Origin of the sequence: Shewanella sp. CAL98-MNA-CIBAN-0140, from assembly GCF_040309905.1 — a bacterium.
GTDB lineage: Bacteria > Pseudomonadota > Gammaproteobacteria > Enterobacterales > Shewanellaceae > Shewanella > Shewanella psychromarinicola.
In genome coordinates, this window is record NZ_JBEOPI010000006.1 from 57,672 (window position 1) to 115,342 (window position 57,671).

The following is a 57,671-nucleotide window of genomic DNA, read 5'->3' on the forward strand; positions in this document are numbered from 1 at the left end:
TCCGTTAATGAACTTTACCATAATGCTGAACTCGGCCTATCAAATTGCCGATGATCTCGGTGCCCAATTATTAGACGGACAACGTCAACCTTGGTCAGATGAGACCAAAAAAGATTATCTACGACGACTGAATGCGGCGTAGGTAGATATTTTTATTAAGGCCGCAGCAGCGGCCTTAATTGTTTTATGCCTTTACTCTTTATCAAGAATATCACGGTTACAACTCGTATGACGGATACCACAATGCACGCTATTCAAACTGAAATGGATCAACTGACTCACACTATTAATCAACATAATATTCGCTATTACGTTGATGATGCTCCGTCGATACCCGATGCTGAATACGATAGATTAATTAAACGCTTAACTGAGTTAGAGCGTGACTATCCGCAATGTAAAGCCATAGATTCACCGACCCAACGAGTCGGTGGGATGGCCTTACAAAAATTTTCCCAAATTACCCACCTTAAACCGATGTTAAGCCTCGACAATGCGTTTGAGCAAGTTGATTTTGCGGCATTTAACAAGCGTATTATCGATAAAGTCGATAGCACTGAGTATGTTTGCGAACCTAAACTCGATGGTCTCGCGGTGAGTATTACCTATCGTTTGGGCGTTCTTGAACGCGCAGCAACACGAGGTGATGGTAGTGTGGGTGAAGATATTACTGAAAATGTGCGCACAATTAGATCCATCCCACTTAAATTACGTGGTGAAGGATTTCCGGATTTAGTTGAAGTTCGTGGTGAAGTGTTTATGCCCAAAGCGGCATTTGAGGCGTTAAACCAGCGTCAAATCGGTAAAGGCGACAAAGTATTTGTTAATCCGCGTAACGCCGCGGCAGGCAGTTTACGCCAATTAGACAGTAAAATTACCGCTGCACGCGCACTAGGATTTTATGCTTATGCATTAGGCGTGGTGGAAGGTGAATCACAACCGATGCAAACAAGCCATTTTGGCCAGTTGTCTCAATTAAAACAATGGGGCGTCCCGGTCAGCAGTGAAGTAAAAGTGGCTGATTCAGTCGATAAAGTATACGCGTATTATGCTGATATTATGGCCAGGCGCAGTGCGCTTGCCTATGAAATTGATGGTGTGGTGATTAAGGTCAATGACATTGCTAAGCAGCTGACTCTGGGCTTTGTAGCCAAAGCACCTCGATGGGCCATCGCATACAAATTCCCAGCACAAGAAGAAATGACCCTGTTAGAGTCGGTTGATTTTCAGGTAGGTAGAACGGGCGCTGTCACTCCGGTTGCCCGTCTCAAACCTGTATTTGTCGGTGGCGTAACTGTGTCTAATGCCACCTTGCACAATGCTGATGAAATTGCCCGTTTAGGCGTTAAGATTGGCGACACCGTGATTATTCGTCGCGCCGGTGATGTGATCCCGCAAATTGTCGCGATTGTTCCAGAAAAACGTCTCGATGAGGCTCAAGATATAATCTTTCCCGATCACTGCCCTGTTTGCCAAAGTACTGTTGAGCGTTTAGAGGGCGAAGCCACAGCGCGTTGCAGTGGAGGATTATTTTGTGAAGCTCAGCGTAAAGAGGCCATTAAACATTTTGCCTCCCGTAAAGCATTAAATATTGACGGCATGGGTGACAAAATTGTCGAACAACTGATCGATAAAGAATTGGTTAAAACCCCTGCAGACTTATTTAAGCTAACGCCTTCGACTGTCACTATGTTAGATCGCATGGCAATGAAGTCAGCGACTAATATTGTCGCTGCTATTAAAGAGGCTAAAACGACCACGTTGGCGCGTTTTTTATATAGTTTAGGCATTCGTGAAGTTGGCGAGGCTACTGCTGCCAACTTAGCACAACACTTTGCCGATTTTGAGCTGATCTGCGATGCCAGTGTCGAGCAATTACTTGAAGTGGCAGATGTGGGTGAAATTGTGGCAAAACATATCCGTCAATTTTTTGCTCAGTCCCATAACATTGAAGTGATTGAGCAGCTGCTTAACGCCGGAATTACTTGGCCTGTAATAGAAAAAGCTGATGAGTCGCAATTGAGCCTAAAAGGTCAAACTTGGGTGTTAACCGGTACATTGACGCAACTTAATCGCAATGACGCCAAAGCACGCTTACAGGCATTAGGGGCAAAAGTAGCCGGCAGTGTATCTAAAAATACCGATTGTGTTGTCGCGGGTGAGGCTGCTGGCTCTAAGCTCGCAAAAGCAGAGGCGTTGGGTGTTACTGTGATAGATGAACAAGGTTTGCTGGATTTACTGAATGCATCCAACTAATGCTGATGATATTGATGCTTAATTTATACTTGTGGCCGCCGATAAGAGTTTATTGTGAATTTTAGTAATATTACTTGGCTTGATGATCGCGGCCACATAAAACCACCCTTGTTTTTATATTTGATCTTGGTTTTCTTAGCCCGTGGCTGGTGTATTTTTATTGCATCCTTGACCCAGTTTAATGATCGATCAGGTTTAGTTCGGTTGTTTTATCCTGAAAAAAGCGATTTTATATTGGCCTTAATTACCGGTGTCGGTGCGGTGTTGATTTATGGACTTATTATTGCCGAGCGTAAACGCAGTTGGCCGATATTAATGCCTTTATTTCGATATAGTGGTTGGTTGTTATGGGGATTACTCATTGTTGATGGACTATTTTTATTTCAGCGGATGGTGCACGATGACTATTTGTTTAAAATTAGCTATTCGATTGATGCACTTTTTCTATTTTGGTCAGTCATTTATGTGTTTAAATCAAAGAGGTTATATTACTACTTTGCCGACTGGACAGCAGATGATACCGCAGTAAAAGTTGAAACCTCATCTGATGACGAGATCAAGTAACATACTAAACAATGTACGGCTTGGTATAAATGCTCTATATTAACTGTGATCCAAAAGGTAAAGATGTAAGGCCTTGATACACATAACTCTATTACTGAAAATGTTAGTGTAAGAATGACATTATCATCTTAGCTATAACGTGGCGAATGTGAAAAGGATCAATACTTTGGCTAAAGTCGAATTAACACAAATACCTGTATCGCAAATGGTTATCGGGTTAACCGTTAAGCTGCCTTTGTCATGGACAAGCCATCCTTTTTTTCGCAGTAAAGTTAAGATTGAACAACAAATTCAAATCGAGATGATCAAAGGTCTCGATGTGTCATTTGTGTACCTGGTTGATGGGCATGACTTACTGCCTAAAATTGATGTTCCTGTTGAAATTGAACAGCCCGAAAAAGTCGTTAATCAAGACATTGATTATCGACCATTGGCTAAAAAAAGTATCCGAGTCAGTCAACAGCGATTTTTGAAATCAGTTAATGATATCAGAACGGGATTTGGTAAAATAGTGAGTGATCCCGAAGGCGCTTATCGTGAAACTGCTACGTTAGTCGAAGATTTAGTTGAACATTTGTATGAAAGCGAAACCCCTCACTTAACCTTAGTGAGCAGTGGTGAGACGGATGTGAGTGTGACTCAACATGGTATTTCAGTCGCGGTTATTTCTATGATGATTGGCCACACATTATCACTGCCTAAAAAAGATGTCCGTGACGTTGCATTAGGCAGCTTGTTTCACGATATCGGTAAACTCAAAGTGCCTGATGTTATCAGGCGTAAGCGTGGTGAGTTAAGCGATCATGAAAGTAATTTTTTAAAAATGCACCCTAATTTTGGCCATGAGATGCTTAAGCGGACGGGGTTATTTCCTGACGCTATGTTAGACATTGTGTTGCATCATCACGAGTTTATTGATGGCAGTGGTTATCCTCATCATTTGACTGAAGCCAACATTTTACTCACCACCCAAATAGTGTCATTAGCCAATGACTATGAAACCTTATTACACCAATACCAGACTCCGCAAATTGCACTGGGTATTTTATTTAAAACTCACAGTAGTAAACACAGTGATAATTTGATTTCGGTGTTAGTCAAAATTTTAGGTATCTATCCACCTGGCACTATAGTGCGCTTAACTGACGACAGCATCGCGAAGGTGATGATGACTACCGCCGATGTCAAGCAGCCACATGTGTGGTCTTGTAATGTCAGCGGTGCAGAGCCTAGCTTTCGATTTTTAATTAATGAAGATGTCCAAGTGAAAGAAGTTGTAAAGTTAGATGACTTATCTGATGGGGCAATGAAAACATTGCAAGTTAATAGTCCAATCAGCTTTTACTTCAATAACTTCAATCATTAAGACTTAACGAAGTAATATTGAGGATAGATGAACACAATTACCCTTATCGGATGCGGTTGGTTTGGTTTTCCGCTCGCCACACAATTAATGAAACAAGGTTTTCAGGTTAAAGCGTCAAAACGTCATCCTGATGATTTAGCTCAATTACAGCAAGCTGGTATTGAGGCTTATCAATTAGATTTGGCGAATGTGACTACCCAGGTAAAAAAGGCGACTTTATTCGATGCTGACGCCATTGTGATTAACTTACCGCCAGGACTGCGACGAGGTGAAACTGACTATCTTGGCTATTTAACCCAGTTGAAAAATTTGATGGGTGAACGCCAATATCAAAAAGTTATTTTTATCAGTTCCACTGGGGTCTATCCGTCGCTAAATCAAACGGTAACCGAACAAGATGCTGGCGCATTTAATGATACCCGTCACACCTTATTGCAAGCTGAAGCCATATTTTCAGCAATGGCAAATAGCTGTGTTGTGCGATTTTCAGGCTTAGTTGGACCTAAGCGTCATCCGGGACGTTTTTTTGCGGGTAAAACCGATGTTAGCGGCGCTAATGTAGCGGTTAACCTAGTGCATTTAGATGACTGTATTGCAGCCGTTAGCTTGATCCTTTCTCGTACGGATACGTTACCGATTTATAATCTCACAGCAAATGAACATCCTACTCGTGGAGCGTTTTATGCTGCCGCCGCCGAGCATCTTGGATTAATTGCCCCGCAGTTTAATCAGCAGCAACAGCCAAGCAAAATTATCGACGGTCAATTAATCAGTCATCAATTAGGGTTTCAATATGCGTTTAGTAGCCCATTCAAAATGCTTGATGCTTGCTAAACTGGCATAGGCTATAATAGCCAGCATATTTTGATTAAAAGGCGATTATTGTGACGACTCAAACTCAAGCGTTTGCATTACTTCAAGGTGATGAATTCGTAGAACTGTACAAAGTACTAAAAGTACTCGGTTTAGTGAACGGCGGTGGCGAAGCAAAGCATGTCATTACTGAAGGTCAAGTTACCGTCAATGGTGACGTTGATACTCGTAAACGTAAAAAGTGTGTTGTTGGCGATATAATTTCGTTCAATGACGCGACAATTGAAATTGTTCCTGCAGACTAAGGATTGATAAATGCAATTCCCAGACGATGATAATGGCCAAATGTTGGCTGCAATGGCTGATGCCGGTATTGACCTTACTCAATCAATAGAAGTAGATTTCTTCTTAGTGTTTGATGACCAACGTGATGCCGAATCGGCGTTAGAAGCATTAAGTCAAACCGACATGCAAGGTGAGCTTGAGGTTAACTTTGATGAAGAAAGCACTAAGTGGGAAGTGATTGTTTGCCTGCAAATGGTACCTGATTACGCAGCACTTGTTGCCAAAGAAACTGAGTTAAATAGCTTTGCGCAAGAGTTTGACGGTATTTCTGATGGTTGGGGCGTAATGCAAAACCAAGCTAGCGATAGTGAATTTACTGATGATGACCATGTGCACAGCGAGCATTGCAAGCACTAACATCGCCATCACTAAAGATTGATTTATTGAATGAATCATTCAATGAATCATTCAATGAATCAAAAAGCCGTTAATGCCCAGCATTAACGGCTTTTTGATGATATAAAGCGACAGGGTTTAGTCATCTTCTTTTATGTCATTAATGACTTCTTTGGTTCCGTGACCAATGGCCTTGACGGTATCGCGGGTCCCGTGACCGATTGCAGTGGTCACTTTTTTGGTGGTGTGACCAATTTCTTTGCCAGTGTGTTTTAATTCAGCGCAAGCTGACAAGCCCAGAACAAGGCTTATCGACAGCAGTATTACGACGACTTTTTTACACATTGTAGTAGCCTTATCAATAATCTAATATGAGGTATCATCAGCAACGTCGTTGCTATTTCAGCATAACGGGCTTGATGGTTAAAAGGGTAACATCATGAATTTAAATGCCACATTGATTGGTCAAATTATTTTCGTTTTAACCTTGGTTGTGGTGTTCTTTACCTTAAAGTTTGCCAAAGGTAAAACCCCTAATTTACCGTTAGTTGGTTTTTACGCCATAGTGTTAAACGTTATTTTTGCGCCCGCAGGGTGGATATATTGCTGGTATTGGTCAACCAAACCATTTTTACCCAAATAAACCCAAACTCAAAAACATCACTAGCAGTTAACTTGGGATAATAAACCGTTCGTTCTACTTTAGGTTAACTAATTAACGGAATATTAACCTCGGTTAATGGTGATGTCAGAGACATAACCATGTTCTGTCGCTATTAAGGCTTGTTTGAGCATGGCGGCGGCTTCTGTTGCGGTCATAAAGCTTGAGGTATTAATGTCTTTGCCACTAGTTTGCCAAAAGTCTGTTGCCATTCCTCCTGGATATACCGCAATTAATTTCATCGGGCTATCTTTTAATTCTAATCGCAACGATTCAACTAAGCCTTTAACCGCCCATTTTACTGCACAATAGGTTGACTCATTGGCTTTACCTGCTTGCGCTGCGGTCGACATCACCACGATAACCGTGACCTTGTGATCGCGATAACGACTTACCAACTCTCGTAATACCAGAATGCTTGAAGTTAGGTTGTTGTTGATCAACTGATTAATAGCTTGCGGCGTTTGCTGTTCAATTGGGCCAAAATAACCACTACCAGCACAATGGATCACGCTGCTTGGTGGCGTTGATAAACGCGAAAATAAATCACTGACCTCTTCTGCCACACATAAGTCTGCTGCGTGAGTCTGCACCTTAACTTGCTCAAGAGGAGTCAAGCTGGCCATTACATCCGCTAATTTTTGCTCACTGCGACCAGTGATCAACAGGGTATGATCTTCTGCTGCATATTGTTGAGTCAGTGCAGCGCCTAAGCCGCTGCTCGCGCCCGTAATAACAATCATAATAAAACCTTCAGCCAAATTTACATTAGGTTGGCTACTATACCAATGCATAAGTGAACCGCAAAGTGCTTGTGTTGCATCAACGACTATCAATGGAAGGTGAATAGTCAAACATTGAGCTATTTAATAATCATTTATTTTCCAGAGTCGCTATTAGTTAAGTAAAATTGAATAAATATCTCGGAACGCTTTGTATTTTGACGATAAAGATTGTCTAATAACGCCTCGTCTTATGTCTTACCGACTTCACCCTTGTTGCTAATAACGAGAAACGTAATGTTTGAACTCACGCTCCAGCTCGCGGTTATTTTATTTTTTGTTGCTTTGGTTGCGGGTTTTATTGACGCGATTGCCGGTGGCGGAGGGTTACTGACTATACCGGCATTAATGTGGGCGGGATTGCCGCCTGCGGCCGCATTGGGTACCAATAAACTGCAAGCATGTGGTGGTAGTTTTTTTGCGAGTTTATATTTTGTGCGCAAAGGAATGGTTGATTTGCCTAGCATAAAACTGTCATTGTTATGCGCATTTATCGGTGCCTCTATCGGCACAATATTAGTACAAATGATCGATGCAAAACTACTGGAAGTGGTGCTACCATTTTTGATTTTAGCGATTGGCTGTTATTTTTTATTCTCTAAAAAAATTAGCGAGCAAGATCGCCAGCAAATTCTTACTCCGAGTGTTTTTGCCTTCACTGCGGCATTAGTCGTTGGGTTTTATGATGGTTTTTTCGGTCCCGGTACTGGGAGTTTCTTTGCGTTAGCGTTTGTCTCATTGGCTGGGTTTGGTTTAGCCAAAGCAACTGCTCATGCTAAATTATTAAACTTTGCGACTAACATCGCCTCGCTAATTTTCTTTCTTATCGGGGGGCAAGTGGCGGTCGTGCTGGGATTAATTATGCTCGTTGGCCAAGCGGTTGGCGCAACGTTAGGCTCACGTTTAGTGGTCACTAAAGGGGTTAAAATTATTAAACCTTTGGTGGTGGTGATGTCATTAGGTATGAGCGGGAAATTATTGTGGTCGCAATACATGTGATCTACATGTGGTCATAGTATCGATAATTTGGGCTTATTCACGCCATCATTATTTGACGTTCATGTTTGTTTATATTTAAAGGGATGTTATGCGCATCATTCACACATCAGATTGGCATCTTGGCCAATATTTTTATGGCAAAAGCCGCGCAGCCGAGCACCAAGCCTTTATGACATGGTTACTTGAGCAAATAAGCCTCCATCAAGTTGATGCCATTATTGTTGCTGGCGATATTTTCGATACTGGCACTCCGCCAAGTTATGCCAGAGCACTGTACAATCAATTTATTGTTCAAATTCAACAAACGGGTTGCCAGCTGATTTTACTGGGCGGTAATCACGATTCTGTTTCGACCTTGAATGAATCTAAACATCTACTGGCTTGCCTTAATACTATCGTGATCCCTGGTGCATTAGAACATTTTGAAGAGCATGTATTTGCACTTAAAACCCGCCAAGGTGAAATTGGGGCTATTTTATGTGGGTTACCTTTTTTACGCCCACGTGATGTAGTGTTAAGTGAATCTGGTGAGTCTTCAATGGATAAGCAACGCAAACTGGGTGATGCCATTAGTGCGTTATATCAGCGTTGTTTTGAGCAAGCTAAGCAGCTCAATAGCACATTTACCACGCAGGTACCCATTGTGGCGACAGGTCATTTAACCACGGTAGGAGCCAGCACTTCAGAATCAGTACGTGATATCTATATTGGCAGTTTAGATGCCTTTAATGCGGCACATTTCCCCGCGGCAGACTACATTGCATTAGGCCATATTCATCGCCCACAAGTGGTGGCGAAATCTGCGCATATTCGTTACAGCGGCTCACCGATAGCATTAAGTTTTGATGAACTATCGACCAATAACACCAGTAATAAATCAGTGTTTTTGGTTGAATTTACTGATGCTCAATTATCCCTCGTCACGCCATTAATGGTGCCTATTTTTCAGCCCATGCAGGTGCTAAAAGGTGATTTAGATAGCATTGAGCAGCAGATAAATGCATTTTCTTCTCAAACAGCCGCGACAAAAACCACTTGGTTAAGCATTGAAGTATCGCAGCAAGACTATTTGTCTGATCTACAGTCTCGTATTGCTGACATGACTCAAGACAAGGCGGTTGAGGTATTGCAATTAAAGCGTGCCCGTAGTCAACGACAGCAACACATTAAAAAGCTTGATAATGAAACCTTATCCGAGTTGAGTGTCGAGGAAGTGTTTGCGCGCCGTTTAGCCCAAGAGCAATTTGACAGCGATCCCCAACAGGCACAATTAGGCCGAATTAAGCAGCGCTTTAGCCAAATAGTTGCCGAGGTGGAGTCAGAGCGAAACACCCAAGAAACCGCCGCGAGCCATGTTCTGCAAGAAACGATGACCCATCATGGTAAAACAGAGGTTGCAACAAAAAGTGCTACAGACGGTGAACAGTCATGAAAATTTTAAGCCTTCGTTTTAAAAATATTAACTCGCTTAAAAACGAGTGGAAAATCGACTTTACCCAATCGCCTTTTGCTGAAAACGGACTATTTGCCATCACAGGCCCAACGGGTTCAGGCAAAACCACGATACTCGATGCCATTTGCTTAGCGCTTTACCACCGAACGCCGCGGTTAAATAATATCTCTAAAACCACTAACGAGTTAATGACTCGCGGCACCGCAGAGTGTTTAGCCGAAGTCGAATTTGAAGTGAAAGGCATTGCCTACCGCGCCTTTTGGAGCCAACGTCGCTCGCGCGACAAAGCCGACGGTAACTTGCAAGATGCTCAAGTGGAACTGGCACAACTGAGTGACGGTAAAATTCTTGCCAGTCAAATAAAGCGCAAAACGGAACTCATTGAACAGATCACCGGGCTCGACTTTGCTCGCTTCACTAAATCGATGATGTTATCTCAAGGGCAGTTTGCCGCTTTTTTGAATGCCGATGCCAATGACCGAGCGGAATTACTTGAAGAGCTCACCGGTACTGAAATTTACGGGCTTATTTCTGAGCGGGTTCATCAGCACTTTAGTGAAGCCAAGACTAATGTGAAATTACTCGAGGCCAAACTGGGCAGTGTCGAGTTGTTTGATGAACAACAAGTCGATCAACAAAATAAACAAATTGAACAATTTAAACAAACATTGGTGCAGCAACAATTACAACTGACTCAGTTAAGCCAATTTATCACTTGGGCCACTAATTCTGAGCAAGCACAGCAGGCATTGGTAAAGGTTCAGGGCGAACAGCAAGACGCGCTAACGTGCCAGCAGCAACATAGTGAAGCGTTAATACAATTGCAGCATAGCGAGCCGGCACAACACATTTTGCCATTATTTGAGCAACAGCAAAAAGCGCACAAAAAAGTCCAAGAGTTAACCGCACAGATCCGTCAATTAAGCCAACAAACCGAGCAAGCTGAAACGGCACTGCAAACCCATAAACACCAGCACACACAGGGCCAGCAACAGGTTAAGCAAGTTAATCAGGCGCATAAAACACTGCTGTCGTTGATCGATGAGCAAGTACTGCCGCTGGATCAACAAATTAATCAGCACAGTTATCAGTTATCTCAGGTCAAATTAACCCATCAACAAACATATGAACAGCAACAAAAGGGCCGCGAGCAACAACAACTGTTATTGACCCAGCAACAGGCGCTGACAGCGGCGAAGCAGCAAATTGATCATCAACTTGATAGTTTGCCTCAAGGTCAAGAAGTGGCTAAAAAGTTTGCCGCTTGGCAAACCCAATACACACAAGTTGTGCAACTAAGTGACCAACGTAGCCAAATTCATAACCAATGTACTCAGCAACAAGCCGGCATAAAACAAACTCAAGACACACTCACTGCGCTCGCGCCGCAAATACAACAGGCTCAAGCGGAGCTAACTCAGGCGACAGCGCAGCAAGATGACAGCCAAAAAGCATTAATTACGCTGTTGGCTGGACAAGACGAAACGAAAATTAATGATGATTATCAGCAAGTTGTTCAGCAGCAATCTGGGCGTTATCAATTAACCCAGTTGTTTAGCCAGTTTGCACGCCAGCAACAGCAATGTCAGCAGTTAACCCGTCAATCGGCGCAATTTAAGACTGAGTTGCAGGCACTGCTACAGTCTCTTACTGTGGTGAGAACTCAGTGGAGTGATAAAAATCAGCAAGTTAAAGATGTTCAAATGTTGCTACAGCAAGAGCAACAAATTGCCAATTTAACCATCGAGCGCGCCAAACTAAAAGCGGGTGAGCCTTGCGCCTTGTGCGGCTCGACCGATCATCCGCTAGTTGAGCGCTATGAAGCGCTGAATGTGTCGGTTACCGAGCAAAGGGCGCAACAGTTACAAGCTGAACTTGATGTGATTAAACAGCAAGGTGAGCAACTTAACCATCAGCAAACGGCGTTACAAGTTAACGATGACAATTTACAACAATAGCTAAGTCAAATTCACACAGATATTCAAACCATTGCGCAGCAGTGGCGGCAGCAAACTGAGACATTATCAATCTCTCTTGAGTTGGATTTGCAGCAAGAACAAGCATTAACCGATTACATTGCCCAAACCGAAACCAAACAACAGCAATTGGCTGTCACCATTACTGAGCTTAGCCAATGTCAAAAAACGTTACATCAACACCAACAGTATGTGATTCAAGCACAGCAAGCGCTCGTTAAGCAGATCAATCAGCAAGGGTTATTACAACAACAGCTTGATAACTTGCAGCAAGGTTTACTCAACCATCAACAGCACATTGAGGCCGTCACTGCGCAGCAAACTGCATTAATCAATGCGCTTGAAACACAAATTACTGCTTCAGGGTTAACGCCGCCAACAATAGTGAATGCCGTTATATGGCTCAACGAGTTACAACAACAACTCGAGTGTTGGACTCAAGCGCAGCAGCAGGCTGTCGACAATCAGCAGCAATTGAGTATCACAGCTGAAAAGCTCATGGCCAATCATCAGCAAGCGGACGAGCAGACCGCCAAGTTAACCGCGATCAGTGAACAAGTTGATAAGGTACAGACGCAGCTCAGTACTGTGTTAGGTCAACGTAACGAGGTCTTTGCTGATAAAGTCATTGAGGATGAAAAACAACGCAGTCAAACGGTGTTAGATCAAGCACAACAACAATTTGAGTTAGTACAGCAGCAATTACAAATAGCAGATAAGCACCTTGCCAGCTTAAGTGCACAGCAGCAATCCATGCAAGTTCAGGCAACACAAGTTAATCAAGAATGGCAGCAATTACAAAGCCAATGGAATAGTGCTCTACAAGCGAGCCCATTTTCCGACCAACAAGCTTTCGAGCAAGCATTACTCTGTGCTGATGAGCGTCACAGGTTGCAACAGCTTAAACAACAGTTAGACAATGACATTGTTAAGGCAAATACCTTAGTTGAGCAAGCCATTGCGTTGCAAGCGGAGCTTGCTCTGCTTGGTCAACAACATAACTATGATTTAACCCAACAAGCCGTCATGCTCCAACGGCATCAAGCCCTCGATTCTGAGCATCAACAATTAACGCAGACGCTTTGGCGGTTAACCCATGAGCTAGAGCTAGATGCAAGTAAGCGCGAAGGGCAGCAACAATTGCTAAAAGAGCAGGCACAACAGCAGCAAGTTTACGACGACCTCGCTTATTTGCATGCACTAATAGGCTCACAAAAAGGCGATAAGTTCCGTAAATTTGCCCAAGGGCTTACATTAGATCATTTAGTCGCATTAGCGAATCGACAGCTTGAACGCTTACAAGGCCGTTACTTACTCGAACGCAAAGAGTCAGATGCATTAGAATTACAAGTGCTCGATACCTGGCAAGGTGACACAGTGCGCGATACCCGTACACTGTCTGGTGGTGAGAGCTTTTTAGTTAGCTTAGCCCTTGCGTTGGCGTTATCTGATCTAGTAAGTCATAAAACGAGCATTGACTCACTCTTTTTAGATGAGGGCTTTGGTACCTTGGACAGCCAGACATTAGATACTGCATTAGATGCATTAGATAATTTAAATGCATCGGGCAAAATGATAGGCGTCATTAGCCATATTGAAGCCATGAAAGAGCGGATCGATGTACAGATAAAAGTGAATAAAATGAACGGTCTTGGTATTAGCAAATTACAGAATGAATTTGCGATTAATGCAGGGTGATCTGCCTCAAACTCCAGTGATTACTGCAATCGAGTTCAAATTAAAGGTTAAATAAATAATATTTTATATTTGTAATATGATTGTTTTTTGATATAAAAGAGTGTTGGAATGTAATTTGAGTGCAAAAGTCGGTATGTTAAACCGTTTTTACCGGATGGCGTAGTATCAAGTGTAGGGTTATTTTCATTATAAAAATGAGATAATGACATAGCGTTAACTGACGTTAGCCTCTGTGTCGCAATAACAATGTGCAGTAAAAGAAAATAAATATAAAGAGTCGTCTTTTAGGGTGGATTAGATATTGCTAATAAGTAAAGTTATGGACTTCCAGCGGCTAGCCGCAAGTCAATTGAACTTACCAAACGTGACAAACCTGCACAAGAAAGTCTTGTTAGTAAGTGTATTTGCTGTAGGCGCTGCGCTTTTATGGCCAACACAACAAGAGTTTTCATCACAACGTATTCCTGTGGCCATTGATATTGATTCATTATTGCCACACATAGCTCAGCAAGATACAGCTTTGACGATCGTTAAGCCTGCAACACCTATTTTAAATCGGGTGATTGAAAGTGGTGATACCTTAAGTCGTTTGTTTGAATTAGCCGGTATTGACCAACGAACCATGTATAAAGTGCTTGAGGCTGATTTAGAAGTTTTAGCTTTAGATACCCTGTTACCGGGTAACCGCATCCAATTTTGGGATAATGCCGATGGTGAACTTGATAAATTAGAGCTGTATTTTAACCCTGCTCATCAAGTGGTATTTACTCGTTTTAAAGACGGAACTTACGCCGTAAATGACATTAATATCGATGGCATATGGCAAAACCGCATTGTGGGCGGTGAAATTAACGGCTCTTTTTATGTATCGGCTAAAAATGCAGGCCTAAGTGCTGCCGAGATTCAGAAAGTCGAATCACTGTTAAAGTCAAAATTAAACTTTTCACGTGAGTTACGTGCAGGTGATACATTTTCGGTTTTAGTCAACGATCAATTTGTTGAAGGTGAACCAACAGGTATCACATCGATTGAAGGCATTCGTATTAATACCGGGCGTCGGGACATTACCGCGTTTCAAAATGCTGATGGCAACTATTACGATATTAAAGGTCAAAGTTTAACGCCTGCTTTCCAACGTATCCCATTAAATAGAACTGTGCGGTTAAGTTCTCGGTTCAACCCCAACCGCAAACACCCGATTACGGGTCGGATTCGGCCACATAATGGTACCGACTTTGCTACCCCTATTGGTACTCAAGTGGTGGCTCCGGGTGATGGTGTGGTGACGCTGGTTAAGAAGCATGCTTTCGCGGGTAACTATATTGTGATTGAACATAACAATAAAGTGCGTACTCGTTACCTGCATCTGTCGAAATTTTTAGTTAAACGAGGCCAACGTGTAAAACGAGGGCAGGTGATTGCATTATCAGGTAATACGGGTGCGTCAACGGGTCCACACTTACATTATGAGTATATTGTGAATGGTCGTCCGGTAGACGCAATGAAAGCCGACATCGCAGAAGCTAAAGTCTTACCTAAAAAGCAATTACACGCCTTTCAAGCTTTGGTACGTAGCCGAAGCATGATGATGGATTTGGGTTAATTAGCTGAGGCTTATTACACCGAGTGTAGTTGTGATAGCCATAAAAAATGCAGCCTAAGGGCTGCATTTTTTATGGCTTGCGGGTATCCATGTTGTGTTGGTATTTTAGTTTTTCATTCTCCTAGTCATGGTTGCGAGTCAGTTTTTTTGATCTATTATTTATGGCCTGCGGCCACTAACATCGTGGCGCTTCGCCACATCAGACCAAGAGGAAACCAACGGCTATTGTCTCTTTATTCTTTATAAAATAATTGGCCCAGCCGCCCAGCCGCCCCGCAACATTTTTCCAATAGATTAAATAACCGCTGCGAAAAGGTCGCTATGGGGATTGATCCAGTTTTTAACTTCATTTGAAGCCTGCTTCGGCTCATCTTGCAGTAAAGAGTGAAAATGCTATAGCTTCCTATGGGGATCTGATAGGCAGGATGCCTTGAAGCACATGGATGTGCGAGAAAGGCCTTCAGGCTCACGCAGTCTTTTGTAAAGAGTCTTCAACGGCCTCAAGTTAAGTGTTGTATATGTACATTTAGACCGAAAATGACGCCAAGGCGCAGCAAACTACCAGCGCTGGTCGTGTGCCTAAACGCTAACTTTTTAATCCCATAACATCACTTTAGGCTTGATTGATATCAAGCTATCCTGCTGTGTTAAATCGACCATATTACTGATGAATTGGCCATCGAGTGCTAATTTGTTAAACCATCCTGTTGAATTTGCTCGATGATAAAATTATACAAGGTGATCGCAACTCAAATAGAAAGGGGTTATTTGTTATTTCAAAAAATGGGCCGCTATGTATTTCAGCTATGTATTTCAATGTATTTCAATGTATTTCACTCAGAAAAAATAACTTAACCAGCATGGCTGAGGTTTTGAACGTTATCTTCAGCCTGAGCTTGTGGTCGGTAGAGCGCACCACAAAGTGCAATGATCGTGGCGGTCGTCATTATAAGCACAATCGGCCATAGGGAATCATCACTCAATATTGCTGCTAGAGCGCTCACTGCTGCCCCAACAAGATATTGAGTCGCACCTAAGGTTGCCGCTGCAATCCCTGCATTTTTACCAAAATAATTCATAAAACAGGCACTTGAATTGGGCATTATTCCTCCTATTGTTGCTGTTGTCGCAACAAAACCAAATACAGTTAGCCACAAAATGTTAGGGAAAAAGGCGGTTGCAACCACCAATATCAACACACCAAGCATCTGAATACTTAAAAATATTTTCAATAATTGATTCGGCTCAATCCGCTGTAATAAAAAATGGTTAAGACGATTTATAACAGCAACCCCAGCAACATTAAGGATCAATAATCCAGAGAAAAACGCCTCATCAACATGGAATTGCTCCATGTAGGCAAAAGGAGCATTAGTCAAAAAAGTAATTAAGACAGAGAAGCCAAAACCTTGAGCTAATAAATAACCTAATGCACGACGTTCTCTAAACACACTAAGGTAACCACGATTTTTAACCCTTTGTTTAGTTTTAGTTTCTTTGGGCATGATGACGATGACCGATATGGTCACTATAAGACCGAGCAATGCTAATGAAGTAAAAATCCAGCCCCAGTCCAGGGTCTTTAAAATGACAGTTCCCACGGAAGGCGCAATTGAAGGAGCCAGCATAGTAATCAACATAATTAATGAAAATAACCGAGCAGAATCTTTTCCTGACGTGTTGTCTCTTATAATGGCAGGAACACCGACAACGGCAATACCACCGCCGATAGCTTGGATCATACGCAATCCCCAAAGCATTTCTATTGAATGGCCATAGGGAATAAAAAAACTCGCAATGGAAAATATGGCCAAACCTGTGATAATGACAGGCTTGCGACCGAATCTGTCTGATAATGGTCCGCCAATCAATTGACCAATAGCGAGGCCAAAGATATACAAACTAACCGTCACCGCTATCAATGATATATCCGTATTGAGATCTTCAGCCATGACCGGAAGAGCGGATAAATACCCGTCTGTTGCAAAAGGTGTTAATGCGGAGATACCCGCCAATAAAAATAATAATGGTGTAGAAATAAACTTACTCATAACAGCCTAACTTGCTTTCCAGAAAGGAAGATAGTAGTTGTATTTTAGCTTTCTAGCAAGTTATATTGTCTTCATTAACAAGGAATGAGATTATGAGCAAACAAAAATCAATTACTAGCATACTGACAAAAACAGCAGAGAATTGGCCGGAATCCAATCAAAATATTTCACCTGAAATATTAAAAATTCATCGAATTCACCAACATTTACAGCAGAATTTAACTAAAGTAGTTGAACGTTATGGCCTCCAATCGGCTGATTTTAGTGCATTAGAAACATTGAGAAAAGAACCACCACCGCACTGTTTATCAGCCACAGCATTATCTCATTCTATGTTGTTTAGCTCCGGAGGTTTGACTAAATTGTTAAATCGGATCACTAATGCAGGTTTTATCGAGCGTGTAGATAACCCACAAGATAAACGTGGAAAGTTAGTTCAACTAACCGAGAAGGGTAAATCTTTAATTGGCAAAGTAATTGTTGAATTACATCAACAAGAGCAAGAAAAAATGGCTTTTTTATCTAAAAATGAAAAAACAGCATTAAATGTGTTACTCAATAAAATATTAGGCGAATGGGAATAACGTGAACGAAGAGGGCGGTTATCCATCAATAACTGTAAACTGAAAAATATCACGATATCAGTCATTACAGTGTTCTCTTTCGTTAAAATGGTGGGATATTCACTTATTAATTTATTTGGCTAACAAAGGGTTGGATGTCTAGCCTTTTGTCATTTCCCATAGATAAATCAAAAAACTGCCAGATAACATGGCCACTAACCTTTTCTTCAAAAACGGGTGGCGATGTATTTGGCGAATAATTTGTCGCTTTACATCAAAGATATAACAATTGTAGGATGCTATTAATCAATAACTTAAGCGGCAGACTTTATTTGACGAGCCGTTCAATAAGTTGTTAGGAGCCAATAAAAGGTGAATTATTTTGATTTGCATAAAGTTATTTTTATTTAGTGGAGCTACCAATGCATCGATGTGGGCAATGTAGACAGTTTACAAGAACGCCAGAAAATCAAAAAGATTTATGTGGCTCTTGGGATCAACCAACGACTGCTACTCGGGAGGCTTGTGGGTTCTTTAGTCCCAAGAGAGTAGCTCGCAAGACGAATGATAACAAGGGTTTTTAAGTCGGACTCTTAACAGTTGGCTCATTCCGCTCCATTTTAGCAAACTGTTTCTCGCCGTTTATTGCGTGTTAGCGATACAGGAAAACGATGAAGTATATTTCAATTTTATTTGCTTTATTCTGTTCTGGTATTGCATATAGTTCAGAAGTTATTACTTGTGGAGATGCTACGTCTGTAGGACGTGAAGCTAAATTAGTTTTACACTCACATGCTCAGAAGAGAGCACAGCAAGCAATTGAGTTATTCGTTGAAAAAAAAGTAAAAACGCCCTACGTAAATTTTTATGGACAAGTAAGTGACTTAAAAACAATGAGTTCTTTAATAGAGGTGTACTGGTGTGAAACACAAGAAACACCTTTGCACTCTGCTTATTATCGCTTTTACTCAAATAACAAATCAGTATTCCAGTAAATGTGTAGCTAATAAGCGCCTAAACAAGAGGGCGCAAAATCTAATACTTTTACTCATGCGAAGTGAAAACAGTTGTATCTATGCAGTAACTTATTTTCGTCCAGAAATGAGTTACAACACAATCTAATTGGATGATGTCTGAGCTCAATTTCTGGGCAACTTTTTAAAAGCAAAAAGTTGAGCTAAAAGCTCATCGATTATTTCGCGTAAGGCGATTGGCCCACTTCTTCGGCTACTAACCAGACTCGCATATCAAATTCTAACTGATGGTAATCCGCGAGCATGAAGGTGCACAGTTGATAAAACGCTTTGTTGTGCTCTTTCTCCCGCAGGTGAGCCAATTCGTGCACTACCACCATTTGCAATAGCTCAAACGGAATGTGCTTTAAGCGCGAGGTAATTCGAATTTCATTTTTGGCTTTGACTTTATTACCTTGACGGCGATTAACAAATGAATGCAAACCTAGCGCGTGATGGCTTAAGCTAATCTTGTCATCAAAAATGACTTTGGCTAATGGATCTGATTGACGCATATACGTATTTTTTAATGCTATTGCCATATCATACAAGGCTTTGTCTGTGCGAACGTCGTGTACTTTCGGGTAACGGGTTAAAAAGTGGGTGCCTAATGCGTTTGCATCAACCAATTGGCGAATTTTATCAACCACGTCAGGCTGGTAACCGTTTAAATACCGTAACGCACTTTGCTCATTTTGCTGTTTTTTAATGTCGGCGCTAGTGATCAACAGGCTTATATCGGTTTTGGGTTTTAATGCTTGGCTTGCCGATTTGACGGGCATTTTAGGTGGGGCTTTGGGCGCTTTATTGTCTGACATAGGTCAACTGATTGTTTTTGACGTTACCGCTATCTGTGTCGGTATCGGTAACGCCAATATAGAACGGTGGCAGCAGTGGATTACACTTTACCGAAGATGAGTCGGTTATGCTGAACATAAGCAACGTCAAATGCATTAAGCTGGACGCGTTTTAGATCTAATGATTCAAAGTCAACTTGTGGTGGGTTACGCTTTAATTGCTCTTTAACGATCAAAGGAGAAATAAGCGTAACAGGGATATCACTTAATTGAATGGCTGCTTCCAGTTTAAAGCTGGTGGCACTGCCTGCAAATTTACCTTTTTGTTCACGTTCAATAATGGCTATCTCATCGACTTTATAATCGGCGATTAATTTTTGAAACGCAAAGTTGAATTCACGAATTGATTCAGTGCTTGCCGATTGTGAAATACTGAATGAGACTTTACGACATGCTGGCACGTTAAACGTTTCGCCTTCATAGGTCAGTAAACAGATAATGGCTTCGCCGCCTTTTAATTCAACACCACAAATTTTCATGTTAATCCTTACTGGTTTATTCATACGAGAGTGCCGTTGGCATTGTCGTTATCGTTCATTTGTGTAGGGTAACGATTACCCTACATCCATCATTTGTTATCGCAGTTTGAGAGCGATTTAGTCTTCTGTTGTGCCGTCGTCTTCAATAACTTGAATCGGTTTTACTTTACGGCGTACTGGCGCATCACCGACATCGACGCCAGTAATAAAGCGTTTATCACTCTTGGGTGCCGCTTTAGGTTTTTTAGTGGCGCTGGCTCTTTTACTGACTTCAACACCTTTGGTACTAACCGCTGCTTTACCTGCTTGAGGCTTATCTTTTAGGCCGGTAAACTTAGCTTTTAAGCCTTCAATCACAGTGGGCTCAAAGTTTTTACGTAAAAACAGTTGTACTTTTTTAAAGCTGTCCCAATCTTTAGGACCCACAAATGAGACCGCATCGCCTTTAGCGCCCGCTCGGCCAGTACGACCAATACGATGGACGTATTCTTCAGCAAACTTTGGCATATCAAAGTTAATCACTAACGATACGTTGATTAAATCAAGGCCGCGTGATGCTACATCTGTGGTCACTAATATCTGTGATTGGCCTCGAGCAAATTGATCCATAATCTGGTTACGAGCCGATTGCTTTAAATCACCACTGAGCGCAGAGGTGGTAAAGCCTTGTGATGCTAATAAAGTGGCTATACGGTCTGTGTCTGAACGTGTTGCCGTAAATACAATTACTTGCTTGTGTTGCTCTTGAGTTAAAATGTGCTGCAGCAAGGCTTGCTTATGGTCTAAATGATCCACCAAAATAATACGCTGCTCAATGTCTTTATGTTCTGTGTAAGACTCACCAATCGATACATGACTCGGTGTTTTGAGTAGCGTTGCGGCAATGTCATTAATGCTGTCATGATCTAACGTAGCTGAAAACATCAAGGTTTGGCGACGTTTATGATCGGCTGCATCATTAATCGCTTTTAACTGCGGAGCAAAACCTAAATCGAGCATACGGTCAGCCTCGTCAAGAACCAACAATTCTAGGCCATTTAAATACAAGTGACGCTGTTGTAAGTGGTCCGCAATACGTCCAGGCGTGGCGACAATAAAGTGAGGATCTCTCGACAAGGCTTTGGCTTGGTCATTAAAGTTCTCACCACCGAGTACGCTAATGGCCTTATATTGAGTATTGGCGACTAATAAGCGTAATTGGCCATAAACTTGCTGGGCTAATTCACGTGTCGGTAATAAGATGAGTACCCGAGGATCTTTTTTCGACAATGCTCTTGAAGAGATTACCCGTTGCATTGCTGGCAGTAAAAACGCTAAGGTTTTACCTGAGCCCGTTTTAGACGATGCCATTAAATCTTTACCTGATAAGGCAATGGGAAGTGCTTGCGCTTGAACATCGGTAGGCGTAGAAATGCCAAGGTGCTTTAAACTGTCAAGCAGGCGCTTGTCCAACGAAAAATCGGTAAATTGCAAAGGTAAATCCCCTAAAAAATGTAAGCCGGTGATTATAGCTGTTTCACCTTGCTATAGCCAACAAGAGTCGCTTTAGTTATGCTATTTTTTAGCTTTATATTATTGCCCTCGTTCGGCATCGCTATTGGTCGATTCTGCCGAACCTTTTCGTAAAGATTAATATGCTGAGCATGGAAGGAAAAAAGATGACAAAGCTCACCGTGGGATTAGCCCTAGGCAGTGGAGCCGCGAAAGGTTGGGCACATATTGGGGTATTGAATGGTTTAGCCAAGTTAGATATTTACCCTGACAAAGTTGCGGGTTGTTCAGTGGGTGCATTAGTGGGCGCGGCCTATGCGAATAATCATTTGGGTGAACTTGAAACCTGGGTGAGTGGTTTTTCGAGTTGGGACGTACTCGGATTAATGGACTTAGGCTGGCGTAAAGGCGGCTTAATTAGCGGCGAGAAAGTATTTGATGTCTTAGCTAATCGCATTGGCGATATCAACATTGAACAGTTAAAACGTCCTTTTGCTGCAGTGGCTACCGATTTATATTCTGGACAAGAGATTTGGTTTAAAGAAGGTGACTTACGCCATGCGGTTCGCGCCTCATGTTCTATGCCCGGCTTTTTACCCCCAGTACAGCAAGGTCATCGCTGGGTTGTTGACGGCGCCGTGGTCAATCCGGTACCTGTGTCATTAGCCCGTTCGATGGGGGTTGATGTGGTTATTGCAGTGGATTTAAACGGTCATCGCCGTGATCAACTTCATAAGGCCCCAGAGCAAGTAAAAAGCCGAAAAGCGAGTAAGTCAGAGACGATTGATGAAAAGGCAGAGCTTGAATCAGGTTTTATGGATTTATGGGGCAAAGGCAAAGACTACATGAGTGTCTTAACTGACAAGCTTGCTATAGGCAGTTCAAAATCCCATCCAGGTATGTTGGCCGTTATGTCACAATCAATGGATATTTTAGAACAACGCCATAAACGCTCGCGTTTAATGGGCGAGCCACCAGATATTTGTATTGTGCCTTATGTTAATGACATTGGCACAATGGAATTTCATCGTGCAAAAGAAGCCATTAAAGCGGGTGAGCAGGCAGTAAAAGATATTCAACATTTAATTGAAGCGACCTTAAATTAACACTTATGCGGTGTCGAATATGAGTCATGTGCCCATTACGGATGCACGAGTTCGATACCGCTCGATTAATGTTTATGCAATAACGGTATTGTCCAAGTTGGGTTGTTGTCATCATTATGTTCAATGCTCCTTTAATAAAGAGTCATTGGCAAGTCACTTAGTTTGTTGATATGACGACTAGAATGGTGTTCGATGACAGCGTAGCGCGCTTAAGCGTTATGTTAGCTTGTTGAGTACCGCGCTAGCGGTGTTTGAATATGGCAATATTGATTTACGAAAACACTCCATATTGTGAAACAATTTACCATCTCTCCCCTTGTATTTTTATCCGACGGATCAGTGAACATTCCTACAATATCTTTTGCTGAAAGCAAGATGTTTTTCAATATTAAGTAGTGCTGAGAATTATGATCTGGATCAAAGTAATGCTCAGCGTTAATGTGTCTAATACACTCTATATTGTGTTTTTTGTAAATTAAAGTTCTATATATAGTGCTTGTAAGGATGGTCGTATGCTTGTAGTCGTGAAAAGAGATGGATGTCGAACCGCCTTTGATGGATGTCGGATCAAAGAGGCTGTAGTAGCAGCAATGGAGTCTGCAGGTCAAGCAGATCATCAATATGCGCAGCAGTTAGCGCAAACGGTTGAACAGCAAATGGCTGCGAAAACCGAAGTTGATATTCACGAACTACAACATGCAGTCGAAAACTTATTAATGTCTGGGCCGTATAAATCGGTGGCACGTCATTACATTGAGTATCGCCATGATCGCGATACCCATCGTGAAACTCAAAGTAAATTAAATTGTGCTATTCGCGGCTTGGTTGAGCAATCAGACAGTGCCATTTTAAACGAAAACGCCAATAAAGATGCCAAAGTGATCCCCACTCAACGTGACTTACTTGCCGGGATTGTTGCCAAGCATTACGCCAAAACTCACTTATTACCTAAAGATGTTGTCGAAGCACATGAAAAGGGCGAAATCCACTATCACGACTTAGACTACGCACCATTTTTCCCGATGTTTAACTGCATGTTAATCGATTTAGCCGGCATGCTGACTCATGGCTTTAAAATGGGCAATGCTGAAATAGAACCGCCTAAATCGATTTCGACCGCAACGGCTGTGACGGCGCAAATTATTGCACAGGTGGCGAGCCATATTTATGGTGGCACAACGATTAACCGTATTGATGAAGTGTTAGCTGAGTTTGTACAAATTAGTTATCAAAAGCACCTTAGCGTCGCTAAAAAATGGCAAGTGGCCGACGTGGAAGATTATGCGATGACTCAAACCGAAAAAGAGTGTCATGACGCGTTTCAATCGCTTGAATATGAAGTCAACACCTTACATACCGCCAATGGGCAAACGCCCTTTGTTACCTTTGGCTTTGGATTGGGGATATCGTGGGAATCTCGTTTAATTCAGCAATCTATGTTAACTGTGCGCATGGCTGGCTTAGGTAAAAACCGTAAAACGGCAGTATTCCCTAAATTGGTGTTTGCGATTAAAGATGGCGTGAATCATAAAGCGGCTGACGTCAATTACGACATTAAAAAGATGGCATTAACCTGTTCAACTATGCGCATGTACCCTGATATTTTAAATTATGATCAAGTGGTGAAAGTCACTGGTTCATTTAAAACTCCGATGGGTTGTCGTTCATTTTTGGGCACTTATGAAGAAGATGGCCAATTGGTACATGAAGGACGCAATAATTTAGGTGTTGTTAGCCTTAACTTACCGCGTATTGCGTTGGAAGCAGGTCAAGATGAACAGCGTTTTTATCAATTACTCGACCAGCGACTACTGATTGCACGCAAAGCGTTAGATACTCGCATTGCTCGGTTAACCGGGGTTAAAGCGCGAGTGGCACCAATTCTTTATATGGAAGGGGCGTGTGGCGTGCGCTTAAATGCCGATGATGATGTTAGCGAGATCTTTAAAAATGGTCGTGCGTCAATTTCGTTAGGCTTTATTGGCCTACACGAAACCATTAATGCCTTGTATGGCAATGCTGAACATGTGTTTGATAACGCTCAATTACGTGAGAAAGCTGTTGCGATCATTAATCATTTGAAGCAAGCCACTGAATCTTGGAAGCAAGAAACGGGTTATGGTTTTAGTTTGTACAGTACTCCTAGTGAAAATTTATGTAGCCGTTTTTGCCAGCTTGATACGACTCAGTTCGGTGTGGTGGCAGGGGTGACAGATAAAGGCTATTACACGAATAGTTTCCATTTAGATGTTGAAAAGCAAGTGAATCCATACGATAAGATTGATTTTGAACAACCTTATCCGGCTATCGCCAATGGTGGATTTATTTGCTACGGCGAATACCCTAACATGCAGCACAATATTGAAGCGCTCGAAAATGTTTGGGATTACAGCTACAGTCGGGTGCCATATTACGGCACCAACACTCCGATTGATGAGTGTTACGATTGTGGCTATATCGGTGAGTTCAATTGTACCAGCAAGGGCTTTGTTTGCCCCAAATGCGGTAATCACGAACCTAGTCGAGTGTCTGTGATTCGACGAGTTTGTGGCTATTTGGGCAGCCCAGATTCACGGCCGTTTAACTTTGGTAAGCAAGAAGAAGTGAAGCGCAGAGTGAAGCATTTATAATGTATTATAGTGCTTATCATAGTATTGATGTGATCAACGGCGAGGGCAATCGCTGCACGTTATTTGTCAGCGGTTGCGAGCATGCTTGTAAGGGATGCTATAACCAAAGCACTTGGCGTGTCGATGCTGGGCATGTATTTAGCCAAGCGTTAGAAGATCAGATTCTTAATGATTTAACCGACAGTCGTATTTTCCGTCGCGGCTTATCGTTAAGCGGTGGTGATCCGCTGCATCCCGCTAACCTTGAAGCGATATTGAAATTGGTGATGCGGGTAAAGGATGAATGTCCCGAGAAAGATATTTGGTTATGGACCGGTTACCAACTTGCTGATCTAAGTGAGCAGCAACAAACCGTGGTGAACTTGGTGGATGTAATGATTGACGGTAAGTTTGAACAAGATAAAGCTGATCCCGCGCTATTGTGGCGCGGTAGCAGCAATCAACAGGTTTATCGTTTTAACAGATAGTGTTTGAATCTAGACGGTGTTAAGCATGAGTGTTTTAAGCGTTCGTGATGCCTAAAGCATGTCGATAACTCTTAGTGCGTTGTTTCGTTCTAAATTGATCGACCACTAAACTCCACAAGGGGGAATCATTGGTTTGTGGTGGTTTCCCTTGGCTTATGCGGCGAAGTTGGCGTTTAATGATAGCCATAGTTGCCAGCCCAGCTAAGGGCTTACTTTGCCAATTAACCATTGGAATAGACGGGATAAACTCGGGCTGTGTTCGCCACTTATTGGCTAAGTTGGGATAAAAGGCGAGGGCGCTGGCAATACCGCATAAGGCAAAGCCGGTATCAATGACTTGTTGTGCCACTGGCAGGCGATAAATCCCCCCTGTTAACATTAAAGGTATAGGGCTGCGCTGGACCAACTGCGCGGTTAAACTTAAAAAGTAAGCTTCTCGAGCTAAGGTGCGTTCATCGGCACTGCGACCTTGCATAGCGGGTGCTTCATAGCTGCCGCCTGATAATTCCACCATTTCTACTTGATGCTGCGCCAGCATAGTAATGACTTTTTCGGCATCGTCGATATCAAAGCCACCCCGTTGAAAATCGGCTGAATTGAGTTTTACCGCAATGTCAAAACCGGCACCACATCTCAGCCTAACTTGCTTGACCACTTCCATTAATAGTTTGGCACGATTATGAAGACTTCCGCCCCATTCATCATTGCGCCTGTTGGTTAATGGCGATAAAAATTGTGCCAGTAAATATCCGTGTGCGGCATGAATTTGTACGCCATCAAACCCCGCTTGTTGAGCCATGCTGGCTGTGGTAACAAAACGTTGGATAACGTCGTCAATATCTGCAGTAGTCATGGCTTTAGGCTCAGAAAACATTGATGAATGTTTACCTAGATCGAGTGCGATAGCTGATGGGGCAATATTCTTACCGCCCATGGTTTTAAACACCTGTCTGCCGGGATGATTGATCTGCATCCATACTCTGGCACTATGTTGTTTAGCCGTTTTGGCCCATTGAGTGAAGGGGGCAAGTGCGCTGCTAGAGGTTAATACCACGCCGCCAGGGCCGGTCATGGCTAAGGGATCAATCATGACGTTGCCGGTGATCATTAATCCAACGCCGCCTTTTGCCCAAGCATCATATAAGCTGAACAATGCGTGATCAGGTTGTTGCAGGGCATTAGCAAGATTTTCTTCCATGGCGGCTTTGACCAACCGATTAGGAATAATTGCGCCATTGGTCAAGGTGTATGGGGTAAAAATGGTATTAGCCATCAAATAATATCCTAAGGTAACCGCTTGAATTAATGTCTCGGTTATCCTACATGTAGCCTAGATAGTCAATTATCCTTATCAAACAGGGATAAAAAAGCACTGCAAAAGGCAGTGCTTTACACCATGTTGTCATTCGATTTTGATCAAACCGAACCCAAACCACTATTGCATTAAATTCGATAGGTTACCGTTAACTTCGCGTTGCGCTCTTCGCCGGGCAATCCGCCTAAGAACATGGCTTTATCGTAATAAGTTTCATTAAAGATGTTATTAATGTTCAATTGAACTTTATAACGCTCAACATCATAACTAATGGCTGAATCGATTACGGTGTAACTTGGTACGTAGCCGTCAGGTATGCCAAACGAACTTGAGTGTGTACTACGCTCATCCACATATTTGGCTCCTAGGCTTAATGATAGTGGCGCTGATAAGCCCAATTCTGCTGCATAAGTTACCCAAGCCCCCGCGGTTACATAAGGCACACCTTTTTGGCGTTGGCCATAATCACTACTATTGGGATTTTGATTGTCTCTGGCATCTTGGTAAACCGCGTTAAGGTTCACTTTCCACTGGTCACTTAAATAAGCATTCAGATCCAGTTCTACCCCTTTGGTATCTTCGCTGCCATCATAAAAGTATGGGTCAATATCAGGCGTGACCGCGCTACTGTCGTAATTTGGGTTGGTATAAGCCAGATTGGTGCGTGAGGTTTTAAACAATACTAATGATGCCAATAATTGGTCATCAAATGCTTTGGCGCGAATACCCAAATCATTACTGATTGATTGCGAATCTTCGCGGTCAGCTTCATTACCTTTTACGTCGCCTAACACACGGTATGCTGTTCGGCCTTTAGAGTGATTAACAAATATAGAGATATCGGCAGTAGGCATAAAGGTTAAGCCTAAATTGTAGGTTACACCGTTATCTGTGGTGTCGGCTTCTGGCTGAGGATCGGCTAGGCTACTGCTGTAGCGGGCATCAACACCTAAGTGTTCATAGCTTTGTTTAATCTCATTAAAGGCAACGCCAATACGGCTGGTAAAGCCGCCCCCTAAGTAACCCACATGTTGTACGCCCAAACCCCATGCAGTGACAGATTTATTGTAGTTACTGGTTAATAATGGGTCGTAATCTTCAAATTCTCCTTCACCCCAATTTGGGTTACGGATATCATAAATAAAAGGTAGAGAGCCTTGATAGGATTGATTGCCGTTGGGGTCTTTCAAGGTATAGTCGGCGTCGTAAATCGAATACTGCTTAAAGCGGATATCGCGGTCTTCAACGTTAACATTGACCAGTAATTCGTTACTAATGTTGCCAATGTCAAAGTCATAACGTAAGTCGGCAAAATACTGCCATGACTTTTCGTCTGCGGACACTTTGCGGTATTCCTGACGACGTGCTGCGTAGGGATATAACACATCATTTTCAACAAGCGGCGCACGAGGATTTTGGTTAATCACTCCATTTCGTTGCCAATATACATAGTTATAAGCACCCGTTTGACGAGCAAAAGCCGTTTCGTAATTACGATATTGCAGCTGTTGGTTTAAGAATAAGTTATCGGTGAGGTAAATATTATGGGTGAGTTTAAAGCGCAACTCTTCACCTTGGTTGTCTTTCGCCATCGGTGAAATAAGCCCATTGGGACCAAACTCATATGGCGTTTGTCCGTCACTGGCACTTAACGAGTCAGCCAGTTGTTGGCGCTGCTCATCGCTAAGTTGTAAACCTTTGCTGCTTGGGTCGTTAACCAGATCTTGCCAGCTAACGTCAGCTGCAGTTTTACCATCGACAGAAGCGGCATTATAAATACGGATAGGATGGCCAATCGAGTCAACCGGAATGGCATCGTTAATGTAAGCAGCAGATATCATCAGATTTTGGTTGTCGTCTAATACAAACTTTAGTGAGCCATAAACTTCATCTCTGTCGGTACCCAAATCGCGATAGCCATCACTGCGGGCACTTTTAGCCACCACTCGATAAGCCATATCGTCGGTTATTGCGCCTGTGCTGTCGGCCATCAATGAATAAGTGTCCCATTGACCCACTTCTGCTTCAAACAACTGTTTACCGTCAAATGCTGGCTTTTTCTCAATAAGATTAATGACGCCGCCTGCGCTGCCCATGCCATAAAGTCCTGTTGCAGGCCCTTTGAGCACCTCGACTGAGCTGACGTTGGTCAGCGAACGTGTTGGGTTAAAGGTGTTACCTAAACCTGCGCCGCCATACATACCATCATAGGTATAGTTGGCACCTAATCCGCGCACCACTAAGTTGTCGCCAATACCATAATTATTGCCCGCTTGAGTCACTCCGCTGATGTTACGCACCAACTCTTGCATATTAGTGATGCCTTGCGAGTCAATTAATGCCTCATCAACAATAACCACCGCTGCGGGGGTTTCCATCAGTGACATATTCGATTTGGTCGCCAGTCCTGAGTTCATCACCACGTGGTTTTGTCTGCCGTAAACAGTAATACGTTCATAATCAGTTGGGGATGATGTATTGGCCTTATCAGTTGATGCCTGTGTTCCTGCTTTAGGCTGGCTAATGGGAGTTTGTGCGAGAGCATAAACGGGAAACAGTACACCTTGACAGGCAATGGCAAGGAGAGATAAACGGAGTAACGTCATAACAGGCACCTTTATTTACAATAGTGCGAATGATAATGATTATCATAAGTATTGCAATAGTGATTTATCTCAAATGTCGTAAAAAGGGGATATAGGTGATTTGGTTGCGGATCAATTAATCAATATGAGTGAGAAATGCGGATCACTAACTTGGCAGCGAAGGGCATAAACCATGGGGCGATTAGGTATATACGATGGCATAAAACACATTACGTAAGTCATGCAAAATGTGCACAGTCCAATAGTGTTGATTGTTTGTTGTAATGTAATAATATCTTGATTATTTGTATGGGGTGAAAAAGTTTGCTGGTACATTCATATATCAAGCGTTTGCTATTCGCATCTTAGGGGGTTTTGGGTATATAATCTGCCTCCGAAACGGTGTTGTGATAAACGCATAAGCGAAAATGAATCATTAACACAGTAAAGCATTGAAGGTAATCAAATGAATTTAAAGCAAGAGCTGCAGACTTGGAATGATAAATTAGACAAGTTTCGTCGCAAATTAGCCGCGGCTGAAGCACGTGGTGATGCCGCGATTGTCCTGCAGTTTAAGAAAGAAGTGGCAACCGTTACTAAGCGAATCGCAAATATTAAAGGCCAACAAACACGTCAGTTTAGCCAAGAAGGTACAGCGTTGAAAGCGCTAGGCTTTAAGCGCACGCTAACCAAAGCAGAACAAGCTGATATGGGCAAGTTAAATAAATCAGTTAAAGGCTTAGTGGTTGTGCATCCTTTAACGGCATTAGGCCGTGAAATGGGCATTAAAGATGTAACAGGTTTTGCTCCTGCTAAGTTCTAATATTTTCTTTTACAGTTAGTTGTCGTAAGGTTAATTCATGTCGATAAAGTATATCGCAACATCTAAGTTACCCACTCCTTGGGGGGTTTTTGCTATGCACGGTTTTGAAGAAACCGCCACGGGTAAAGAACACGTTGCGTTGACATTCGGTCAACTGGATCCCACTCAACCTATGCTAGGTCGTATTCATTCAGAATGTTTGACCGGTGATGCATTATTTAGTTTACGTTGTGATTGTGGATTTCAATTACAAGCAGCAATGCAAAGTATTGCTGAGAAAGGCCAAGGCTTTTTGTTGTACTTACGCCAAGAAGGACGTGGGATTGGTTTGCTCAATAAAATTCGTGCTTATGAGCTGCAAGATGCTGGCGCCAATACGGTAGAAGCTAATTTGCGTTTAGGTTTTGAAGCGGATATGCGCAAGTACGACATGATTTTGCCTATGCTAGAGAAAATTGGGGTCACTAAAGTGAAGTTAATGACCAATAATCCGCGTAAAGTCATGGCAATGCAAAATGTTGGCATTGAAGTGGTTGAACGTATCCCATTACAAGTAGGTAAAAATCGTTACAACGAATCATATTTAAAGACCAAGTCAACTGAAATGGGTCATATGATGTCGGAGCACTACTTCCACGATGAATAGCCTGACAACATAAAGTTTAGATGATGATGAAACAAAGGCAGATCATACCACTCATTGGTTCATCATCGTTTAGTTATACGCGTTTTTTATATCCTTTTTCTCGCGTCATATCCGTGACGGTATTATTCATTCTTGGCAGTAATATTAGCCCAGCATCTGAATTATCTCCCGCTACATCGCCTGAATTGATCTCTGAACCAGATGCTTCTCATTATGCATTTGCCAATTACTTAGGCAGTGGTATTTATCGTACCTCTGGCCAAAGTGCTGCTGTTGCCAATATCCCGATGGGATTTGAACTTGATTCAGCAGATGATTACGTGTTGAAGTTACGTTTTACGGCATCGTTTGGCTTTTTTGATTATTCATTTAATGACTTACCTCAAGGCAGTTTTCCTAACAATGTGGGTACTATCACTTTAACGCCAGGGCTTGAATATCATTGGCTGGTGGATGATCAGCTAACATTAGAGAGTTATGTTGATTTAGGCTATGGGCATAATTTTTCGACTTACAGCCATGTCGGGGTTTTTTCCACAGGCATATCGGCCCTCTACAAACTTGATGCGCCTTTATTCACCCCCGTATGGGTAAACCGAGTGTATTATGCCGGCTATCAAAGTAATCAAAATGACAGCACAGAAGGCTATTCGGTATTTAAAACCGGTATCGACTTTGGGGTTAATTATGATTGGCAGTGGCAAGATACCCTTGTAGCGCCGAGATTTTTTATTGCCGCACATTGGTATTTCGACAAACTAAAATTCGTCACCCCAGTTGGTAATGATGTTTTAACCTCATACACTTATGAAATCGGCACGACATTAGCCTTTTCAAAACCCATCAGCTTCAGTGCGATAGGCTTAGACAGCGTAAAAATTGAACATTTTGGGTTAAGTTATCAAGTGGGTGGCGGGCTTAAAGTTTGGCGATTAATTTTCGAATTTCCGCTATAAGCCCTGGCAGTGTTTAGCCATTGATAAGCTAATTTGAGCTTGATCCCCAAATATCGGCATTGACTGGTGTTGTTGATTCTGTACTTGCTGTGTCAGAGTCAGTTTTAGCGGCAACCGTTTTATTTGAGACGGGTTTAGCTGACATTGTTTTTACCTTGGCAGGCCGCGTTTTAGCCGCAAAAGAACCGCGGTTATCGTCTTTAGGTGGCGGCAAGGGCAGTTTGTTGGCCTTAAGATATAAGTATTCAACTTTATCACGGGCCCAAGGCGTTTTACGCAGAAACTTCAAGCTTGATTTTACACTCGGATTATCTTTGAAACACTGAATGTTTATCCTAGATCCTAATTCTTCCCACCCGTACTTTTCAACGAGTTCAGTAACGATAGTTTCTAGTTTAATGCCGTGAAGCGGATTGTTTGCTTGGGTCATGGATTGTGCGAGCTAATTAAGTTTGCAATATTATACCCACATTGTCGCCAAAGTGATATCAACGTAAAAATGGCAGCCAAGGCTGCCATTTATTTAACCATGCTGAATGTTATAGCTCGTTGGCTAGTTCAACTTTATCATCATCGTCAATATCATTGTCCGTATCAACATCGCCTTTGCCTTTGGTTTTTATAATCACCATCGCAGTGATTATTGCTGTGGAGACTAAACCTGCAATCGTTGACACTGTCATCGGTAAACCTGCACCTAATGTTGATGAGTTGAGTATGAAACTAATCACCACACAGGTCATAAACATCGCCGGTACAGTACAAATCCAATGAAATTTATTATGGCGCAGTAGATAAGCTGCTGCAGTCCATAACATCATCACTGCGGTAGTTTGGTTTGCGACACCAAAGTAGCGCCAAATCACCCCGAAATCGACTTGAGTTAGCACCGCACCTACAACAAAAAGGGGCACAGCAAGCATAAGGCGCTTAGGTAACTCGATTTGTTTAATGTTAAAGAATTCAGCCAAGATTAAGCGTGCTGAACGAAATGCAGTATCGCCAGAGGTGATAGGTAATACAATGACACCCAAGATAGCTAAGAAGCCACCAAATGTGCCTAATAATCCGTTAGAGGCTTCGTACACTACGTTAGCTGGGTTCCCTGCCATACCGGCATTTAATCCTTCTACACCACCAAAGAATGATAATGCAATGGCACACCAAATTAGCGCAATAATACCTTCGCCAATCATGGCACCAAAAAACACAAAGCGGCCATTTGACTCATTTTCAACACAACGTGCCATTAATGGTGATTGTGTCGCATGGAAACCAGATACGGCACCACAAGCAATGGTGATGAACAAGGCAGGCCATAATGGCATGTCGTTAGGGTTTAAATTAGTAACGAAGTCACCCATTTCAAAACCCGCTAACATGGTGTGTTCGCTTGACATGGCTAACGCTATGATAAGTCCCACTGACATAAATACCAGTAATGCGCCAAAGAATGGGTATAGGCGACCAATGATCTTGTCGATAGGAACTATGGTGGCAATTAAATAATAGACAAAAATAATACCAACAAAGAGGGTAACATCTAAACCAGTCAGTTTGCTCAGTAAGCCAGCAGGTGCAGAGATGAATACCACGCCGACTAACAATAATAAGATAATGGCAAACAAGTTCATAAAGTGCTTGGCGTTTTTACCTAGGTATTTACCTGCTAAGCTGGGTACTGACTGACCGTTATTGCGTACCGATAGCATTCCCGAGAAGTAATCGTGAACCGCACCGGCAAAAATACAACCAAATACAATCCACAACATGGCGGCTGGGCCATATAATGCGCCTAAAATAGGACCAAAAATTGGCCCCACACCGGCAATATTTAGCAGTTGAATTAAATACACTTTACCTTTGGACATTGGCACGAAGTCGACGCCGTCTGTTTGGGTGAAAGCAGGTGTTTGTCGCTGGGTATTGATGCCGAATACTTTTTCGACAAAGGCCCCATAAATAAAGTAGCCGCCAATTAGCAGGCCCACACAGAGTAAAAACCACGTCATTTTGTTATCTCCCCATTTTTAAGTGATATCACTGTAAAGCAGTTTTTATCAAAAAAGGGTGACAGTTAATTAAGTGGTCGGATCGGGTGCCTAAGCGGTAAATAGGCAGACTAAGCGGCGAGATGAGTTAGTTATTGATAGCCCAGTAATAATTTAAGCTCTTTTAAATAACGGCGTGAAACGGGCACTTTTGCACCACTACGGGTAGTGACTTGAGCGCCTGAATCAATGAGTTCTATTTCAGAAATAGCGTTGGGAGATAATAAATATTGTTTATGGCAGCGGATTAACGGGGTTTTTTCTTGCAACACTTTCAAGGTTAATTGGGTGTGACAATAATTTTTATTTGAGCACACATGGATCCCACCGACATCACTAAAAATATATTCAACATCAGCCGTTGCGACTACTTTGAGTTTATTACCGCTGTAACAGGGTAAATGGGCTAACTGAGTTGGGATCATAGGGTGCATCATTTGTGGTGACAGATCGGCTCTGACTCGATTGAGTGTTTGGTTAAAGCGTTTTTCATCAATGGGTTTGAGTAAATAATCAAAGGCATTGTTGTCAAAAGCTTTAACGGCATATTCATCATAAGCAGTGACAAAGACGACTCTAGGCATATTTTCTGGGCTAAGCATGGCAATCAGTTCCATGCCGTTAATACGCGGCATTTGAATGTCGACAAAAATTAATGCGGGTTTTAATTGGTTGATTTGTTGCAGTGCTTCAATCGCATTGCTGCATTGCCCCAACACCTGAATATCTGCTTGTAGTGCCAATAAATCGGCGATTTCTTGACGAGCAAAAGGTTCATCATCAATGATTAAACAGGAGATCATTGGTCCATTTCCTCCAGAGGTAAACGCACACTGATGCAAGTGAATAGATCGGTTTTACACTCGACCTCAATCCCGTATTGGTCACCAAATAAGTTTTGGATCCGTTTGTGGACTAAATTCATCCCTAAACCCTCAGTGTTAGTGGATGGTTGATATAAACCTGCATTGTCGGTCACGCTGAGTAACAAGTCTTCGCCATCGGGTGTGGCTTTTACATTAATAATGCCTGCATCAAGTAAGCGCGATGTTCCATGTTTAACCGCATTCTCAATCAAAGGTTGTAAGGTAAACGCGGGCATTTTTAGATGATGGTAAATTGCCGGAATATCAATGGTAACCTGCAGTTTATCAATAAAACGAGCCCGCTCTATGGAGAGGTAAGCATCAATATGCTCAAGTTCATCAGCCATGGTAACCAGCCCGGTGGTGCGAGTTAAGTTGATGCGCAAAAACTGGGATAATTGCTGTAATAATTGCTTCGACATTTGTGGGTCACGTTTAATAATGGCGCTGATGGTATTGAGCGCATTAAATAAAAAGTGCGGATTAACTTGCGCTTGTAACAATTTAATTTCTGCTTGCATCAATAAACTTTTCTGTTGTTCAAATCGCCCGTAGAGAATTTGGTTTGACAGTAACCTTGCAATCCCTTCGCCTAAGGTGCGATTAATGTTTAAAAAGAGCTTATTTTTAGGTTCGTATAACTTAATGGTGCCAATGACCTCATCGTTACTGAGCAGTGGTATGACTAGACTTGAACCTAAACTGCAATTAGCGGCTATGGAGCAAGCATAGCTAGTGTCGACACCATCGGCAAACATCACCCGATTGTGTGCAATGGCATCAAGGGTGATTTGAGATGAAATTGGCGTATTAGGAATATGATGATCAGCCCCAATACCAATAAAGGCGAGTAATTTATGTCTGTCTGTAATGGCGACAGCCCCGACTTGGGTTTCTTCTATGACGATTTGGGCAACCTTTTTACTCGACTCCAAATCAAAGCCCTTGGACAATAATCCGACACTGCGTTCAGCTATTTTGAGCGCGTTGGTCGAAAAACTGGATGAGAGTTTATCAAACATGGCTTTTTGGTCGCGAACAATACTCATAAACATCGCCGCGCCTAGGGAGTTAATCAGTAGCATAGGTGGAGCGATTAGCTTGACCAATTCCCAAGCTTGGTCAAAGGGTTTTGCGACCAGTAAAATAATTGACATCTGCATTATTTCAGCCATAAACGTCACCCCAAATACGATAATAGGCTGATAAGCCAATTCAGGTTTACCGGCTTTTTTTAAATAATAGCTGATCATCCCAGCAGATAAGCCTTCTAAGGTGGTCGATATCGCGCAGGCAATATCGGTAAATCCCCCCATAGAATAACGGTGTAATCCCCCCGTTAGCCCAACCAACAAACCAGTGACTGGACCACCTAGCAATCCGCCTAATACAGCCCCCATCGCCCGAGTATTGGCAATGGCTCCTGATGTTTGCTCACCAAAGTAAGTTGCCATAATGCAAAAGCTGGAGAACACAAGGTAGATAAAGATTTTATGAGGTAAGCGTTTTGATGTTTCTGCAAAAAATTTAAATAACGGCGTTTTACTGACTAAGTAAACGAGAACTAAATAAACACACATCTGTTGTGTTAGTAGTAATATTAACGGCATATTTTCTCTTATGGATTCATTAACGGCAGTCAGATTTTGGTGGCTAAATATATTATTTTTTTGCTCTGATAAGAGATCCATTACTGGTTAGCTGGGGGTCGCTAGTGGCGTCTCGTTGCCACAAATATGAGTGCAATATAAATAATACTACTTTAATTTTAGCATGATATTAAAAGGTATCAGCAGTAATTGATTATCAACTCAAGGCTATGACCGAATAGAGATTAGAGATAACGTCTCTCTGTGCGCAGCTTATTATCGGGTCCGATCTCTAATAATGACTCGTCTTCAATGATGAATTGTCTGTGCTAATCAAGTATATCTGCGCCCACACGTTGAAACCATTAAAGGTCAATGTTATGGGTATTTGATCACATCATTGGACATCGTGCTTGCCAACATATCTGTTGATAATACTAATCGAAAAGTCCTATCGTTAGCGTGATGTTTTTCTTAATAAATCAGATTGCTTGGTGTTACTTTGCTGATAAAAATCATCAATGAGTATTCTGAGTATTTTTGATTTAGCCACTTTGTTGCTTTTGGCTATCTCATCTAATTGTGAAATACTTTTTTCGGTTAATGTAAAAGTGGCATGACGATAAATTTTAGTACTTTTTTTATCGAGCCCTTTTAGAAAGTCTTGAGTCGTTGAGGTGATAACGGGCTGGTCATGAGACGCCCCTAAACCCAACGCATAATTATTAGCATCTTCAATAAAGTCGTCAACAGATACCTTGACTCGGGTATCTTTAGTTTTCTTGCGCTTAAGATCAGTTAAACTCATAGCTATTTTCTGGCGGAATGGCAAAAAGTTCATCGGCAATGGCCCTAATTTCATCAGCAGCTTTACCGCTAGGATCGATTTCTAGTACAGAAGAGCCACTTTCTTCACTATCATCATAGATATTACGACTAAACGTCACTGAGTTGAGTGCACGTAAACCAAAAGACTCCACGACTTCCTTCGCTTCTAAAATACGTTTACCTTGAGATGGCAGTGCAGGGCATTGCGTTATCACAATGGCTGCAATCATTTTGGGATTGACCATCTTACAGGTACTGAGCATGTCTTCCATATGAGGTAAGGTTTTAAGATCGCGACGTTTTGGACGAAGCGGGATCACAACATAGGTTGCTACAGACATGGCCGCTCGCATTGCAAGGTTATCTTGGCCGCCACAATCAACGATGACATAGTCAAACCGTTCATTTAAACTCAGCAGATCATTACGGATTTTGCCATAAAGCTGAATACAATTGATGGCTTTTAGGCTGGGGTCATTATTGCGAGCTTGGATCCAGTCTGATGTGGTTCGTTGCGGGTCGCAGTCAACCATTAGCACATTGGCATCGTATTTTTGACTAATGTGTACGGCAATATTTTGTGCTAAACAGCTTTTTCCACTGCCACCTTTTTCTCCGCCGACGAGCAATATCATGTTGTGATCCTTGATGCTAGGCGCCTTGTTGCACCGAAAATATTGATTGGTATTTTATTTTGAGTACAGAGCCGCCATAGGGTACTGCATAAAATAATCAATTAAATAAGCTGTAAAGCAATATGGTAACTGTAAGGCGAGCATTCGGTACAGCGACAGACTTGGCCTTTAATCGTATTTTGTTTATTGGTATTTTCATTGAACGTTAATGCGATCAAATCACCGACTTTAAAACTGGCTTTGAAGTCAAATAAGACTCCTTTGCGGGCGAGGTCAATACAGATACCATGGTCTATACATGATTCGCCTTGTGCATTAATCCAATCTAGACGGATCCGCTCAGCTTCCATATCTAAACGTAAAGAACTGCGTTTTTCTTCGAACCCTGTTGGCTCTTGCCCCATTATGTATCTCCTTGAAATGGTTAATCTGTCAGCATCTATATCTGTTGCTTTGTGACGGTTCATTACCAACAATACTTAATATCTATTAATCTAACAATTTTCTGGTTTTATTCTATAATTTTCAGCTTTTAACGTTCTACTGTTAACTTTTAGCATAGTTACTTTGTTAAGCAAAACCAAACTTTGGTTAACATGCCAAGTAATCGATACTCGGCTTTATTTGGCTGAGCCGTTAAGTTGATTAATTATCGTAGTCTTGGTTTTTAGGGTAAGGCATTTTCAATTGGCCCCAGCGGATCACGATAACGGTGCTCGCCAGTAAAATGGTCGAAAGCGAAATCGCTAAAATACGCCAATCTTCCATGCCCTTCATGTCTAAAATTAAATACCGAGCCAAGGCGACAATCGCAATATAAAGCGGCATACGGATAGGTAATTTACCTGATTCGATATAATTGACCACCATAGCTAATACTTCAAGATATATGAATAGTAGGAGTAAGTCAGCTAGTTCTACGGTTCTAATGTCAAACATATGAAGAATTTCTTCACCAATGGCAAATACGGTCGCCAGTGCAATAATAAATAACACTAAGTATTCGATACTTTTTAAGGATTTTAGGCCTAAGTTTCGCAGTTGTCGCATAATCTTCTACATTAACAAAATCAAGATACTATTATTGACGAATTCGGGATGATTTCCCAGCATTGTTGCTCTATTTTGCAAGATATATCATGGCTTTTTAATAAGTTCTGTCTTAAAAAACGTTAGCCGTACTGAACTGATCAAGTACACCATATGATTGGTATGACTCATTTTAAGGTTGACTGGGATAAAACGAGAAGTGTTACAAGTATTGCAGGGGCTCTATGTGACAGACATAAAAAAACCGCTATAGCTGTGCTTTAGCGGTTTAAATCGATTATTGCTAAGGATCTATACAATAATATATGGCTAACGATTAACGATTAACGTTTTAAGCCTTCATTTAGTAAAGGACGCATGGTTTTAACCAGTTGAGTCGTCACTTTCGGGCTGCCAGCAACAATGTTGCCTGAAATCATGTAGTTATGCGCACCCATGAAGTCGGTAACGGTACCGCCAGCTTCACGACAAATTAAGTCGCCTGCAGCGATATCCCATGGCTTTAAGCCAATTTCAAAGAAACCGTCTAAACGGCCTGCAGCGACGTAGGCTAAATCTAACGCAGCTGAACCGCCACGACGAATATCTGCACACAATGGGAACACTTCACTCAGAATAGCCATATAGCTTTCTGTGTGTTGGCGTGCTTTAAATGGGAAACCGGTGCCGATCATCGTATTGCTTAAATCATTGACATTGGTTACACGCATACGGAAATCATTGAGCTTAGCGCCTTTGCCGCGAACCGCTGAAAATAATTCTTCACGGACAGGATCGTAAATAACGGCAACTTCAATTTTGCCTTTATATTGAACTGCGATAGATACCGCAAAGTGAGGAATACCACGAACGAAGTTGTTAGTGCCATCCAAAGGATCAACTATCCAAACATAGTCTTTGTTTTCACCACGGTTTTCACCGTTTTCCTCACCAATGACGGTGTGGTCTGGATAAGATTTACGAATTTGATAAGTAATAGTTGCTTCTGCTTCCTTGTCCACACTAGTCACAAAATCATTAATACCTTTACTGCTTACCTCAACACGATCAAGCTCAGTATAGGCGCGCATAATAGTTTGGCCTGCGGCGCGTGCGGCGCGCGTGGCAATAGTCAGCATCGGATGCATTGCAATCCCCTGGATGTTAAAGAACGAGTAAAATAGCGCCCGCATTATACTTAATTTGACAGTTATATCAAATGCAGATTTTCATATAACGTAATTTTTAACGATTGTGTTAATATGTGGATAATATTTTTAGCTAAAAGAAAGTGCTACATGCTCAGTAATATTCGTGTTGTTTTAGTTGGTACCTCGCACCCTGGTAATATTGGCTCTACTGCTAGAGCAATGAAAACCATGGGCTTATCAAATTTATATCTTGCAGAGCCAAGAGCTGAGCCTGATGGACAATCGATAGCGCTGGCTGCAGGTGCGTCAGATATTCTTAAAAACCTGACTCGAGTTGATTCGTTAGAAGAAGCAATAGCCGATTGTAGCTTAGTGATTGCCACTAGCGCGCGCAGTCGTACCCTTGATTGGCCGATGCTTGATCCTCGTGAAGCCGGTTTAAAACTGAATCAAGAAAGCTTAAATGGCCCTGTTGCCATTGTATTTGGCCGTGAAAATCATGGCTTAAGTAATGAAGAGTTACAAAAGTGTACTTATCACGTGGCTATTCCAGCAAACCCAGAATATAGCTCGTTAAACTTAGCGCAAGCAGTACAAATTATTTGTTATGAAACCCGAGTCGCGCACCTAGCGCAAACTGAAACTCCAGCAGTGACGGATGAATATCCACTAACCTCTGATCTGGAACGTTTTTTCGTCCATTTAGAGTCAACGTTGTCTAAAACTGGTTTTGTGATTAAAAATCATCCTGGACAAGTTATGACTAAACTACGTCGTTTATACACTCGTGCGCGTATTGAAGCACCAGAGATGAATATTCTACGGGGTATTTTGACTTCTATTGATAAGAAAGTGGATAAATAAGATTAAGCAGTAAAGGAACACATCATGGTCGTCATCGCTAGGCTAAAAGAAGATATTGAATCGATTTATCATCGAGATCCTGCCGCAAACAGTACCTTAGAGATAATATTTAATTATCCCGGTATGCATGCTATTTGGATCCACCGTATTAGTCATAAACTGTGGATCGCCAACTGGCGCTTTACTGCTAGGTGTTTATCGACATTTTCCCGTTGGTTAACGGGTGTTGAAATTCATCCCGGCGCGACGATTGGTCGCCGTTTCTTTATTGACCATGGCATGGGTGTCGTTATCGGTGAAACAGCTGAAATTGGTGATGATTGTACGCTTTATCATAGCGTTACTTTGGGAGGGACCACCTGGCAGCCAGGTAAACGTCATCCTACCTTAGGCAATAATGTGGTTATTGGTGCAGGGGCCAAAGTCCTTGGACCTATCACTATGCATGATGGTGCTCGTGTTGGTTCAAATTCTGTCGTTGTTAAGGATGTCGCCAGTGATCATACTGTTGTGGGCATACCCGGGCGAGTGGTGTCTTCACCGACCAACCAGTCAACAGAAAAAACTGAACGTCGCACCGAAATAGCTAAAAAGTACGGCTTTGATGCGTACGCAGTATCACCCGATAACCCCGACCCAGTGGCTAATGCCATAGGGCAAATGCTTGACCACATGCATTTAATGGACTCTAAAGTAGAAGAACTGTGTAATGCCATTCAACTTATGGGTGGCGAAGTGTGTACTAAAAAGTTGCCAGAATTAAACGTTGATGCATTCGATGACGTTTCTCGAGAAGCCGCCACAAATCGTAAACAAGATATTGATAAGTTCGACCCGAGTATTTAAAAATCAATAAGTCATTGTAGATTCATGTCAAACAATTGGCCGATAATGCGATTAATTGCCTTATCGGCATTGAATCTTACAAGATAAAAAGGTTAAATACCTGCTGCGAAAATATGGAACTTTTTGTGATAAGAAATGCCATGATATCCGAGTGCGTTTGTTGTATTAATACCTGAGTGTTTTAGTAGGGTAAATACTTGACTAAATTACTCGGGTATGTTTAAATTACTGCATACTTTTTGGGAGCAGTACAAGTTATGAAACTTACATCAAAAGGTCGCTATGCAGTGACAGCTATGCTGGATGTTGCGATTCACTCTGCTACTGGCCCCGTGCCTTTAGCCGATATTTCTGAAAGACAAGGTATCTCTTTGTCTTATCTTGAACAACTCTTCGCAAAGTTACGTAAACATGGTCTGGTGTCGAGTTTTCGTGGGCCCGGTGGTGGTTATCGTCTAGGTCTAGAAGCCAACGATATCTCAATTGGTATGGTCGTGCATGCTGTTGATGAATCTGTAGACGCCACTCGTTGTCAAGGAAAAGGTAACTGCCAAAGTGGTACTCGTTGCCTAACCCATTCTTTATGGGGTGACTTAAGTAAACAAATTTCAGAGTTTTTAGACAGTATTTCGCTTGCGGGTTTAATGCAAAAACGAGACGTTCAATTTATCTCGTTAAAGCAAGACGAAATACAAAAGGAACATAGAGTGAGTTTGTAACTCCCTATGTTGATTGATAAATCATTATTATTTGTACGTTGTATGTAGCCTCATCTGAGACTGCTGAGTACGGAGTGTATTATGAAGCTTCCTATCTATTTAGATTATGCCGCCACAACCCCTGTCGATCCGCGTGTCGCAGAAAAAATGATGCAACACATGACAATGGACGGTGTGTTTGGTAATCCAGCATCGCGTTCACATCGTTATGGTTGGCAAGCTGAAGAGGCGGTTGATGTCGCCCGTAATCAAATTGCTGATTTAATCAATGCTGATCATCGTGAAATTGTGTTTACCTCAGGTGCGACAGAATCAAGTAACCTTGCGATTAAAGGTATTGCCCACTTTTATCATAAAAAGGGCAAGCACATCATCACCAGTAAAACTGAACATAAAGCAACCTTAGATACTTGCAGACAGTTAGAACGTGAAGGTTATGAAGTCAGTTATCTTGTTCCCGATGCTAACGGCATTATCCCAATGGAACGTTTAGAAGCGGCGATGCGCGATGACACAATTTTAGTCAGTATTATGCATGTTAACAACGAAATTGGTGTCATACATGATATCGATGCCATTGGTGAATTATGCCGCTCAAAAGGTATCTTTTTCCACATGGATGCTGCGCAAAGTGCGGGTAAACTACCGATTGACGTCCAAACAACCAAAGTAGATTTAATTTCGATTTCTGGCCATAAAATGTATGGACCAAAAGGTATCGGTGCACTGTATGTTCGCCGTAAGCCACGTATTCGTCTTGAATCGCAAATGCACGGTGGTGGACACGAACGCGGTATGCGTAGTGGCACATTAGCAACACATCAAATCGTAGGCTTAGGTGAGGCAGCAGCTGTTGCTAAACAAGACATGGCTGCTGATAGCGCACGTATTACCCATCTTCGTGACAAGTTGTGGAACGGTATTAAACATATCGAAGAAACCTATATCAACGGTGATATGGAACAACGCTACAGTGGTATTTTTAACGTAAGTTTCAACTTTGTTGAAGGCGAGTCGTTAATGATGGCCTTAAAAGACTTAGCGGTTTCTTCCGGTTCAGCCTGTACTTCAGCAAGTTTAGAGCCAAGCTACGTATTACGTGCATTGGGTTTAAATGATGAAATGGCACATAGCTCAATTCGTTTCTCTATTGGTCGCTTTACTACCGATGAAGAAATTGACCACTCAATTAAAACGATAAATGAATCTATTGATAAGTTACGCGAAATGTCTCCGTTATGGGAGATGTTCAAAGATGGTATCGATTTGGACCAAGTTCAATGGGCACAACACTAATTTAATATCATTAAATGAGCGTAATACCATTAATCGTAAACTAATAACGACACAGATTTTGGAGTACTATCATGGCTTATAGCGAAAAAGTAATCGATCATTATGAAAACCCACGTAACGTAGGTTCATTTGATAAGAACGATCCATCAATAGTAACGGGTATGGTTGGTGCGCCAGCCTGTGGTGATGTAATGAAGTTGCAACTTAAAATTAATGCAGACGGCATTATTGAAGATGCAAAATTCAAAACATATGGGTGCGGCAGCGCAATTGCATCTAGCTCATTAGTAACAGAATGGGTTAAAGGTAAAAGTGTTGATGAAGCCGCGACCATTAAAAATGCCGACATCGCTGAAGAGTTAGCATTGCCGCCGGTTAAAATTCATTGCTCAATTTTGGCAGAAGATGCCATTAAAGCAGCAATTGAAGAGTATAAAAGCAAACAAGCTAAGTAACACCTGGAGTTAAGATGGCAATTTCAATGACCCCCGCTGCTGCTGATCGAGTTAGATCGTTTCTTGCTAATCGCGGGGAAGGCCTTGGTTTGCGCCTTGGGTTGAGAACATCAGGTTGTTCAGGTATGGCATACGTCATTGAGTTCGTTGACGAACTCAATGACGATGATGAACTTTATAATATCGAGGGTGTGAATATCATCATCGATGCTAAAAGCTTTATTTATTTGCAAGGTATTGAACTTGATTTTGTCAAAGAAGGCCTAAATGAAGGTTTTCAGTTCAATAATCCTAACGCAAAGGGTGAATGTGGTTGTGGTGAAAGTTTCACCGTTTAACGATTACTTACCTATTAAGCCGTTTATATCAAACAGTAAGCATGATATCTGCCCATGAATTATTTCGATCTGTTTAATGTTGTACCTGCCTTTGATATCGATACCGCCTTACTTGCAGAGCGCTACCGCGAACTGCAACGGGCGGTCCATCCCGATAAATTCGCTAATGATACCGAGCAACAAAAGCGCTTGTCAGTTCAGCGTACAGCACAAGTTAATGATGGTTATCAAACGTTAAAAAATCCCTTACGCCGTGCTGAACACATGTTGAGCTTACGCGGAATTGAATTAAGTCACGAAACCACCACATTGAAAGATGGTGCATTTTTGATGCAGCAAATGGAGTGGCGTGAAGCGCTTGAAGACATCGCGCATAGCAGTGACCCGCAGTCATCAATTGATGAACTGTATGATTCGTTTGGTGAGTTTGAGTCTGTCCTCTCTGCTAAATTAGCGACGTTATTGGTCAGTGATGATAATGCAGATGCATTATTAGCGGCAGATCAAATTCGTAAGCTAAAGTTTATGGCAAAATTACATGATGAGTTAGCCCGGATTGAAGATGGCTTGCTCGACTGAATTCCCCAAAATTCTAAACCTTATTTATGATTAGCTCGACTAATCGATAACATAACAAGTTGGAACACTATGGCACTGTTGCAAATTGCAGAACCTGGCCAAAGCGCCGCACCGCACCAGCATCGTCTTGCGGTTGGGATTGATCTAGGTACCACCAACTCACTTGTTGCTGCGGTAAGAAGTGCTCAAGCATTGACCTTGCCTGATGAGCAAGGACGTCATTCGTTGCCTTCTGTGGTGCATTATGCTGATACCCGTGTGTTAGTGGGCTATGAGGCTCAAGAACAATCGGCTTTAGATCCACAAAATACTATCATTTCTATTAAGCGTTTTATGGGACGTAGCCTTACTGATATTCAGTCTGGTGTACATCGATTACCTTACGCATTACACGCAAGTGAAAATGGCTTACCGGTGTTTACTACTCCTATGGGGCATGTTAATCCGATCCAAGTGTCTGCCGAAATTTTAAAACCGCTTATTGCGCGAGCAGAAACGACATTAGGTGGCGAATTAGAAGGCTTGGTCATTACCGTGCCGGCATATTTTGATGATGCACAGCGCCAAGGTACCAAAGATGCGGTAGAGTTGTTGGGTGTTAAAGTATTACGTTTACTGAACGAACCGACAGCCGCTGCCATTGCTTATGGGCTAGATTCAAAGCAAGAAGGCGTGATTGCCATTTACGATTTAGGCGGAGGCACTTTTGATATATCTGTTCTTCGTTTAAGTCGTGGTGTATTTGAAGTGTTAGCCACTGGCGGTGATTCAGCTCTAGGTGGTGATGATTTTGATCATTTATTAGTGAGTCATTTACAACAAGAGTGGCAAATAACCGAGCCAGGCAGTCAATTAGCGCGTCAATTACTCATTGAAGCTCGCCGAGTTAAAGAAGCGTTGACCGACAGTGAAAGCGTTGAAGCCTTGGTCACTATTGGCGAAAAAACATTAACCTGCATTGTGGATAAAAGCTTATTTAACACGTTAATTGGCACGTTGGTGAAAAAAACCATAGGTAGCTGCCGCCGTACTTTGCGCGATGCTGACGTGAGTGTGGATGAAGTCATTGAAACCGTCATGGTGGGTGGTTCAACTCGCGTGCCTTTAGTGCGTGAACAAGTTGAAGCTTTCTTTAAAAAAACACCATTGACCTCAATTGATCCTGATCGTGTTGTTGCCATAGGTGCAGCTATTCAGGCTGATATTCTTGTTGGTAATAAGCCCGAATCAGACTTGTTACTGTTAGATGTGATCCCATTATCGCTGGGCGTTGAAACCATGGGCGGCTTGGTTGAAAAAGTGGTCACTCGTAATACCACCATCCCCGTTGCACGTGCGCAGGAGTTTACCACCTTTAAAGATGGCCAAACGGCAATGGTATTCCATGTGGTGCAGGGCGAACGCGAGCTTGTTGATGACTGCCGTTCTTTGGCGCGCTTTACCCTACACGGTATTCCGCCATTAGCGGCAGGTGCTGCGCATATCCGAGTGACATACCAAGTGGATGCTGATGGCTTGCTCAGCGTGACCGCGATGGAGAAATCCACCGGAGTTAATACTTCTATCCAAGTGAAACCATCATTTGGTTTATCGGATACTGAAATCGCGACCATGCTTAAAGATTCGATGAAGTATGCTAAAGAAGACATTACTCGTCGTATGCTGGCAGAGCAAAAAGTGGAAGCGGCGCGGGTGATTGAATCACTTAATGCTGCTTTGGCTAAAGATGCTGCTTTACTCGATGAGCAAGAACGCGAACAGTTAGTGGTTGCGATGGCACAACTTGATGCAGTAGCACAACAAGACGATATTGATGCCATTGAAAAAGCGATTGCAAATCTCGATGACAAAACCCAAGATTTTGCGTCAAGACGTATGGATAATTCTATTAGAGCGGCGCTAAAAGGGCAGTCGGTCGACAACATATAGGTGAAATGATGCCACAGTTAGTATTTTTACCCCATCAAGAACTTTGTCCAGACGGCGCAGTACTTGAAGCCGAAGTCGGTGAGACCATTTTAAACGTAGCCTTACGTAACGGTATTCATATTGAACATGCGTGCGAAAAATCATGTGCTTGTACTACATGCCATGTCATTGTTCGCGATGGCTTTGACCAGCTTGACGAAAGTGATGAGTTAGAAGATGACATGCTTGATAAAGCATGGGGATTAGAACCTGAAAGTCGTTTATCTTGCCAAGCTAAAGTCGTGGATTGCGATATGATTATTGATATCCCTAAATACACGGTCAATATGGTCAGCGAAGGGTAGTCTTTGCCGGAGTGTTAACCCATCAACAGCCCTATTTATAGCGGGTAATTGATCACAAAAAAAGAGTCAATCTACTAAGATTGGCTCTTTTTTTATCGGTGGTTATTGTCGATATTCATTTTACATAAACTTAGCGCATATATGCGAAATGCTTATTTTTGAGCACTTTGTTGAGCACTCTGTGGACATCGTAATACTGTCTAAAAACTTGCAGATTAAGATTAATGTTCACCTATGAGCATAAATTGCGCCATGTTAATATAAATGACCCAATCGAGTGATGAAATATCACTGAGAAAGCGGATAAGGCTAGGAATATACTCTTAAATTACGTATAATTTGCAAAATTTTTTATACTTGCTCACATTAAGGAAGCTCGTTATGGCGATCGAACGCACATTTTCTATTATCAAGCCAGATGCAGTTGCTAAAAACCACATTGGCGCAATTTATAACCGTTTTGAAACGGCTGGTCTTAAGATCATCGCGTCTAAAATGGTACACCTAACAAAAGAACAAGCTGAAGGTTTCTACGCTGAACACAGCGCACGTCCTTTCTTTGGCGCTTTAGTTTCTTTCATGACTTCTGGTCCTGTAATGGTTCAAGTGTTAGAAGGCGAAAACGCTGTTCTAGCTAACCGTGAAATCATGGGCGCAACTAACCCAGCTGAAGCTGCTCGTGGCACATTACGTGGTGATTACGCTGCAAGCATCGACGAAAATGCTGTTCACGGTTCTGATGCTGTTGAATCAGCAGCTCGTGAAATTGCTTACTTCTTCAGCGCAGATGAAGTGTGCCCACGCACTCGTTAATTGTTGCTGTAAGTTGATCATAAAAGGAGCTTCGGCTCCTTTTTTGTGTTCGCTTCACTAATATCTATTTTTATCTTTATCTTTATTAATTCCTATATCTAATTTATACCAATTTTTTCACTATATTATCAGTGCAGAGTTTTGTTCTTTTTGATCATCACATCGTAAAACTGGCATTATTTCTATTTAGATCAAAGTAGCAGAACGCTAGGGTGTGTGAGATATAGTGTAAACATGCTGTTAATATTCCTTATGATTGGTCAAGGGTATTATTAAGAGAATGGGGCAATATTTTACTCGTGTTATTGATGAATATTTATAAGTGAAAACACTTTTTATTAACATTTATGTTGCAAAGTGTGGTATTAAAATCTATTAAATATGATGCAGTTCTCAGTCTAAATACCCCGTGAGCTAAATCCAATACCGTTCATTAAATTGATTGTTACTTACGCATGTCACCCTATGTTGTTAGCCTAGTATTATCACTTTCTTGAATAAAAACCCTTAAATGATTGCTATTGAGTTATTTTTTGAATAAATAATCAATAATTTAGAAATGTCATTCTGGTTGTTTTTACGGCAATCAATAAGGTTTTTTAAATATTAAAATTTATTTTATTAATACTTCCTCCTATTTGGCGTTGCAATACAGTTAAAGATTGGTGGATTATGTTTAATTTTGTTTTACAATTTGTTTTATTCTTGACTTCATCTTGTTAGTTGTCATAGGGTTTTTAATACTTATAATATTAATAAAAATATATTACAAGTTAACTTACTGGTTATTATCATTAAAGCAAAAGTCAAACTATTGGTTGGGCCAATTGTTAAACTTAATGTTGTTCACTTGTTGCCCGTGTTGACTAAAGGTTTTTAATTCATTAATAATGCTTCTCGATAATTGGTTTTGTTAAATTCAATCAATTGTTTAATATAAATATAAAAATTATAAATTACTTGTATTCATTTTATATAAGTTATAGGGAAGTTATTCATGAGTTCAGTAACATTAACTGCTAAGGCTATTCGTCGTAGTCTACTGGCTGTTGCAACAACCAGTGTCGTTACAACAGGTTTATTCTCTTCAGCTGTGGTTTCAGCAGAAGAACAAGTTCAGAAAGTGGAAAGAATTGCAGTAACGGGGTCACGTATTAAGCGTGCCGATATGGAAACTGCGAGTCCGGTTAGTGTCATTGATGCGTCATCAATTGTGTCTTCTGGCGCAACATCTATTGATGATGTCTTACAACAAATGACCTCTACCGGTGGCGCGATGACTAACGCTGCCGTGAACAATGGCTCTCAAGGTAACTCTAGTATTAACCTTCGTGGCTTAGGAACGAGTCGTACACTCGTATTAGTCAACGGCCGCCGTATGATTGCCTCTGGTACAGGGCCCGCGTCCACAGTGGATTTGAATACTATTCCAGTATCAATGATCCAACGTGTTGAAGTATTAAAAGATGGCGCTTCAGCTGTTTACGGTACCGATGCCATTGCTGGCGTAGTAAACATTATTTTAAAACGTGATTTCGACGGTTTTGAAATGAATGCTCAAACCGGTATGAGTGGTCAAGGCGACGCAGACGAAACGAGCATAGATTTTACTCTTGGTAACACGTTTGATAAAGGTAATGTGGTTATTAACGCGCAGTACACTAAACGTGGTGATGCAAGCCAAGCAGACCGTGATTTTTCAGATTGCCCAATCTCTGAAACCGGCGCGGTAGGTAGCAAAACATTATATTGTGGTGGTAGCTCATATAGTCAAGGAGGTCATGTTTGGGGTGATCAGAACTTTAACATCACTCCTTCAGGCGCAGACGATGCTTATGCTGTTGGTGACTCAGGATATTACGGTCAGTATGTAGCTGATGACAAGGGTGAGCCAGAGTTTGAGTATTTTGATGGTAAATCTGAAGCTGATGTAAGTGGTCGTGATGGCGCTTTCCATGATTTTACTAGTGATGACAAATATAACTATGCCAAAGACAGCTATTTGTCTACGCCAATGGAACGCATTAACTTAAGTTTTGCTGGCTCATATGATTTGTCTGACAATATTACGTTCTTTTCTGAAGCTATGTATTCTAAGCGTTGGTCAGAACAGCAAATGGCACCACAACCTATTTGGAACAGCGCTGCATGGGCATACAAGCCTAAGTCTGCTGGTGGTTTCATGACTGATGACTTACTTCCTTGGGTTCAAGATGGTGAAGAACTGAGTTATGGCCGTCGTATGGTTGAATCTGGTACCCGTGACTTTAGTCAAGTAGTTGATACGGTTCGTGTTGTTCTCGGTTTAGAAGGCATGTTCGACAACGGTTGGACTTGGGATGCTTCATACAACAAAGGTAAAAACGATTCAGTCGATACCCTTGCAAATCTGCATAACATAGGTTCTATTAACGATGCAGTATTAGCGGGCACTTTTGATCCGTTTTTAGAGTCATCTTGGAAAGGTGAGAGCATTGAACCGTTCGTCTATACTGAAGTTAACAGTGGTGGTAGTGAATTAGATATTATTGCGGCAACACTTACCGGTGATATCGTTGATTTACCTGCTGGTATTCTAGGGTTTGCTGCTGGTTATGAGAACCGTAAAGAGTCCGCTCATTTCACCCCTGATTCATTAACGGCGCAAGGTCTTGCTAATGACCCTCGCGTTGAAGCTACAGCGGGTGATTTTAGTGTAAACGAAGTATATGCAGAATTGGCGATTCCATTGTTAAGCGATTTACCTTTTGCACAACAAGTTGATTTGAGCGCTGCAATGCGTTATTTCGATTACAATACTTTTGGTGATGACACTACTTGGAAGTTAGGCTTAACATGGCGCATGACAGATGATTTAATGTTCCGTGGTGGCCGTTCAACTGCGTTCCGCGCTCCTACTGTAGATGAGTTATTTGGTGGTAAATCGCCATCATTTAATCAAATAGTTCACCCAGCTTCAGAGCAAAGCCAAGCAGAAGTGACTGTGGGGGGTAATGAGTTGTTAACGCCAGAAGAAGCAGATATTACCACTGCTGGTTTGGTGTATTCACCTAGCTTTGTCGATGGGCTATCGTTAACGTTTGATTATTACGATATTGCTATCACGAACACGATTACCGCAGTTGATTCTAATTATGTGGCTAATCAATGTTTAGACGCAAGTGGTGTAACCATTAATACCGATACTGCATTATGCCAAGCTTCAAATATTGAAATCGACGCGACAGGTCGTATTAAGTTTGATAACGGTTTACAAAACGTTGGTGCAACCAACACGTCTGGTTATGATATCAACGTAGCGTATGCCTTCGAGGCAGTAGGGTTAAGCTGGAAAGCAAACCTAGATACGTCGATTTTAGAAACCTATGAAGAATTTGACCCAGATGGTAATGCAGTCGATTACCGTGGCTTTGTAACGGGTAACGCAGGTGGCTTTGCTAAAATCAAAACCAACCTTGACCTAACGGCAAGTGGTGATGATTGGAGTGCGACATACGAAATTCGTTATATTGATGGTATGGATTCATTTGCTTGTAAAGATGATACCTCTGCTTGTTATGCACCTTCTGTAGATAGCATTGTTTATCATGACCTTTCAGGTTCTTATGATCTAACCAGTACGGTTCGTTTATCTGGTGGTGTGAACAACCTCTTTGATAAAGAGCCTCCTTATTACACCGGTAACTTAGATTCAAATACCGATCCATATACTTATGACGTATTAGGTCGTTACTTCTTCGTTCGTGCAAGCGTGAAGTTCTAATTTAACATTTATTGTTAATGTAAAAAGCCGGCTAATTATTAGCCGGCTTTTTGTTTTGCATTGAATAAGAAATAAGTAAATGGAATGGCTAAGACACGGCTCTAATGGTTTAGGCGTAACTCATGTCGATGTTTGCGAGGGTATTTTTGCTTAAGATTAATCAGTACAACATTGTTCTATTGGGCCGGCAATTAAGTTTGGTGGTTCTATGTTCATATCACAATCAGAACAAAGCTGATAAATATTGATCTCAAGTTACTAAAAAGCACCTCTGCGTCTTAATTTCATTGATGATTTTGGGTCCAGAAATGGTTCAAGTGTTAGCCGGCGAAAACGCTGCTCTAGCTAATCGTGAAATCATGGGGGCAACTCATCCCGCTGAGGCTGCTCGTGGCACTTTACGTGGAAATATGCTGCAAGTATCGACGTTAACGCCGTTCACGGTTCTGATGCAGTTGAATCAGCAGCATTTGAAATTGCTTACTGCTTCAGCGCAGATAAAGTGTGCACTCTTAATTGTGCTGTCAGTTAATCAAAAAGGAGCATTATCTCCTTGCTTGTTTTTTGTGCTTTGATAGCTTAGCTATTTACGTTGCTGAATGGTTAGTCAATCCTGTTATTTAATGTTCAATGTGGCCCAATTCACAATATAGTGTAGGTGAATAATGGCAGCTAATAAGATAACATTTAGTTAACATTTGTACTCAGATGTTGAGTACTGATGCGCTTCGTTAATCGGTTTTGTGTTCCTCTCAAGTGTGATCTCCTCTGTACATAACGTAAGCGAATCGGTTGTTGTGTAGGCCTAAACGACAGTCATTACAAGGCAAGCATTATCGTTATTTGAATAAAGATCGGCTAAAAAAGACGAATGAGTTATTTTTTTGAATAAATACTCAGTAATTTTGAAATGTCATTCTGATTATTTTTACGACAATCAGTAATTTATTTTTTAAATATTACCATTTAATTGTTGATGCATTTTATAGGTAGTTGTGTGGTAGTTGTTAATTAAGTTTGCGTTGTGTTTTATTCTGTGTGTTTGGTTGTTTTTTTTGCGTATTTTATTTGTTTTATTTCTACGTTTTAAAATATTAATAATCTTAGTAAAGATAGTTAAATGTTTTAAGTCATTGATTATTAGGCGAATCAGTTTAAGTCAAATTAATTATCAATCCAGATGTTAAATGTGATGTTGTTCACATGTTGTCCATATTGACTAAAGGATTTTTATTCATTAATAATGTTTTTCAATGATTGGGAATGACCAATTATTCATAATTAAAAATATAATGACTTGTTTTATTTTATTCTAAGTTATATTCAAGTTATAGGGAGTTTATTCATGAGTTCAATAACATTAACGGCTAAGGCTATTCGCCGCAGTTTATTAGCTGTGGCCGCAACAAGTGTCGCCACTACAGGCTTATTTTCTTCAGTCGCATTGGCAGCCGATGAACAGAAAGTGGAAAGAATCGAAGTAACGGGTTCTCGTATTCAACGTCAAGATATGGAAACGGCTTCTCCAGTAACCATCATTTCAGCCGAAGCCATTCGCGCCGAAGGTTTCACTTCAGTTGACCAACTACTTCAAGCTCAAACATCAATGGCGGGTGCAGCAGTTGGTTCTAGCACCAACAATGGCGCCGACGGTGTGGCACAAGTTGACTTACGCGGTATGGGTTCACAACGTACGTTAGTGTTATTAAATGGCCGTCGCATGGTGAACTCTGGTTCTGGCGCGGACAGCTCTGTCGATTTGAACTCTATCCCTGTGGCGATGATCTCTCGTGTTGAAATCTTAAAAGATGGTGCTTCAGCGGTATACGGCTCTGATGCGATTGCCGGTGTCGTTAACATCATCACCAAAAAAGATTTTGAAGGTTTTCAATTAGATGTTAATGGAAGCACGACTAGCGAAAGCGATGGTGAGACTGGCGAGATCAGTGGTTTATATGGCTTTAACACTGACGATGGTAACTACACTATTGGTGCTGCGTATTCAAAGCGTGAAAGCATAATTCAATCCGATCGTGATTGGACAACCCCTGGTTATAGCTCATTTTTACCAACGGGTTCATTAGGCGGTAAAGTACGTGATGATGCAGGGAACTGGGTTGATCGTTCAACTGGTTATGACTACTCCACAAGCAGCTATTTCCAAACACCAAACGAGCGTTACAGTTTATTTGCTAACATGGTTCAAGAACTCGACAATAATTTAGTCCTAACAGGCGATGTTCTTTACACTAAGCGTCAGTCTAACCAACAAATGGCGGCACAACCTGCCGATGTTATGCTAAACGTTTGTGATGCTCCAGGTGTGACTGCTGGTGCGGCATGTATTCCCCTTGATCAAGCCATGACTGATGCTGGCATCGAAGCTGATGATACTGGACGAGTTAACTATCGTCGTCGTACAACTGATGCAGGTCCTCGTATTTATTCTCAAGACACTGACACATTTCGCCTTTCTGCAGGCCTTGCCGGTGACTTTGATATCAATACGGGTATGAACTGGGATATCGCTTACACCTATGGTAAAAATAAAGCGGATTCTCAAGTTGAAAACTTAATCAATGCCACCAATCTTAAGCAATCGGTTTATGCTAACCAAGATGCATGGTTCAGTGGTGATCCATTAACAGGTGCAATTGTTAATGACATTAGTTTCACCGAAAATTCTGATGGCGGTAACGAACAACACGTTGTTTCTGCTGGCTTAAATGGTGAATTATTTGACCTGAGTGCTGGTGCTGTCGCATTTGCTATTGGTGCTGAATACCGTTATGAAAGCGGCTTTTACAATCCAGATCCAGTGACTGTTGCGGGTGACAGCACTGCTGCACAACAAGATGCTACAGATGGTAATTACAATGTCATGTCTGTGTTTGAAGAAGTCAGCGTGCCTTTCACTGAAAAATTAACCGGTGAATTTGCCCTGCGTTATGACGATTACTCAACATTTGGTAAAGCGTCAACGTGGAAAGTCGGTTTAACCTATGAAGCCACTGATGATTTAATGCTCCGAGGTGTCGCGGCAACGGGTTTCCGTGCGCCTAGTATCAGTGAACTATTCGGTGGTGACACAGGTTCTTTCGATTACTTAGATGACCCATGGGAAAACGCTCAAGATCCACAGATCTTGGTTCGTTACACTTCCGATGATGAGCTAAAGGCTGAAGAGTCAGATTCTTATACAGCTGGTTTAGTTTACTCACCAAGCTATGTTGACGGTCTATCATTAACTCTTGATTACTGGCGCTTTAAAGTGACCGACGCGATCACTCGTTTAGACGTTCAAGCTGGCTTAAATGAGTGTTTTGCTAACGCCTCTGCTGCTGCCTGTGAAACCTTTAACATCGGTGAAAACGGTGATCTGTCTAACGTAACTAACTCGTTAACAAACGTAGGTAGCCAAGATACTAGCGGTGTAGACTTCAACTTAGCGTATCATTTTGAAGCCTTAACTTTAGATTGGAAGATCAGTAATGACACCACCTACTTATTGAACTTCGAACAAGAAGGCAATGATTACACCAATAAGATTGACGGTAACTTTGGTGCGTATGCAGAAGTTCGTAACAACTTCAGTATTCAAGCGGGTCAAGACAGCTGGAGTGTTAACTACTTCAACCGTTATATCGGTGAAATGGACGACTTAGGGACTGGCGAAAAAGTGGATGCGATTTTGTACCACAACCTAGCGGGTACTTATTATGTTACGGACATGATTACCTTCAGTGCGGGTGTGAAAAACATCACTGACGAAGAGCCTTCAGGCGTATCTAATGGAAGTGATGGTGGTACGGTGCCAGAAGTGTATGACACTATTGGTCGTCAGTACTACGGCGGTGTAACGGTTAAGTTCTAAGATAACGCTGCTGTTAGACATTAGAAAGTATGATTGATTTTTATTTTCTATAGCGAATAGACCTACACAGCGGTGTAGGTCTTTTTTATGGCAGCCATTTAATGCTAGATATTGTTAATGCTGGATATTTTAATACTGGATATTGTTATCGCTAGATATTGTTAAGATTAAACAATTGTGTGGTGGTTAGTTAAAGATTGCTAGTGATTTAAGCGTAACTCATGTCGATGTTCGCGACGGTATCTTTGTTCACAATGAGTACAACGCTGTTCCGTTGGATCGGCGATTAAGCGTGGCGGTTCTATGTCCATTTCACAATCAGAGCAGAGTCCATAAAGACCAAGCTCAAGCTGGCAATGTGCGGCATCAAGCTTCATTAACTTGGTGAATATTTCTGTGTCAACGAGTTTTACTTTTGACAGGTAATCAATAACTTGCCCAAGGGAGGTATCCATTGATATATGGGCTACTTCAGTTGTTTTTGATAAATCCTTTATATGTAGCATTAACTCACGCCTCAAAATATTTTCGAGTTGTTGTAGTCTTTGCTGTATGTCCTGAATGTTGTGCAACTGAGATAACCTTAATTGACTATGCCAATGTATAAATTCTATTCTAGGCACAAAAATTTCAGACGTTATGACTAAGATCAATTCTCGATTAGATTTTTGCGATAAAGACATGAATAATAATTTACTATTGATTCATTTTGTGACATTGCACGTGTTGTTTTTGGTTTAGACAATCCAGATTAGGTATGCCGAATTGACATATTGATCATCCACGCATAGCGGTAAGACAATACCAATGCTTATTCGTCAGCGATTAACTTAGATCTGTTAGCTCTTTGCTGTTCAATACTTGCTATGCTTTGTTGAATACGCTTCAAGGCAACCTCTATGTAACTAAAACTATTGATGACTCATTTGATAAAGATCAATAGGAGCTTAGGTTAGTAATATTCACAAAGAGGGAGGATTAAATAAGTGTCCGGTGAGCATGCTGTAAAACCTTAACAATCTCTTCCGTAGTTTTAAACACCCGCAGTTCTCTAAATAAGGCATCCGCTTCAGGATATTGGCGGTTTAAGTAGCTAAACCACTGTTTAATTCGTGAGGGATAGTAATCTGATTTGCGGCCACTCAGCTCCTTGTCGGTATATGCCATTAACAAGCTTAATGTTTGTTGCCAGCTAAAAGGGCTTGCACCGGTTTTAATAGTATCCCCGAGGTTAGGTAGGGATATTGCGCCGCGGCCAATCATCACACTGTCACAACCAGTGACATCCATACAGCGTTGTGCATCTGCTGCGTTCCAGATCTCTCCGTTAGCAATAACGGGAATGGGTAAGCGTTTTCTGACTTCAGTAATGTACTCCCAATAAGCTGGTGGCTTATAGCCGTCGGTTTTACTGCGAGCGTGGATCGCTAGCTCCGTTGCGCCAGCTTCATATACGGCTAAAGCATTCTCCATAAATAACGACTTGTCTTCATAACCTAAACGGATTTTAGCGGTAACAGGGTGTTCAGACGGTACAGCGTCGCGCATGGCTTTGACGATATTGTAAATGTTTTCTGGATATTGCAATAAAACGGCGCCGCCTTTACTTTTATTAACGGTTTTGGCTGGACAACCAAAGTTTGCATCGACGCCATTTGACCCTAGCTCTATGGCTCTGATGGCATTTTGTGCCATCCACTCAGGTTCTTGTCCTAACAACTGAACACGTACTGGCGTGCCAGATGCCGTTAAGCCTTGATGATGTAATTCAGGACACAATTTATAGAAGACTTTTTCAGGCAATAGTATGTTTACTACCCTGACAAATTCAGTCACAACCAGGTCAAATGGATTGATGGCAGATAAAA

50 protein-coding genes and 3 pseudogenes (2 of these 53 cut by a window edge) are annotated in these 57,671 nt (G+C 41.8%); 34 read left to right on the plus strand and 19 right to left on the minus strand.

Features of this window, described 5'->3' with window-relative positions:
* The 7 genes from zipA to AAEY93_RS04760 form a co-directional block, all read left to right on the plus strand.
* Positions 1–142 carry the 3' end of a cell division protein ZipA gene (gene zipA / locus AAEY93_RS04730; RefSeq protein WP_101032138.1) on the plus strand. It extends 908 nt beyond the left edge of the window, so the window shows 142 of its 1,050 coding nt (coding positions 909–1,050); the start codon falls outside the window, past its left edge; the stop codon is at positions 140–142.
* Positions 143–243: 101 nt separating this feature from the next.
* On the plus strand, positions 244–2,256 hold the full coding sequence (ligA, locus tag AAEY93_RS04735) for an NAD-dependent DNA ligase LigA (protein WP_124011787.1): 2,013 nt from the start codon (positions 244–246) through the stop codon (positions 2,254–2,256).
* Positions 2,257–2,310: 54 nt separating this feature from the next.
* Positions 2,311–2,820 (plus strand): DUF2919 domain-containing protein, encoded by a 510-nt coding sequence (locus tag AAEY93_RS04740; RefSeq protein ID WP_101032136.1) that lies wholly within the window; start codon positions 2,311–2,313, stop codon positions 2,818–2,820.
* 166 nt (positions 2,821–2,986) lie between these two features.
* Entirely contained in the window at positions 2,987–4,186 is a 1,200-nt protein-coding gene (locus AAEY93_RS04745) for an HD-GYP domain-containing protein (RefSeq protein ID WP_124011786.1), read from the plus strand.
* Between the two features lie 27 nt (positions 4,187–4,213).
* Entirely contained in the window at positions 4,214–5,020 is an 807-nt protein-coding gene (locus AAEY93_RS04750) for an SDR family oxidoreductase (protein ID WP_351075217.1), read from the plus strand.
* Between the two features lie 50 nt (positions 5,021–5,070).
* A complete protein-coding gene (locus tag AAEY93_RS04755) occupies positions 5,071–5,304 on the plus strand; it encodes an RNA-binding S4 domain-containing protein (protein ID WP_101032133.1) in 234 nt (77 codons plus the stop codon).
* A gap of 10 nt (positions 5,305–5,314) precedes the next feature.
* Positions 5,315–5,701 (plus strand): ribonuclease E inhibitor RraB, encoded by a 387-nt coding sequence (locus tag AAEY93_RS04760; RefSeq protein ID WP_124011784.1) that lies wholly within the window; start codon positions 5,315–5,317, stop codon positions 5,699–5,701.
* 117 nt (positions 5,702–5,818) lie between these two features.
* Here AAEY93_RS04760 and AAEY93_RS04765 read toward each other — a convergent pair whose 3' ends face one another.
* Positions 5,819–6,025: a hypothetical protein gene (locus tag AAEY93_RS04765; protein WP_101032131.1), complete on the minus strand. Its 207-nt coding sequence runs from the start codon at positions 6,023–6,025 to the stop codon at positions 5,819–5,821.
* A 94-nt stretch (positions 6,026–6,119) separates the two neighbouring features.
* Between AAEY93_RS04765 and AAEY93_RS04770 the strand changes: the two genes are divergently transcribed.
* A complete protein-coding gene (locus AAEY93_RS04770) occupies positions 6,120–6,323 on the plus strand; it encodes a hypothetical protein (RefSeq protein ID WP_101032130.1) in 204 nt (67 codons plus the stop codon).
* Between the two features lie 83 nt (positions 6,324–6,406).
* Here AAEY93_RS04770 and AAEY93_RS04775 read toward each other — a convergent pair whose 3' ends face one another.
* Positions 6,407–7,084: an SDR family NAD(P)-dependent oxidoreductase gene (locus AAEY93_RS04775; RefSeq protein ID WP_124011783.1), complete on the minus strand. Its 678-nt coding sequence runs from the start codon at positions 7,082–7,084 to the stop codon at positions 6,407–6,409.
* Positions 7,085–7,360: 276 nt separating this feature from the next.
* Here AAEY93_RS04775 and AAEY93_RS04780 point away from each other — a divergent pair, with 276 nt between their 5' ends.
* The 5 genes and pseudogenes from AAEY93_RS04780 to AAEY93_RS04800 all read left to right on the plus strand — a co-directional run bounded on the left by AAEY93_RS04780 (position 7,361) and on the right by AAEY93_RS04800 (position 14,852).
* Positions 7,361–8,122, plus strand: coding sequence for a TSUP family transporter (locus tag AAEY93_RS04780; protein WP_101032129.1), 762 nt, complete (start codon positions 7,361–7,363; stop codon positions 8,120–8,122).
* A gap of 88 nt (positions 8,123–8,210) precedes the next feature.
* Positions 8,211–9,554, plus strand: a complete 1,344-nt coding sequence (sbcD, locus tag AAEY93_RS04785; protein WP_124011782.1) for an exonuclease subunit SbcD — start codon at positions 8,211–8,213, stop codon at positions 9,552–9,554.
* Positions 9,551–10,201 (plus strand): annotated as a pseudogene (locus AAEY93_RS21265) (AAA family ATPase); the annotation flags it as partial. The gene sbcD and the pseudogene AAEY93_RS21265, both read left to right, overlap by 4 nt.
* A gap of 2,520 nt (positions 10,202–12,721) precedes the next feature.
* Positions 12,722–13,249: pseudogene (locus tag AAEY93_RS21270) on the plus strand (SbcC/MukB-like Walker B domain-containing protein); the annotation flags it as partial.
* 319 nt (positions 13,250–13,568) lie between these two features.
* A complete protein-coding gene (locus tag AAEY93_RS04800; protein ID WP_164839576.1) occupies positions 13,569–14,852 on the plus strand; it encodes a peptidoglycan DD-metalloendopeptidase family protein in 1,284 nt (427 codons plus the stop codon).
* A gap of 851 nt (positions 14,853–15,703) precedes the next feature.
* Here AAEY93_RS04800 and AAEY93_RS04805 read toward each other — a convergent pair.
* Positions 15,704–16,903, minus strand: a complete 1,200-nt coding sequence (locus tag AAEY93_RS04805) for a multidrug effflux MFS transporter (RefSeq protein ID WP_124011780.1) — start codon at positions 16,901–16,903, stop codon at positions 15,704–15,706.
* A 92-nt stretch (positions 16,904–16,995) separates the two neighbouring features.
* Here AAEY93_RS04805 and AAEY93_RS04810 point away from each other — a divergent pair, with 92 nt between their 5' ends.
* Both AAEY93_RS04810 and AAEY93_RS04815 read left to right on the plus strand, forming a co-directional pair.
* On the plus strand, positions 16,996–17,487 hold the full coding sequence (locus tag AAEY93_RS04810; RefSeq protein WP_124011779.1) for a MarR family winged helix-turn-helix transcriptional regulator: 492 nt from the start codon (positions 16,996–16,998) through the stop codon (positions 17,485–17,487).
* 650 nt (positions 17,488–18,137) lie between these two features.
* Entirely contained in the window at positions 18,138–18,461 is a 324-nt protein-coding gene (locus tag AAEY93_RS04815) for a hypothetical protein (RefSeq protein WP_124011778.1), read from the plus strand.
* A gap of 197 nt (positions 18,462–18,658) precedes the next feature.
* On the opposite strand, the gene AAEY93_RS04820 is transcribed toward AAEY93_RS04815, so the two are convergent.
* The 3 genes from AAEY93_RS04820 to AAEY93_RS04830 all read right to left on the minus strand — a co-directional run bounded on the left by AAEY93_RS04820 (position 18,659) and on the right by AAEY93_RS04830 (position 21,288).
* Positions 18,659–19,261, minus strand: coding sequence for a YgjP-like metallopeptidase domain-containing protein (locus tag AAEY93_RS04820; protein ID WP_101034695.1), 603 nt, complete (start codon positions 19,259–19,261; stop codon positions 18,659–18,661).
* Between the two features lie 116 nt (positions 19,262–19,377).
* Positions 19,378–19,815, minus strand: coding sequence for a DUF3010 family protein (locus tag AAEY93_RS04825; RefSeq protein ID WP_101032124.1), 438 nt, complete (start codon positions 19,813–19,815; stop codon positions 19,378–19,380).
* A gap of 117 nt (positions 19,816–19,932) precedes the next feature.
* Positions 19,933–21,288 carry a DEAD/DEAH box helicase gene (locus AAEY93_RS04830; protein ID WP_101032123.1) on the minus strand — a complete coding sequence of 452 codons (1,356 nt, stop codon included), beginning with the start codon at positions 21,286–21,288 and terminating at the stop codon, positions 19,933–19,935.
* Between the two features lie 185 nt (positions 21,289–21,473).
* On the opposite strand from AAEY93_RS04830, the gene rssA reads away from it, so the two are divergent.
* The 3 genes from rssA to nrdG all read left to right on the plus strand — a co-directional run bounded on the left by rssA (position 21,474) and on the right by nrdG (position 25,509).
* Positions 21,474–22,412, plus strand: a complete 939-nt coding sequence (gene rssA / locus AAEY93_RS04835) for a patatin-like phospholipase RssA (RefSeq protein WP_124011777.1) — start codon at positions 21,474–21,476, stop codon at positions 22,410–22,412.
* A gap of 512 nt (positions 22,413–22,924) precedes the next feature.
* A complete protein-coding gene (gene nrdD / locus AAEY93_RS04840; protein WP_124011776.1) occupies positions 22,925–25,042 on the plus strand; it encodes an anaerobic ribonucleoside-triphosphate reductase in 2,118 nt (705 codons plus the stop codon).
* Positions 25,042–25,509 (plus strand): anaerobic ribonucleoside-triphosphate reductase-activating protein, encoded by a 468-nt coding sequence (gene nrdG, locus AAEY93_RS04845; RefSeq protein ID WP_124011775.1) that lies wholly within the window; start codon positions 25,042–25,044, stop codon positions 25,507–25,509. The genes nrdD and nrdG overlap by 1 nt, the downstream gene beginning before the upstream one ends.
* Positions 25,510–25,543: 34 nt before the next feature.
* Here nrdG and AAEY93_RS04850 read toward each other — a convergent pair whose 3' ends face one another.
* Together AAEY93_RS04850 and AAEY93_RS04855 are read right to left on the minus strand one after the other, a co-directional pair.
* Entirely contained in the window at positions 25,544–26,782 is a 1,239-nt protein-coding gene (locus AAEY93_RS04850) for an NADH:flavin oxidoreductase/NADH oxidase family protein (protein WP_124011774.1), read from the minus strand.
* Positions 26,783–26,952: 170 nt separating this feature from the next.
* Positions 26,953–29,430, minus strand: coding sequence for a TonB-dependent receptor (locus AAEY93_RS04855; RefSeq protein ID WP_351075231.1), 2,478 nt, complete (start codon positions 29,428–29,430; stop codon positions 26,953–26,955).
* Between the two features lie 445 nt (positions 29,431–29,875).
* Between AAEY93_RS04855 and AAEY93_RS04860 the strand changes: the two genes are divergently transcribed.
* From AAEY93_RS04860 to AAEY93_RS04870, 3 genes are read left to right on the plus strand one after another with little or no spacing between them, the layout of a single operon-like run.
* Positions 29,876–30,232, plus strand: coding sequence for a YibL family ribosome-associated protein (locus AAEY93_RS04860; protein WP_101032117.1), 357 nt, complete (start codon positions 29,876–29,878; stop codon positions 30,230–30,232).
* Between the two features lie 37 nt (positions 30,233–30,269).
* Complete coding sequence (gene ribA, locus AAEY93_RS04865; RefSeq protein WP_101032116.1) at positions 30,270–30,878, plus strand: GTP cyclohydrolase II; 609 nt, start codon at positions 30,270–30,272, stop codon at positions 30,876–30,878.
* Between the two features lie 20 nt (positions 30,879–30,898).
* Positions 30,899–31,834 carry a hypothetical protein gene (locus AAEY93_RS04870; RefSeq protein WP_101032115.1) on the plus strand — a complete coding sequence of 312 codons (936 nt, stop codon included), beginning with the start codon at positions 30,899–30,901 and terminating at the stop codon, positions 31,832–31,834.
* A gap of 28 nt (positions 31,835–31,862) precedes the next feature.
* Here AAEY93_RS04870 and AAEY93_RS04875 read toward each other — a convergent pair whose 3' ends face one another.
* The 9 genes from AAEY93_RS04875 to suhB all read right to left on the minus strand — a co-directional run bounded on the left by AAEY93_RS04875 (position 31,863) and on the right by suhB (position 39,980).
* Positions 31,863–32,264: a VF530 family protein gene (locus AAEY93_RS04875; RefSeq protein WP_101032114.1), complete on the minus strand. Its 402-nt coding sequence runs from the start codon at positions 32,262–32,264 to the stop codon at positions 31,863–31,865.
* Positions 32,265–32,373: 109 nt separating this feature from the next.
* A complete protein-coding gene (locus AAEY93_RS04880; protein WP_101032113.1) occupies positions 32,374–33,846 on the minus strand; it encodes a carbon starvation CstA family protein in 1,473 nt (490 codons plus the stop codon).
* Between the two features lie 131 nt (positions 33,847–33,977).
* Entirely contained in the window at positions 33,978–34,688 is a 711-nt protein-coding gene (gene btsR / locus AAEY93_RS04885) for a two-component system response regulator BtsR (RefSeq protein WP_101032112.1), read from the minus strand.
* On the minus strand, positions 34,685–36,361 hold the full coding sequence (locus AAEY93_RS04890; protein WP_101032111.1) for a sensor histidine kinase: 1,677 nt from the start codon (positions 36,359–36,361) through the stop codon (positions 34,685–34,687). The genes btsR and AAEY93_RS04890 overlap by 4 nt, the downstream gene beginning before the upstream one ends.
* A 436-nt stretch (positions 36,362–36,797) precedes the next feature.
* Positions 36,798–37,148 carry a replication protein RepA gene (locus AAEY93_RS04895; protein ID WP_101032110.1) on the minus strand — a complete coding sequence of 117 codons (351 nt, stop codon included), beginning with the start codon at positions 37,146–37,148 and terminating at the stop codon, positions 36,798–36,800.
* A complete protein-coding gene (locus tag AAEY93_RS04900; protein WP_101032109.1) occupies positions 37,135–37,803 on the minus strand; it encodes an AAA family ATPase in 669 nt (222 codons plus the stop codon). The genes AAEY93_RS04895 and AAEY93_RS04900 overlap by 14 nt, the downstream gene beginning before the upstream one ends.
* A 101-nt stretch (positions 37,804–37,904) precedes the next feature.
* Positions 37,905–38,207, minus strand: a complete 303-nt coding sequence (locus tag AAEY93_RS04905) for a PilZ domain-containing protein (RefSeq protein ID WP_101032108.1) — start codon at positions 38,205–38,207, stop codon at positions 37,905–37,907.
* 241 nt (positions 38,208–38,448) lie between these two features.
* A complete protein-coding gene (locus AAEY93_RS04910) occupies positions 38,449–38,853 on the minus strand; it encodes a phosphate-starvation-inducible protein PsiE (RefSeq protein ID WP_101032107.1) in 405 nt (134 codons plus the stop codon).
* A gap of 323 nt (positions 38,854–39,176) precedes the next feature.
* On the minus strand, positions 39,177–39,980 hold the full coding sequence (suhB, locus tag AAEY93_RS04915; RefSeq protein WP_101032106.1) for an inositol-1-monophosphatase: 804 nt from the start codon (positions 39,978–39,980) through the stop codon (positions 39,177–39,179).
* Positions 39,981–40,130: 150 nt separating this feature from the next.
* Here suhB and trmJ point away from each other — a divergent pair, with 150 nt between their 5' ends.
* The 13 genes and pseudogenes from trmJ (at position 40,131) to AAEY93_RS04980 (ending at position 55,803) form a co-directional block, all read left to right on the plus strand.
* Positions 40,131–40,847 (plus strand): tRNA (cytosine(32)/uridine(32)-2'-O)-methyltransferase TrmJ, encoded by a 717-nt coding sequence (gene trmJ / locus AAEY93_RS04920; protein ID WP_101032105.1) that lies wholly within the window; start codon positions 40,131–40,133, stop codon positions 40,845–40,847.
* 24 nt (positions 40,848–40,871) lie between these two features.
* The gene (cysE, locus tag AAEY93_RS04925; RefSeq protein ID WP_101032104.1) at positions 40,872–41,693 is read left to right on the plus strand and encodes a serine O-acetyltransferase; all 822 of its coding nucleotides are present in this window, start codon (positions 40,872–40,874) and stop codon (positions 41,691–41,693) included.
* Between the two features lie 257 nt (positions 41,694–41,950).
* Positions 41,951–42,412: a Fe-S cluster assembly transcriptional regulator IscR gene (iscR, locus tag AAEY93_RS04930; protein ID WP_101032103.1), complete on the plus strand. Its 462-nt coding sequence runs from the start codon at positions 41,951–41,953 to the stop codon at positions 42,410–42,412.
* 81 nt (positions 42,413–42,493) lie between these two features.
* The gene (locus AAEY93_RS04935; RefSeq protein WP_101032102.1) at positions 42,494–43,708 is read left to right on the plus strand and encodes an IscS subfamily cysteine desulfurase; all 1,215 of its coding nucleotides are present in this window, start codon (positions 42,494–42,496) and stop codon (positions 43,706–43,708) included.
* A 71-nt stretch (positions 43,709–43,779) separates the two neighbouring features.
* Positions 43,780–44,163: a Fe-S cluster assembly scaffold IscU gene (iscU, locus tag AAEY93_RS04940; RefSeq protein WP_101032101.1), complete on the plus strand. Its 384-nt coding sequence runs from the start codon at positions 43,780–43,782 to the stop codon at positions 44,161–44,163.
* A gap of 14 nt (positions 44,164–44,177) precedes the next feature.
* Positions 44,178–44,501 (plus strand): iron-sulfur cluster assembly protein IscA, encoded by a 324-nt coding sequence (iscA, locus tag AAEY93_RS04945; protein ID WP_101032100.1) that lies wholly within the window; start codon positions 44,178–44,180, stop codon positions 44,499–44,501.
* Between the two features lie 54 nt (positions 44,502–44,555).
* Positions 44,556–45,080, plus strand: coding sequence for a co-chaperone HscB (gene hscB, locus AAEY93_RS04950; protein WP_101032099.1), 525 nt, complete (start codon positions 44,556–44,558; stop codon positions 45,078–45,080).
* A gap of 69 nt (positions 45,081–45,149) precedes the next feature.
* A complete protein-coding gene (hscA, locus tag AAEY93_RS04955; RefSeq protein ID WP_101032098.1) occupies positions 45,150–47,009 on the plus strand; it encodes a Fe-S protein assembly chaperone HscA in 1,860 nt (619 codons plus the stop codon).
* 8 nt (positions 47,010–47,017) lie between these two features.
* The gene (gene fdx / locus AAEY93_RS04960; RefSeq protein ID WP_101032097.1) at positions 47,018–47,353 is read left to right on the plus strand and encodes an ISC system 2Fe-2S type ferredoxin; all 336 of its coding nucleotides are present in this window, start codon (positions 47,018–47,020) and stop codon (positions 47,351–47,353) included.
* Positions 47,354–47,734: 381 nt separating this feature from the next.
* Positions 47,735–48,166: a nucleoside-diphosphate kinase gene (gene ndk, locus AAEY93_RS04965; RefSeq protein WP_101032096.1), complete on the plus strand. Its 432-nt coding sequence runs from the start codon at positions 47,735–47,737 to the stop codon at positions 48,164–48,166.
* A gap of 997 nt (positions 48,167–49,163) precedes the next feature.
* Positions 49,164–51,929, plus strand: a complete 2,766-nt coding sequence (locus AAEY93_RS04970; protein WP_351075242.1) for a TonB-dependent receptor — start codon at positions 49,164–49,166, stop codon at positions 51,927–51,929.
* Between the two features lie 290 nt (positions 51,930–52,219).
* Positions 52,220–52,461, plus strand: a pseudogene (locus AAEY93_RS04975) (nucleoside-diphosphate kinase); the annotation flags it as partial.
* 813 nt (positions 52,462–53,274) lie between these two features.
* The gene (locus AAEY93_RS04980) at positions 53,275–55,803 is read left to right on the plus strand and encodes a TonB-dependent receptor plug domain-containing protein (RefSeq protein WP_101032094.1); all 2,529 of its coding nucleotides are present in this window, start codon (positions 53,275–53,277) and stop codon (positions 55,801–55,803) included.
* 200 nt (positions 55,804–56,003) lie between these two features.
* Here the strand turns inward: AAEY93_RS04980 and AAEY93_RS04985 are convergent, their stop codons facing one another.
* Positions 56,004–56,309, minus strand: coding sequence for a TraR/DksA C4-type zinc finger protein (locus AAEY93_RS04985; protein ID WP_232772055.1), 306 nt, complete (start codon positions 56,307–56,309; stop codon positions 56,004–56,006).
* A gap of 472 nt (positions 56,310–56,781) precedes the next feature.
* Positions 56,782–57,671, minus strand: partial view of a tRNA dihydrouridine(16) synthase DusC gene (gene dusC, locus AAEY93_RS04990; RefSeq protein ID WP_101032093.1) — the 3' portion only. It continues 55 nt past the right edge of the window; the window shows 890 of its 945 coding nt (coding positions 56–945); its start codon lies off the right edge, out of view — the gene reads right to left on this strand; its stop codon occupies positions 56,782–56,784.

What these genes read in the sequence shown, in the direction of transcription:
- hscA (WP_101032098.1), top strand. Translation starts at nt 45,150, where the DNA reads ATGGCACTGTTGCAAATTGCAGAACCTGGCCAAAGCGCCGCACCGCAC.
- fdx (WP_101032097.1), top strand. Translation starts at nt 47,018, where the DNA reads ATGCCACAGTTAGTATTTTTACCCCATCAAGAACTTTGTCCAGACGGC.
- AAEY93_RS04985 (WP_232772055.1), bottom strand. Translation starts at nt 56,309, where the DNA reads ATGCTACATATAAAGGATTTATCAAAAACAACTGAAGTAGCCCATATA.
- AAEY93_RS04765 (WP_101032131.1), bottom strand. Translation starts at nt 6,025, where the DNA reads ATGTGTAAAAAAGTCGTCGTAATACTGCTGTCGATAAGCCTTGTTCTG.
- hscB (WP_101032099.1), top strand. Translation starts at nt 44,556, where the DNA reads ATGAATTATTTCGATCTGTTTAATGTTGTACCTGCCTTTGATATCGAT.
- AAEY93_RS04905 (WP_101032108.1), bottom strand. Translation starts at nt 38,207, where the DNA reads ATGGGGCAAGAGCCAACAGGGTTCGAAGAAAAACGCAGTTCTTTACGT.
- rssA (WP_124011777.1), top strand. Translation starts at nt 21,474, where the DNA reads ATGACAAAGCTCACCGTGGGATTAGCCCTAGGCAGTGGAGCCGCGAAA.
- AAEY93_RS04970 (WP_351075242.1), top strand. Translation starts at nt 49,164, where the DNA reads ATGAGTTCAGTAACATTAACTGCTAAGGCTATTCGTCGTAGTCTACTG.
- AAEY93_RS04895 (WP_101032110.1), bottom strand. Translation starts at nt 37,148, where the DNA reads ATGAGTTTAACTGATCTTAAGCGCAAGAAAACTAAAGATACCCGAGTC.
- AAEY93_RS04850 (WP_124011774.1), bottom strand. Translation starts at nt 26,782, where the DNA reads ATGGCTAATACCATTTTTACCCCATACACCTTGACCAATGGCGCAATT.
- suhB (WP_101032106.1), bottom strand. Translation starts at nt 39,980, where the DNA reads ATGCATCCGATGCTGACTATTGCCACGCGCGCCGCACGCGCCGCAGGC.
- AAEY93_RS04900 (WP_101032109.1), bottom strand. Translation starts at nt 37,803, where the DNA reads ATGATATTGCTCGTCGGCGGAGAAAAAGGTGGCAGTGGAAAAAGCTGT.
- AAEY93_RS04775 (WP_124011783.1), bottom strand. Translation starts at nt 7,084, where the DNA reads ATGATTGTTATTACGGGCGCGAGCAGCGGCTTAGGCGCTGCACTGACT.
- AAEY93_RS04800 (WP_164839576.1), top strand. Translation starts at nt 13,569, where the DNA reads ATGGACTTCCAGCGGCTAGCCGCAAGTCAATTGAACTTACCAAACGTG.
- AAEY93_RS04810 (WP_124011779.1), top strand. Translation starts at nt 16,996, where the DNA reads ATGAGCAAACAAAAATCAATTACTAGCATACTGACAAAAACAGCAGAG.
- AAEY93_RS04870 (WP_101032115.1), top strand. Translation starts at nt 30,899, where the DNA reads ATGATGATGAAACAAAGGCAGATCATACCACTCATTGGTTCATCATCG.
- iscR (WP_101032103.1), top strand. Translation starts at nt 41,951, where the DNA reads ATGAAACTTACATCAAAAGGTCGCTATGCAGTGACAGCTATGCTGGAT.
- sbcD (WP_124011782.1), top strand. Translation starts at nt 8,211, where the DNA reads ATGCGCATCATTCACACATCAGATTGGCATCTTGGCCAATATTTTTAT.
- AAEY93_RS04820 (WP_101034695.1), bottom strand. Translation starts at nt 19,261, where the DNA reads ATGCCCGTCAAATCGGCAAGCCAAGCATTAAAACCCAAAACCGATATA.
- AAEY93_RS04880 (WP_101032113.1), bottom strand. Translation starts at nt 33,846, where the DNA reads ATGACGTGGTTTTTACTCTGTGTGGGCCTGCTAATTGGCGGCTACTTT.
- AAEY93_RS04935 (WP_101032102.1), top strand. Translation starts at nt 42,494, where the DNA reads ATGAAGCTTCCTATCTATTTAGATTATGCCGCCACAACCCCTGTCGAT.
- ribA (WP_101032116.1), top strand. Translation starts at nt 30,270, where the DNA reads ATGTCGATAAAGTATATCGCAACATCTAAGTTACCCACTCCTTGGGGG.
- AAEY93_RS04855 (WP_351075231.1), bottom strand. Translation starts at nt 29,430, where the DNA reads ATGACGTTACTCCGTTTATCTCTCCTTGCCATTGCCTGTCAAGGTGTA.
- AAEY93_RS04805 (WP_124011780.1), bottom strand. Translation starts at nt 16,903, where the DNA reads ATGAGTAAGTTTATTTCTACACCATTATTATTTTTATTGGCGGGTATC.
- nrdD (WP_124011776.1), top strand. Translation starts at nt 22,925, where the DNA reads ATGCTTGTAGTCGTGAAAAGAGATGGATGTCGAACCGCCTTTGATGGA.
- iscA (WP_101032100.1), top strand. Translation starts at nt 44,178, where the DNA reads ATGGCAATTTCAATGACCCCCGCTGCTGCTGATCGAGTTAGATCGTTT.
- AAEY93_RS04825 (WP_101032124.1), bottom strand. Translation starts at nt 19,815, where the DNA reads ATGAAAATTTGTGGTGTTGAATTAAAAGGCGGCGAAGCCATTATCTGT.
- AAEY93_RS04780 (WP_101032129.1), top strand. Translation starts at nt 7,361, where the DNA reads ATGTTTGAACTCACGCTCCAGCTCGCGGTTATTTTATTTTTTGTTGCT.
- AAEY93_RS04770 (WP_101032130.1), top strand. Translation starts at nt 6,120, where the DNA reads ATGAATTTAAATGCCACATTGATTGGTCAAATTATTTTCGTTTTAACC.
- AAEY93_RS04980 (WP_101032094.1), top strand. Translation starts at nt 53,275, where the DNA reads ATGAGTTCAATAACATTAACGGCTAAGGCTATTCGCCGCAGTTTATTA.
- AAEY93_RS04760 (WP_124011784.1), top strand. Translation starts at nt 5,315, where the DNA reads ATGCAATTCCCAGACGATGATAATGGCCAAATGTTGGCTGCAATGGCT.
- iscU (WP_101032101.1), top strand. Translation starts at nt 43,780, where the DNA reads ATGGCTTATAGCGAAAAAGTAATCGATCATTATGAAAACCCACGTAAC.
- trmJ (WP_101032105.1), top strand. Translation starts at nt 40,131, where the DNA reads ATGCTCAGTAATATTCGTGTTGTTTTAGTTGGTACCTCGCACCCTGGT.
- AAEY93_RS04860 (WP_101032117.1), top strand. Translation starts at nt 29,876, where the DNA reads ATGAATTTAAAGCAAGAGCTGCAGACTTGGAATGATAAATTAGACAAG.
- AAEY93_RS04910 (WP_101032107.1), bottom strand. Translation starts at nt 38,853, where the DNA reads ATGCGACAACTGCGAAACTTAGGCCTAAAATCCTTAAAAAGTATCGAA.
- AAEY93_RS04875 (WP_101032114.1), bottom strand. Translation starts at nt 32,264, where the DNA reads ATGACCCAAGCAAACAATCCGCTTCACGGCATTAAACTAGAAACTATC.
- AAEY93_RS04815 (WP_124011778.1), top strand. Translation starts at nt 18,138, where the DNA reads ATGAAGTATATTTCAATTTTATTTGCTTTATTCTGTTCTGGTATTGCA.
- btsR (WP_101032112.1), bottom strand. Translation starts at nt 34,688, where the DNA reads ATGATCTCCTGTTTAATCATTGATGATGAACCTTTTGCTCGTCAAGAA.
- AAEY93_RS04750 (WP_351075217.1), top strand. Translation starts at nt 4,214, where the DNA reads ATGAACACAATTACCCTTATCGGATGCGGTTGGTTTGGTTTTCCGCTC.
- nrdG (WP_124011775.1), top strand. Translation starts at nt 25,042, where the DNA reads ATGTATTATAGTGCTTATCATAGTATTGATGTGATCAACGGCGAGGGC.
- cysE (WP_101032104.1), top strand. Translation starts at nt 40,872, where the DNA reads ATGGTCGTCATCGCTAGGCTAAAAGAAGATATTGAATCGATTTATCAT.
- AAEY93_RS04890 (WP_101032111.1), bottom strand. Translation starts at nt 36,361, where the DNA reads ATGCCGTTAATATTACTACTAACACAACAGATGTGTGTTTATTTAGTT.
- ndk (WP_101032096.1), top strand. Translation starts at nt 47,735, where the DNA reads ATGGCGATCGAACGCACATTTTCTATTATCAAGCCAGATGCAGTTGCT.
- ligA (WP_124011787.1), top strand. Translation starts at nt 244, where the DNA reads ATGCACGCTATTCAAACTGAAATGGATCAACTGACTCACACTATTAAT.